The sequence below is a fragment of the Rhodopirellula bahusiensis genome (assembly GCF_002727185.1).
Taxonomy (GTDB): domain Bacteria; phylum Planctomycetota; class Planctomycetia; order Pirellulales; family Pirellulaceae; genus Rhodopirellula; species Rhodopirellula bahusiensis.
The window spans coordinates 1-57671 of the sequence record NZ_NIZW01000033.1 but is presented as its reverse complement, the minus strand read 5'-3'; the positions used below and the strand labels follow the sequence as shown (position 1 = coordinate 57671).

Here is a 57671-nt window from a genome sequence, read left to right as displayed (position 1 = left end):
ATGCTCGCTTCGATACCATCACGGCATTTGACGTGATTGAACACGTGTTGGACCCTCGCGATTTCATTCGTGCTTTACGCATGCGAGTCCGCGATGGCGGGCATATTGTCCTGACACTTCCCGACCTAAACTCAATGGCCCGCCGGTTGATGGGATCGCGATGGTATTTTTACATTCCTGAAGAGCATTTGCACTATTTCAATCGCCAGAATCTAAGCCTGCTACTCCAAGAAGAAGGATTCACCGTCAAAGCGGCTTGCCGAACGTACAAGCCTTTGACGTTCGACTACTCGCTCGTCCAATTCGCTGAATACAACCCGATGATACACCGAGTGCTCAGTACCATCGGGAACTTAATGCCATCCCGGCTACGATCAAAAGTCATTCCGCTTCCGATCGGCGAAATGATGCTGATCGGCCAATACAACGCAACATAACATTGAGGATTGGTGAAATACCCCAGTTTTGGGAACCGGGCTGCTTCGACGCGCTATCGAGTGAATTGGTTTATCTCAAATCCATCCCGCCGAAGGCATCAATTTCGTGCGGGCGTGCCAATTGAATCTTCCGTCCTGTGAACGCTTCGAGCTTTTGGTGCAAGCTACCGATGCGTTGTTTCATGTTGGACAAGAATCGGTTTTGATTCGCGTCCTTCTTGTGTGTTGCCATTGAGTTGCTGAAACCCATTGACTCCATCTCGGCAAAGTGTGACTCGTCGTACGTCGGTTGAACCAACTCAGCCAACTTGCCATTTCGCCACATCGTCGCCTGTTCGAGGTGAATGGTGGCCGCGTTGAGTTCCCGGCAAACGCAAGTCACATCGCCATCGGCCCCGTCCTTCTCCAATTGACAGCAGCAGGTGTCGCTCTGGACGCAGTGGTGTGAAGCCAGTGCGACGTGTGCTTCGACAAAGGCTCGTTGCAGTTCGCCATAAGCCTGAACCTCGCCACGCTCAACCGCTGACGCCAACAGCTTCAAGTCATGGACGGACTTCTCGATCGCCACCTGAGATGTTGCGTCGGCACGAGCCGCTTCGAGCCGCAAAAACGCCAACGCGGTTCGCAGCGACGATGCGGCTTTCTTGTTGTTGCCGGAGAGAAAATGCTTCCTCGCTAGCTGAAAGTTCTCGCAAGGCTTATTCACGAAGGCAGACAAGATATCAGCGTCCACGACGACTTTGTTTGCCGCATGATGTCCCGCGTGCTCTTGGCCTAATGCAGACGAGGCAGAACCTGTGACACCCACAGCCACTGCCAAAGATGTCACGACCAGCTTGACTTTGAGTGCTCGCAACATTTTTCTTTCCCTTCATTCCGTGTGATGGAGCAACCTAATTCATCCGTGTTCGTGGCATCGACAGTTGCTCACCAGCAGCTTCAGCGTCGTACGCCAGGATGCCGGTGTTTCCACGAAATGGCTCGTCATCGGGCGACGTTTTTCGCCTAAGCCGCATACTCCCCCAAGGTATCGAGGCTCTCCGTTTGACGCCCACCCTCTGTCCCTGCGGTTAGGCCACTTTGAAGTGCCGCTTCAGTTGCAAGCAGTGTTTTTCCAGAATGTGCCAGCTCAGCAGAGCGATCCCGTAGGTTAACAAAAACATGAATGCGATGTAGCACAGATGAGCGATGATTGAATCATCACCCCCGAATCGCTCAAAGACACTCATCGAAGAAGGCAACATTGCCACCAATGGAATTAGCGGGCTTTGAAAGACATACATCGCGTAGCTGTACTTTCCCAGCGAACGCAGCAACGACGATCGAAACAACCGTCCCAGGTTCATGCGACTTTCCGGTCGTAATACGACCGCAATCAGCAAGGCAAACGTCACCGGAAACGCAGTCTCAGCAGCGGTTAAAAAACGCCTGTTGAAAAGCGCGATTGCCAACGTCGCTAGTGCAGTGACCACAAGCCCAATTCGCAGGCGGTTGATACCGACTGTTCGATCGTTTCCGTCGCTTCGCGTTCGCTGATGGATGATCAGCATGGCTCCGATCAACATGGCGTCAAAGCGAAAGAAGCTGAAGACGTCGGTCGCAACGTCATTTTGACTCATCGCCGCAAATGCGATTCGGCTGGATAAACAGACGACGAATCCGATGGTCGCCACCCGAAGCAACCATCGGTTCGGCACCGTGAAAATAATCGTCGGCCAAATCAGGTAGAAGTGTTCCTCCACCGCCAGTGACCAGAAGTGATCCAGGCGTCCAAAGTTCCATTGCCCAGCCAGGCTCATGTGAACGTTGGTTAGGTACGTCCACAAGTAGAACTGCTTGTCGGTCGCTTGCTCAAACGGGTTATCGCGACCGGTCAAAATCGGGATGATGACGACGAAGATGGTGAGAGCGACGAAGTAGAGCGGAAAAATCCGCAGACTTCGGCGGGCCAAGAAATTGCGGTACCGATTGGTTGTCGATTTTGCGTCGAGCAACACTCCGGTGATTAGGAAGCCAGATAGAACGAAGAATAACTCGACGCCGCGACTCCCCAAGGTGAGCGCATCGTGCAGCAAGCCACCGAGCCGGGTGTCGATCGGAATGTCGCGGCTAAAGCGATAGAGCGTGACGAGCAAAATCGCCAAACCTCGAACCCCATCCAATTCTGGAATGTGTTTCGAGGTGGCGTTTGTTGGCTTGGTGGGCGAACTACTCATGCCCTCACGTTCGATCCGTCGTTGGTTTGACGTTGAGACCGTCAATCAATGCTGATGACCAGCATGCGGATCATTGGCGACCGGAGCTGAACCGGTCGTGGGCGCGGACACTGCATTGGACATGGGCATAGGAGGTGCCTGATTGCTGCTAGGTGCAGCGGGCTGGCCTTGCAAGGGTGCGCTCCCGGACGTGCTGAGCTGCATCATCGTGGGCAATGCTGTTGGTGCTTCGCCAGTCTTGCTTTGGCAGCAACTCGAACCGCCATCGGCACAGCAACTTGATCCTCCGCCAGCACAGCAGCTCGGGACGTTGCCGGTGAGATTAGAAAACGGCGAAGTCGCCAGTGACGAGGCAGGTGAGTGCTGAGCCGGCATGGTTGTTCGCGCGTTCATTGGCATCGCAGCGCGCGGTGCCGCGTAATTGGCGGGCGGATTCGAGTAGAAGGGCGCAGCGGAATAGTCGCTTGGGCCGTACTGACTCGGGGCTGGTTGATAAGCGGGCGATGCGATCGGAAACCCGCCTCCTGAGTAGTACGAGGCGATCGGAGCGTTAGTGGCGACTGGCGCTTGAGCACCACCCGAACATCCGCAACCAGCATTCGCCTGGGCGGGGACGCCGATCAATCCAGCCAGTGCTACCGCAGCCATGAACATTTTCATCATCAAAATCTCTTAGTGGGGTTTCGGAAAGGTGAACATGGCCGGTTGGATGCACCGAGTCGTCGAATCCTTCACAGAAAATTGAGATCGGTCAGACTGCCGCACTTTGCTGGCATTTGGCTCTGGTGGGCCTCCAGGCAATTCACGAATGCTTCGGACGCGCGGATCTCAAAAAAGATTCGGAGTTCCTGTGAAGAATCCGATCAGGCCAAGCATCTAACCGGGCAACGTACAACGTTGTGTTTCGTGATCGCCAAAAAGTGTCGATTGTCGGCTCGGTCGCGAAAGATTGGTCCCCAAACCCTGAATCGAAGGATTCTCCGAATGACGATCAAACGATCACCCCTTTTGTTTTCGCTAGCCCTTGGATTGGTTGTCAGCGGCCTTGGTTCACTGTCCGCGGTTGCTCAAGAGCACAACCACGCGGGCCATGACCACCAAGCCATGATGAAGAAGGAAGCCAAAATTAACGAAGCGCTTTCTTCCTTGTCCGCGGAAGATCAAAAATACGCGAAGGCTCAGCGCTTCTGTCCGATTATGACCTACGACCGCCTCGGCTCGATGGGCACGCCGCTGAAAGTGATGATCGAAGGCAAGCCAGTCTTCCTGTGCTGCAAAGCATGCGTGGACGACGCAAAAAAGGGTGGCGAAAAAACAGTCAAGACGGTCATGAAGTTGCGTGATTCAACGGCAACGCTTGCCAAACTGCCCATGGAAGAACGCATGGCAGTCGAAGCACAGAAGTATTGCGCTGTCGCGAACACGAGCTTCCTCGGCTCAATGGGCGCACCGCTGAAGCTAGAGATCGACGGCAAACCCGTTTATCTTTGCTGCGGAGGCTGCACGAAGAAGGCGCAAGCCGACCCGGCCGGAACATTGGCAAAGGCCCAAAAGCTGATCAAAGCCGGAACGCTTGAAGGCCACGATCACGCCGCGCACGGACACGGCGATCACAAGCACTGATGTGAAGCGAGCTGGGAGTCACGGAGTACAAATTTTTCCCCATCTCCCTGAGACTTCCCCTCTCTTTGACTCCATCCCAAACGGGTCGCATCAGTCATCACTGATACGACCCGTTTTCGTTAGGTCACCCAATCAAGTCTGCAATTCTAACCGAAGGCAAAGCGATGCAGAAACTGTCACCCATGCGATTTGGCCTCGGCCTCGGTACCGCTTGGTCCCTGTTTTACTTGCTGTGCATTTTGACGATGAATCTGTTGCCGCAGCAGACAACCGTCTGGTTGTTCAACGTGTTTTTTCACGGCCTGGATGCCAGTTCGATCATGCGGTGGGACATTCCATTGTGGGAGTCGGCCGCGAGTTTGGTTTTGAGTTTTCTTGCTGGATGGTTGTGTGGTTTCACTTTGGCGATCGTCTACAACTTCGGCTTGAAATCGGAGTCGGCCTAGATGTGCCGTTTCGTCCTTTACCGCGGCGAGCCGATCACCATCGACACCCTGACGACACGCCCCAAGAACTCGATCATTCACCAGAGTTTCCAGAGTCAACTGGGCGAACAACCGCTCAACGGCGACGGGTTCGGTTTGGCGTGGTATGTACCGGACTTGTCGGATTCGCCAGCACTGTTCCGATCGACGCAACCGGCTTGGAATGATCGAAACCTGCAGCAACTCGCCGAGGTTTCTAAGAGCCATTTGATCCTGGCCCACGTTCGTGCCGCCACCGGCGACACCGACGTATCTCAAGCGAATTGTCATCCGTTCGTTGGCGGTCGTTTCGTGTTCATGCACAACGGTTCGGTGGCAAACTATCACCAAGTCCGCCGTGGTTGGATGCAAACCCTTCGTGATGAATCATACGATCAAGTTCGTGGTCAAACCGATTCGGAATTGATGTTCGCATTGTTTCTTGGCGAGCTTGGCGATTCAAATGGGATCGGCCCAATGTCCGAAGCGGTCCAAAACGTGATTCGCAGGGCCGAGCGAACGCGAACTGAACAGAAAATCGAAGAACCGAACTTTTTGAACTTAGCGGTGACGAATGGTCGCGAGGTCGTCGCGACACGATTTGCTTCCGACAACGCAACACCCCGCAGCTTGTTTTTTGCCCAGGGCGAAGGTTGCGAATGTGAAGACGGTGAGTTTCTGACGAAAACGACGGGGACTCATCAACAGGAACCTAGTCGAGCAGCGTCCACAGTGATCGCTTCGGAACCACTGAGCGATCAACCGCTGTGGACCGAGGTTGCTCCAGGTCAGCTACTGACTATCTCCAGCGACGACAGACTCACAAACGAACCTATACGCATCTAGGCAAGCACAAGATTCAGTAGTGGACGACGTAACGAATCCAAACTGATCCGATACCGTGGCATGGTATTTGCCGCCTGTGTGAGATGTAGGTCTCTATCGGGCCCCTTTCTCCCTGCTCCCACTCTCCCAACTAGACAAAGCATGAGCGAAGAATCCTCCGGAAGCAACCAATACGAAGAAAACAGTCTCTCGTTGACCGGATCGGTCGCGATGGGCACCGGTGTGATGATTGGGGCTGGGATTTTCGCGCTCACCGGGCAGGTGGCTGAGCAAGCCGGTGGCCTCTTTCCGCTCGCGTTTCTTGCTGCTGCGATCGTTGCCGGCTTCAGCTCGTATTCGTACGTGAAGATGGCGCAAAAGTACCCGTCGGCTGGCGGCATCGGAATGTTTCTGATGAAGGCTTACGGTAAAGGCACCGTCACGGCGGGTATGGCACTATTGATGTACTTTTCGATGGTCATCAACGAAAGTCTCGTCGCGCGGACGTTCGGAACCTATACGTTGCAATTGTTGAATTTCGAAGATACGGCGTTTTGGACTCCCGCATTGGGCGTTGGTCTATTGATCGTCGTGTTTCTGATCAACATCATGTCCACAAGCTTCATCGGCAAATTCTCGCTTGTGACGGCGGCCATCAAGATCGGTGGCATTCTGATTTTCGCCGGGGCCGGATTGTACGTTTCTGGATTGTCGTTCGAATCGATCGGCGTGACCGAACGAACGTCGGGTACGAGTTTTCTATCTGCGACGGCGTTGGCATTACTTGCCTACAAGGGCTTCACCACGATCACCAACAGCGGCTCGGAAATCAAAGAGCCAACCAAGAACATTGGTCGCTCAATCATTTGGTCACTGTCGATTTGTTTGATCATCTACCTTCTCGTCGCATTGGCCGTAGCCGGCAATCTGAGCGTCTCGCAGATCATTGAACACCGCGATTACGCTTTGTCGAAAGCCGCCGAACCCGCTTTCGGGCAGTGGGGCCGTTACTTCACGGTGGGTCTGGCCGTCATCGCGACGATCTCGGGATTGCTCGCCAGCACGTTCGCTGTGTCGCGGATGCTGGCCATGCTGAGCGAAATGAAGCTTGTGCCGCACAAGCATTTCGGGATGCCCGGCGACATGCAAAAACACACGCTCGTTTACACCATCGTGATCGCCATCGCGCTGACAATCTTTTTTGACCTCGGCCGCATCGCATCTCTCGGGGCGATCTTCTACATCGTCATGGACGTCGCCATTCATTGGGGCGTGCTGCGACATTTGAAAGAAGACGTCAAAGCGAATACTGTCATCCTTGTCACTGCGATCGTGCTCGACATTGTCATCCTCGGCGCGTTCGTATGGATGAAGGCGACCAGCGACATGCTGGTAATCTGGGTTTCCATTGTCGGCTTCGTCGTGATTTTCGCGGGAGAACGTTGGTTCTTGGCCCGCGTCGATGATTCCGATCATGAAGATCAACTCGACGAACAACGGAAAAAGCAACACGCGACGTAGGAGTACACCATGACCACACGGACCAACCATTCACCCTGGCTATCCATCCTATGGATTCTTTGCCTCGCAATCCCGCTGGTGTTTCTGCTGACGGCCAGCGGAGGCGGGATGCACAGTATACTTTGGATGTGGATTATTCTGTTGCTGTGCTTTTACATGATCGCGAGCATGGCGGTTGCGGGCCGGGCAGCCGGACGAACCGACGAGGAATCGATCGCCGATGACGGTGTGCGGATGATTCCCGACGGCGAGCAGCCACCGGCGATCGCGTCGGTGATGGATGTCCGAGTTGCGACGCGGCAGCAGGGCGTCGGATTGTTTCGCGGCCGGTTGAACATGCCAGCCGACGAAGCGTTAAAGAGACTCGAAAGCGAACTGGGCGAGAACGCGGTTCCGTTGATCCAGCAGGACGACGAACTCGGTACGGCAATCGTATTGATGAATCGACCAACCGAAGAAACGACGTTGGAGCGTCCGACGCGGCTTTGGCTGCATTGGTTGCTGTTCGCGTTGACGTTTTTGACGACGACCTACGCGGGAGCGTTGCATCAGGGCGTGAATCTATGGGAGCAACCGGGGGCTTTCGCCGTCGGTTTGCCGTACTCCATCGGTTTACTACTAATCCTCGGCGTACACGAACTCGGTCATTACTTCACCGCGAAACATCACGGGCTGAATGTCACTCCGCCGTTCTTCATCCCGATTCCGTTTGCATTGGGGACGTTCGGGGCGTTCATTCAGATGAAGTCGCCAACGCGAAACCGTCGAGCATTGTTCGATGTCGCCGTGGCTGGTCCTTTGGCCGGTTTGGTCGTTGCGATACCGGCACTTCTGGTCGGTTTGCAAAGCTCGGAAGTTCTTCCCCCGGAAACCGAAGTCGCCGGCGGAATGCTCGGCCACGGAACGTCGGCCGGATCGTCGATCCTGTTCGCACTGCTGTCGAAGATCGCGTTGGGCGAACAATTGCAGGACGGCTATCTCGTGCAACTCAGCCCGCTGGCGTTCGCGGGATGGTTGGGCTTGTTCATCACGGCGCTCAATTTGATGCCAATCGGGCAGCTCGACGGCGGCCACATGGCAAGAGCGATGTTCGGACGGCGAGTGGGCGAGACAATTGGTAGCGTCGCGATGTGGTCGCTCTTTCTGCTTGCGATTTTCGTCTGGCCCGGACTGTTGTTCTTCGCCTTGTTCATCTTCTTCATCGCCGGGCGCGGCACGCCACCATTGAACGACATCACACCGATTAGCAGCGGCCGTCAATGGATTGGTTATGCGACGTTTGTCATCCTGGCGATGATCCTGATTCCGCTACCGCACAAGTTTTGGCAAGCGGCCGATATTTATTGCCCCTACTTGTAATTGGAGATTGAAGAATGCCGACTGGAGATTCGTTTGTGCGAGATCGCTGTAGAGGTGACATGATTGCGTTGCTGGACGTTGGCGGCGAAGGCCGATACGCGACGGCAATGAACCTCAATCCGAGTGCCGAAAAAACGCTCGGTCCTGACAAGGGACGGCCGATCCCGAATCGAATCGACGGACGAGCCGAGGATATTCCGCTGCCGGATTCGTCGGTCAAAGCGATTGTCGTCGAACGCACACCGCTTCGCAACGAAGCGATTGACGAACTTGCAAGGGTTGCCACCAACGATGCAACCTTGGTCTTTCGCCATCCCGTTGACGAACACTCCGACCCGCACGCACGGGTAGTAGAGCAAATCAACGGCGAAGTCGAGATTGGCCAATTGGAATTTGATGGCCAGATGGTTCAACAACTGACGATCCGACTTGGAGCAGGCTAGTCGTGAGCTAGAACCGAAAAGCGGGATGCCCCGACTTGACGATGCCAGAACACACTGTACGCGAGCGACATCCTGACGGTCAACCTGAATTGCAGTGAGTGAATTAGCACGAGGATGCCGATCGTGAGCGACAGCAGGATCGTGACACTGACCCCCGATTCCGCAAATTCGCCGACGAGATCGTCGCGACAAAAAGACAGATCGCCTAGATGAAACAGCTCATCGCAGACTTAGAGGCGAACGCATTGGCATTGAAAGATTGACTCGCGAATGACGTCTCTTGCTTGTAGGCCAGTAGTCGCAATACATTGAAGACCACAGCCAAAGTGTTGCCTTCGTGTAGAGCGACGGCGGGGCCGATGTTGAGGCCAAGTATCGTGGCGGGGACCAGAAATGCGACCATGCCAAGACTCATCCACAGGTCTTGACGGATGATTGATTTTGTGGAGCGGCTCAGTCCAATGGCCAGTGGCAAGTGGTCGAGGTTGTCGACCATCTGGGCAACGTCGGCGGATTCGAAGGCGACGCCCCCTTCGCTTGGTAGCTCCTATATTTCATTGACCTTGTCGTCAGGCATCATGTCGCTACGGGCTTCGTCGAGGCCGACTTCTAGTGCGACCGCGTAGCCTTCCAAGGCGTGACCGATGCTGAATAGGAACAACAACAACGCGTAGCGTTCTTGCAGATCAGACGATGACTAATCATCCAGTGCCTTTTCGATCGTCCTAGCGTCGGTTATTTGACGATCGAATTCGACTCGAACGACTCCGTCCGGGGAAACCACCGATTCAATGACTCCGTCGATGCGAGCCAGACGCGATTCGATGGCGGATGCTCGGCGTGCATGCATCGGGTCGATGCGCTGATGCCAATGCCCATACCGTTGGTCAAGCTCCGCACCGACTTGATGAGCGAACTGGCGAACTTCGGAAACCGAAATTGCATCAGGATCGAAGTGGATTCGAAAGCTGGCTGGTTCCGTATCGTCAGACGACTTGGCTTCGATTTCGACGACATGAAGCTTATCCACGCCACGCTTCGCCGATACCAAGTCGATGAAGCGGGTCATGCACCGATCGTCTTGGTCGTGAACGCCGGACAGGATTGCATTGACGTGAAAGCGGCTCTTGTTGTCTATCATGGTTCCGTCGTCTTTTGTCTATCACGAAAAGCGGCTCCCGACCCAACGAGGGCTAGTCGTATGATGGGTCGGGAGCCTTGCCGTCTACGGTGACACACCGCACACGACTGGAGCAAAGCGTGTTCCCGCTTGATGGGTCAATTATCAATCGAGGCTTCCTCGTTCTTAGTGGTCATGTTCGTGATCATGCGAAATCTTGCCTGTGTAGGATTTGCCTTCGATTTGCACGATGACCGCACCTTCGGCCTCGGCTTCGAGCCACTGGTCCATTTCGGCATTGGTCGAAGCGAATCGTGACGACTTGCCCGATGCGTCTTCGGCTTGCGGGTCGGCGGGAAGCTCGAACGACTTCACTTTGCCATCATGCTTTAGGCTGACCGTTAGCTTTTCGGCTTCGATCGCGACCGGCTGCGTTGCCGAACCGTCAAGGACATACATGGCGACCGCTCCGGTGCCGTGCATCATTTCGATGTGGAACGCTTCTTTGCCTAGTTCGACCAACTCGCCGCCGTGGGGTCCGTGCTCGGGATGCCCATCCATCTCAATCATCGGTGGCATTTCGTCTATCTCGACCGGGCCGGATGCTTCCGGAGCTTCGGAGACCTGCACATCCTTCTCGGAACATCCGAGAAGAGTGAAGCAAGCGAGGGTCAGAGCGAATAGATATTTCATTTCAGATTTTCGATTGAAGATTGGAGATTGAAAAAGAAGGAGAGATCGGCGACTGATAAATCTACAATCGCCAATCTCAAATCTTCATTGTTCAGTGGGCGTGTTTGGTCTCGAAGCCGAGCTTTTTTAACCATGTTTCCCACTGGTGAGCTTCTTCGTGGCTTTTCAACGCCATCTGCTGCCACTTTGGACAGCGGTAGTTGACGTCCATGTGTCCGCCGTGCGAGCCGACTTTGACTTCGCAGCGAAGTTTCTTCAACGTGCCGACCAACTTGTCCGCCTTCTCGCCTTCGCTGTGTGTGGTCTTCCACTTCTCCAAGCGATACGACACCAGTTCTTTGGCAGCCGTGTTCGGCTCAGCGGCCTTCGCCAACATGCCACCCAACGAAACCGATGCGACCAAAGCCGCGACTGCAAACATTCGTAAATTCAACATTTCAAATCCTCCGAGAAGTGAAGTCAGATTGAAGATTTCCGATTGAAGATTGAGGCCACGTCGGTCTCAGCAAATCTTCAATCTGCATTCTTCAATCTCCAATCCAAAAACGTCCAAAACAACGCCGGTCGAACGAAGAACTCCGCCAACGTGCTGGTCAACAATCCGCCAACGATCACGGTGGCGATGGGATACAAAATCTCTTTGCCGGGTTCGCCCGCGGCGAGTGCGAGCGGCAGCAAACCGATGCCGGACGTCAGTGCCGTCATCAGCACTGGAGCCATCCGTTCTTGGCCCGCGCGACGCACCATCTCACCCGTCCACGATTCGCCTTCGTGTTCGACCAAGTGGATGTAGTGGTTCAGCAGCAGGATTCCGTTGCGACTGGCAATGCCGCACAACGAGATGAAACCGACCATCGCTGCGACCGTCAGGTTTTGATCCGTGATGACGAGTGCCGCGACCGCTCCGATGAACGCAGTCGGCAACGCAACCAACACCTGCATCGAGAAGTTGACGTTGCCAAACAACGTGTAAAGCACCAAGAACATGCCTAGCAACGCGACGCCCGAAAGAATCATCAATCGACGCGTTGCCGATTGCTGGCTTTCAAATTGGCCGCCGTATTCGATGAAGTAACCCGGCTCCAATTCCAAATCTGTCAGTCGCGTTTTGATGTCGCTGACAACGTCCACGATGCCTCGCTCGGAAACGTTGGCTTGCAACACGATTCGACGCCGTACCTGTTCGCGCTTGATCATGTTCGGCCCGCCGCTCTCGTAGATGTTCGCCACCGCCTCAAGCGGCAACGTGCCTCCATCGGGAAGTGGGACGGCAAGACGCTTGAGTTTTGTGACGTCCTCGCGGTACGGTTCATCCATTCGTAGCATCAGATCAAACGTGCGTTGGCCGAGCAGAACTTGGCTAATGACTTGCCCGTTCATCGCGGTCTCGACCAGTTCCATGACGTTGGCCGGCCGCAGCCCGTTTTGCGTTAGAGCCTTGCGATTCAGCTCGATGCGAAGCTGTGGAATGTTGGTCTGCTGTTCGATCATCACGTCGGCCAAGCCCGGCACGTCCGCGATGCGTCTCTTCATCTCCTCAGCCTTGGTCCGCAACACGTCTAGATCGTCGCCGAAGAGCTTGATGCCGATTTGCGCCTTGACGCCCGAGATCATGTGACTGATCAGGTGCGCCAGCGGTTGCTCGGTACTCGACACCACGCCCGGAATGTCCTCCATCGTTTCGCGAATCTGCTGGATCGTGCCTTCGCGATCTGCGTCGTCAGCGATCTCCAAGAACAACTCGGTGACGTTGACGCCTTCGGCATGTTCGTCAAGCTCCGCTCGGCCTGTTCGACGCGCGACCGACTTGACCGATTCGATCTTCATCAACTCCTCTTGCACGCTCTGCCCGATCTGGTTGCTCGTCGCCAGCGATGTGCCCGGTGCAAGCAACGCGTTGACCTGAACGGCTCCCTCGTTGAACGGCGGCAAGAAGTCACGTTCGAGTTGCGAAACGGCGAACAACGCGAACGTCACCATGACGGCCGCAACGCCCAACACGGGACCGGCAAACTTGGTGCTGAAGTTAATCGCCAAACCGGCAATGCCTTTGAGTCCCTCCAGCAACCGGCCTTCTTCGGCTTCGGGACCACCCAGCAGTCTTTCGATCACTTGAATCAGAACCCAAACCACTGGCGTCAGGACGAGCGACCACCACAGTGGATTACCCGGCAGTTCAAACGGCAAGTGCAGAATGTGAATCGCTCGCGGGACGACCCAGTACATCGTTAGGGCAGCGATGCCGAAAGCTAGAATCGGTACCACGATTTGCCAGACGCGCTGGCCGACCAACAACAACGATGCCAGTACCGGCGTGACGGTCAGCGAGACGCCCAGCGACGCGATCAGGGAGACGACATACCCCATCGCCAACGGCACAAAGAGCTTGCCTTCCATCCCTTCGAGAGCAAACAGCGGGATGAACACCAGAACGACAATCGCCGTTCCGTAGACCACGCTGCTCCGTACCTCGATGCTGGCGTCGTAAACCACCGCAAGCGTCGGTCGTGGGGATTCGCAGTGGCGGTTCTCTTTCAAGCGGCGGAAGATGTTTTCCACGTCAACGATCGCATCGTCGACCAGTTCCCCGATGGCAACCGCTAACCCGCCGAGCGTCATGGTGTTGATCGACAGACCGAAAGCGGCGAAAACGCACGCGGTTGCGATGATCGACAGAGGAATTGCGGTGAGCGTGATGAACGTCGTGCGAAAGTTCAGCAAGAACAGAAACAAGATCACCAAGACCAGCACGCCGCCATCGGCAAGAGCTTCGACGACGTTGTCGATGGCTCGGTCGATGAATGATCGCTGCGAATAGACGTTGGCGATTCGGATGTCGTCCGGCAAGGACACCTTCAATTCTTCGAGCGCTTCGGCAATCGCTTGATCGACGGCGCGAGTGTCGCTGCCGGGTTGCTTGTTGATGGTGAGAACCACTGCGGGGCCGCCTTCGACTGTTCCGTCGTCGCCACGAAGATACGCGGACGAATCGCCACGCATGACTTGCGGGCCTTCAACAACTCTGGCGACGTCACCCAAAGTGATCGGGCGACCGTCCCGCAATGTGATCGCAATCTCTTTCAGGTCGGCGAGGCTGGTGATTCGCCCGAGTCCACGAACCAGCAACTCGTTCGCACCACGCTGATCCAGGTAGCCGCCGGTCGCATTCAGGTTCGACTCACTGACGGCCGTGTGGACATCGTCCATCGTCAGTCCGAATTCACGCAGCGCGTCGGGATTCACCAGGACTTGATACTGCATCCGGCCGCCGCCCATCGAAAAGACTTGCGACACACCGGGTATCGTCAGCAACCGCTGCCGAACGACCCAGTCGGCGAGAGTGCGAACCTCCATCGGCTCGGTCTCACCGCCTTCGCTCCACATGCCGTACATGAGAATCTGTCCCATGATTGACGAGATGGGTGCGAGTGTCGGTTTCACGCCGTCAGGCAATTGCTCAGCGGCAAGTTGCAAACGCTCGTTCACGACTTGCCGGTCGTTGTAGATGTCCGTGTCCCACTCGAACTCGACATAGATCACCGACAGACCGATGCCGCTGCTGCTGCGAACTGCTTCGACTCCGCTGGCACCATTGAACGTGGTCTCCAACGGAAACGTGATCAGCGTCTCGACTTCCTCTGGTGCCATCCCCGGCGCTTCGGTGATGACCACCACACGCGGCCGGTTCAAGTTTGGAAACACGTCGATCGGCAATTGCAAGGATTGCCACGCACCAACGCCCAGCATGATCGCGGCAACCGCGAGCACGATCAGTCGATTGTTCAGCGAGAAGTGAATGATTCGGTCAAGCATTGTAGATTGATGATTGGAGATTGCAGGTTTTTTCGTGGAAACGGAGACAGCGATGAATGATGTTGAATTGAAGAAGCGAACGAAGATGCTTGCTTTGCGGGTGCTGAAACTGATTGCGGCGTTACCTCAAACGACTGGCGGTCAGGTCATTGCGAAACAAATCGTGCGGAGTGCGACGTCGGTTGGTGCGAACTATCGGGCCGCGTGTCGTGGTCGCTCCAAAGCTGAGTTTGTCTCCAAGTTGCAAATCGTTATCGAGGAAGCCGACGAAACCTGCTATTGGCTGGAACTCATCATTGAAGGAGAACTCCTCCCTGCCGCCAAAGTTGAGCCACTCCTCGACGAAGCCAACCAAGTCACCGCGATCATGGTCGCCTCACGTAAATCAGCAACAACCAAGCCCTAACTCAATCTCCGATCTGCAATCAACAATCTCCAATTCCTCAGTGGTTGTGCCCTGCGTGGGGATCAATGGCTCCGCCCGCCTGGTTCTTCATCGCCATCTGCAATTGATGAGCACCGCTAACGGCAATCGTCTGACCGGGCCAAACTTGGCCGTCGTTCTTGATCGCGACGTTGACGCTGTCCGACGCAATGACTTCCACCGGAACACGATCAAAGTGATCTCCGTTCTCGACGAACAAGAATCGCTCGGGGCCTTCTTCGGCAACCGCGTCCTTGGGAACAACAATCGCGTCCACGACTTGCGACTGTGGGAGCCGAACGGTTAGTCGTTGGCCGGGCTTGTATCGCCAACTGACGTAGCGTTTGTCGCCACGCTGTTCGCTGCGTTCGATCTCATTGGTCAGTCCGACATAGAACGGCAGCGACCGTGATTCAGTACCGACTTCGTTTCCGATGTAGACCACGTTCAATCCCGTGATCGTTTCGACTTCGTCGCCCGCACCGGTCATCGTGGCTTGCAATTCGGCACCCGAATCGGCGGCCTTTCGCAACAGACCTGCGTCACGCTGGTACGCTTGGCCTTCGATTAGCAAGCGGCTGTAATTCGACAGCTGCGCGATCTGCTGACCGGCGCTAACAGATTCGCCGCGTCGAACACTCAGTTCTGTGACCAAGAACTCAGCGTCAATGTGATTGTGCGAATGCAGCGACATCGGCGGTGGTTGCATTGCCGCTAATCTTGCACTCGGGTTGCCCGAGACTCGGTTGTTCGCTTCGCCCAGCGATTCGTGATGCAGTGAATTGTCTTCTTCGACCAAGGGGGCCGTCACGACGACTTCGCGGACCAACGTGCGAGTGCGTTCGATGCTTGCGATTTGGTCTTCACTCAAACCGTGCAGCAACATCGACTGCTTCGCCGCACGGATTTTCGCCTGCAATTTGTCGCGTTCGTACTCGCGGGTTATTCGCGTTTTCCCAGCGATCGCGCCCGAACGGGACGCCGAAGTCAGCCGCTGAATCTCCCGCTCCTCGACATTCAGTTGCCCGAGCTGCGAGAGGAAGTCTTCTTGCGTATTGACGAGGTCTTGGTGCGTCAGCCGAAGCGTGAACAACGGCTCGCCGCTCTTAATCATCTCGCCACGAGAGATATTGATCTTGTTAATGACGCCCGTCAGTGGCGACGTGATCGACACATGCGTTTCACCGGGCCAGCGCGTCACCATGCCGGGGACCTCGATGTAGCTCGTGTACGGACCAACGGTGACGGCCTCAGTCTTCAACCGCAAGTTCGCACGAGCCTGCTGGCTCAATTCGATCGACTGACCCGCTTCGTGACCATCGTGATCATGTCCGGCATGGTCGTCGCCGCCGTGGTCATCGTGTTCACCTGGACCGTGATCGTGACCCGCGTGCGGATCAGACTCATCGACCGCAGTGGCAACGAGGCCAAGTTGTTGTGGATAGTCGGTAAAGGCGAACGCGCCGACGACGATCGCGATTGCCATCGCCAGGATGGTCAAAACGGGGCCGCGCAGGCGCATTAGCCAATGCTCTTAGCGTGGACATGCAAACACATTGATGATTTGAGATTGAAGAATGTAGATTTCAAAAGAGGACTGAAGGATTCAACAATCTGGCGACGCGCAAACGCCTTTCCAAATCGTCAATCTTCAATCAACAATCTTCAATTCAAATGATCCACGTGCAGAGAGAAGCACAGTGAGAGAGAGAGTCCGTCGCGACCCGCGGCGATCGCTGTTGCAATCGACGAGTCGAAAGTGAACTAATGAAGCCGATCATCGGATCGTGCTCGTAGGTCACAAACGCGACTAATGGAGCATCAATGATGAAGACGACATCGCTCGAAGGCACAAAACTGCATTCGACGACGCCATGGCACCCCGGATGGTTTCCATCACAGGGTTGCGACTCGCAGGCACAACACGGAGCCGCTAACTCGATCGCATTGTGGATCGAATCCACCGTCTCTTCTTCACCCAAGCAATCATGCTCGTGATCGTGGCCACACACGTGATCGTCGTGGACACTTGGTGAATCAGCCGCTGAACAGGTGTGCTGGCATCCGTCATGGTCGTGATGTCCACACGCGGCAGCGTGATGCAGCGAACACCCGAAAATCAGGTGCAGCAGCAATGCGGCGACGGTAGTGAGACGACAAACGACAGACACAAAAACATCCTTCGGGTACGGTACAACGGTATTATCGGTCGATACGGTGGAAACGACCATACCAGTCCAATAGTAATGTCAAACTTTCGTCAGATTACGCATCTTCTGGTGGCGGTATCGCGGGCCATCACAGGCTCAGAGTCACCAACAGGCCTTCGATTTCCGCAGCAGCCTGCTTGGCTTGTCCGGCGGCATCCAAGACGTTCAATTGAGTCGTGAAGAGTGTTCGCTGTGCTGTTAACAGTTGTAGGAAATCGGTTTCACCCGCGTTGAACGCTTCCAGCGACAGCTCGTAGGTTTCCTCCGAAGTTGGCACGACGGATTCTTGCAAACGCTCGTACCTTTCCAACGCGACTTGATAGCGACCGACGGCTTCGGCAAGCCGGGCTTCCAGGCTGAGCTGTGCGTTTTGCATCGCGGCTGAAGCGGCAGCGATGTCGGCGCGGGCACTGCGGATGTTGCCCTGATTGCGATTGCGAATGGGAAGCGGAACGCTAACGCCAATGACGGCAAACGTGTCGTCCGAGGATGCGTCGATGCCAACGCCGAGCGTCGCTGTGACGTTTGGGGTAACTTGGGCACAGGCGAGTTGCAGCGACCACTTGGCTCGCTCTAATTCTGATCCGGCTCGTGCCAATTCGGGGCTACTGGCTGAAATTTCGGCGAGCAGCGCTTCCCATGGTGCGGCGATCAGGTCGTCACCCACATCGCCGCTGAGCGGCCCCGCTGGCAGTGCTTGCACCCCGGCCGCCGCAGCGAGTGTCCGCAGATTGGCTTGCAATTGCGTTTCGGCATTCTCCGCCGTGATCCGCGCTTGCTCGGCTTCGACGCGAGCCTGCAACAAGGCGATCTTGGAGACCTCTTCGGCTTCCAGCAAAGCGTTGACCGACTCGATCGACTTTTCGGCAAGTTCGACAATCTGGTCGGCAATCTCGGCTCGTTCTTGAGCCACGACCGCCGCCGCAAACGCAGCTCGAACGCGTGTCAAAACGCGAAGCTCCGCGATCCTCAATTCGGCCTGCTGTTTTTGAATTTCACGGGCCTGAACCTGTTGAGCAATCCCCAGCTTGTTGGCTGTGACGAATTGCTGAGACATCTGCACCGAATGCAGACCGCTGGCACCTTCGTTACCAACCTCCTCGGATTGATATTGCAGCACCGGATTGAACGGCAGACCTGCTTGGACATATTGCCCACGAGTCGATTCTACACGAGCACGAACTTCCGCGATGGCCGGATGCGAACCCAACGCCATCGACTCGATCGACTCGAGCGTCAGTCCAGCATGTTGATCAAAACCATAGGAATACTGGTCCACAATGACCGGCGGGTTTGCAAGCGTCTCGGTCGTCGCGTTCAACTTCATCACGTCGCGAAGGGATGCCGGATCGTTGGCAGATCCACCATCATCCGAAGCGACATCTTCAAGCTCGACGCCGAGTTCGTCCAACTCGTTAAGGTCTTCAACCCGCAAGTCGTCAGCGTCACCCTCATCGGTGAACGCGACCGTCCGAACCGCAGCGGGTTGCTGAACAACCTGCGTTTGGTTCGTTGCTGGGACGTAGTCCCTTGGTGTCGGTTGAGTGAAATGCTGCCCGACGGTCTGACAGCCAGTCGTGAAACCCAAAGCCGCCAAAAGCAACAAGCGTTTTGCTCACCGTCGGTGCGTACTGGTCCTATCGTTCGCGATCACCGCGTGTTTCTCCGTGTAAATACAGACCAGCCCACCTATTCCATCGGACGGGCAAGACCGGTTTGTTAGTTGCGATCCGGTGTGTACGAGCATCCGTTAGAATTCGCATTCGGGTCGTAACGATTGTGCCGGCTTACCCGCGGAGCAGCCTCAGACCGTTGGCGATCACCAACAGCGACGCTCCCATGTCGGCGGCGATGGCGGCCCACAGTGATGCCACTCCCGCCAAGGTCAGCACGACGAACAATGCTTTGATTGCCAGTGAAAACCAAATGTTCTGGCGAATGATGGACAACGTTCGTCGCGAGTGCTCGATCAGCCAAGGTAGTTTCGACAGGTCGTCGGACATGAGGGCGATGTCTGCTGTTTCAATCGCGGCGTCGCTTCCCGCCGCTCCCATCGCAAGTCCCAATGAAGCCCGGGCTAGAGCGGGTGCGTCATTCACGCCATCGCCGATCATCGCGACATGCTCGTAACGTGAAACGAGTTGTTCGACCGCCGCGACTTTGTCTTCAGGCAACAACTCCGCGTGGACTTCGTCGATACCGGACTCCTTGCCGATCGCTTTGGCGGTGCCTTCGTTGTCGCCGGTCAACATCACGATCTGTTTGATGCCGACTTGGTGCAAAGTCTTGATTGCCTCTCGAGTCTCGTCACGGATGGCATCGGCGAGCGTGATAAAGCCGCAGACGTGCTGGTCATTGCCGATCACGACGACGGTTCGCCCGGCCTCCTGCATCGCTTCAAGTTGTTGGCGAACTTCCGGGGTTTCCTGTCCGCGTTGTTCCAGATAGCGATGCGAACCGAGCCAGAAAGTTTTTCCGTCGATGACTCCGGTCGCCCCCTTGCCTTGAATCGTTTCGAACGATTCGGCTGGCGGCATCGTCATGCCACGTTTCTTGGTTTCATCAACGATGGCTCGTGCGAGCGGATGGTTGCTATTGAGTTCCAAGGCTCCGCCGCGCGTTAGCAATTCTTCTTCGTCGTGGTCGTTCATCGGAACGACGTCGATGACTTCGGGGGCACCCTTGGTTAGCGTCCCGGTCTTATCCATCGCGATCGCGACCAGCTTACCAGGTAGCTCGATGAACACGCCGCCTTTAACCAACACGCCATTGCGTGCAGCGGCGGCCAGCGATGCGACGACCGACACCGGTGTAGAAATGACCAATGCACATGGGCAGGCGATGACCAGCAACACCAGCGACCGATAGATCCAAACCGACCATGGTTGTCCGAGCAGCAAAGTCGGAATTAAAAGCATCAACAACGCGACCGCCATCACCACCGGTGTGTAGACCGCGGCAAACTTCTCTACCCACTTTTCTGACGGAGCACGCTTCGATCCGGCGTCGCCGACCATTTGAATAATGCGGGCCAACGTCGTGTCTTCAGCGGCTTTGGTGCTTCGCATTTCCAGCAAGCCGTCGCCGTTAATCGTTCCAGCGAACACCTCACTACCGACCTGCTTTTCGACTGGCACGCTTTCGCCGGTGATCGGTGCCTGATTGACGTCGCTAATGCCCACGGTGACTTCCCCATCGAGCGGTATTTTCTCGCCCGGTCGAATGATCAGGGTCGAACCAACCGGCACCTCGGCAGGAACAACGTCGCGGACTTCTCCAGATTCGTGTCGCAGGTGAGCGACCGGCGGCGTCAGGTCCATGAGCGAAGCGATCGCCCGTCTAGCCCGACCGATGCTCCATGATTCCAGCAACAACGACAGCGAAAACAGGAATGCGACCGCCGCTCCCTCAAACCATTCGCCGATCGCGATCGCCCCGATCACCGCGACCGACATCAGCAAATTCATGTCAGGCCGCAAGGTGACCAGTGCTCGCCAAGCTTTCGGTAGCACCAAATACAGTCCGGCCAAAATTCCGATCAGGTAGCAAACGATCGCGGGCGTTGCGACGGCCCCGTCGAATCCGCCTGAGAGCAAATGAATCACCAGCCCGATCCCGCCGAAAACACCGCTGATCGCGGTCATGATCGCGCGTTGATGGCTTGCCCAGAACGATCGTCTGTCGGATGACTGTTGAGAGCTCTCCCATGTCTCGGCCTTCAACCCCGTCCGCTCGATCGCGGCCAGCACATCCCCGGCGGTAACATCGACGCCATCAAGATCAACGGTCAGTCGCCCATTAAGCAAGTCGAAACCCAAACGCTCATCACCACCGAGCAGCGGCACCAGTTCGCGTTTGATCAACGATACTTCTTCGGCACAATCCATGCCGTGAATTTTAAGTTGCATGTTGTTTGTATCACTCATCGTTGTCTTCCTCGTCGATTTGAACTTGCCATGCGTCGCGTCCAGACTCGTAGGCTTCCCAAGCCACATAGGGAACGATCAACAGTGCAGCCACCGGATCGGCCCACCACCAACCTTGCCACTGCACCAGACCGACGCCGATCAGCACGACAATGGTTTGGTACTCGCAGATCATCGTGTCAATGGCGTCGTATTTCAGAGTCGCCGAATCGGTCTTCTTGCCGTAGCGATACTTGCCCCATGCCAGCATCGGGTTGACGACCAACGACACCAGCAAGATGCCAATGCCCCACCACGACATCGACGCAGTTTCTTGGCTGATGAACTTGCTGATCGCCTCGTAACAGATGAATAAGACAGCAATCGTAAAGGCACCCGAGAGAACCCCTAACGCGATCTTCTTTCTCTTCCGCTTGTCTCGCTCGTTGATACCTTTGGCTTCGCCGTTCAATTGCCAGATCATGAACGCGGCGGAGTTCGCTTCGACGATGCTATCGACGCCCCAACTGATCAGCGCCGAACTGCCCGTCATGAATCCGGCCGTTAGCGAAATGGTCACTTCGGTGATGTTGTAGATCAGGCTGGCAATTTCGACATTGCGACCCCGGCGTATCAATTTTGCTCGTTCCTCGCTCATCGCACTTCTCTTAGCAGTTGAATGTTCGTCATGGCAAAGTGGTCAGCGGGAATGGCGGGAAGTCGATCAATCGCAATTTGCAAATCCTGTTCCGGGATCTCGTAGCTGCATCGGTTGACGAGCACGTCGGTGGCCGCTTTCATTTGCTCGATCGCGATCCATTCGCCGGGGCAGCGGTGGTTCTGGTAGTGATCGCCGCCGCCTTGAGGTATCAAGGTGAATGGATTCCCGTCCCATTCGCGAAAACGGGATGGTCTGAACGATTCTGGCTGGTTCCAAGGACGTGGATCATGGTTGGTGCCGTATAGGTCCAGCAGCACATTCCGACCGCTCGGAAAGTGGTAACCGTGCCACTCGAATGATTCTTTCACCTTTGCTCCGGCAAACGGAAAGAATGGATAGTAACGCCGGACCTCCTGCACAAAGCAATGCAAATCATCCGTGGAGCCATCGCGAAGTTGTTCGCGAATCACAGGATGCTCGTTCAAGGCGTGCGCACACTGAACGATGTAAGCCGACACGGCGACCGTTGGACGCAAAATGTTGTTTAGCTCGACCGCAGCGATTTGAGCGTCGAGCAAGTTTCCATCGAGATCGCGATGGTTGGCGACGATGAATGCGGCGGTGTCTTCGAGGGGTTGATAGGTTCCAGCACGAATTTGTTCGATGATTCCACGCAGCCAAGCCTCGTTGCGTTTGCGTGCGATCCTTGCCCACCAATGGTTTGGACCAATACTGCCTGCATAGTCAAAAAGCGCCGCCAGCTCGCTGGTCCTGCGATCCACATCGGCGGGATCGAGCGGCACGCCTGCCCACTGACAAACCGCTTCGGTGAGAACTTCCTGAGCCTGTCGGTAAAGCACGACCTGATCCATGCGTGACCATTGCAGAATTCGACGGTTCCAGATGTCGCGAGCAAGCTGCGTCAGTCCGCCGATCTTGTCTTCGGTCAGCAACGACATGAACATCATCTTGCGATGGCGGTGGGCGTTCCCGTCCATGCCCTGCACCCCACCGCGGCCAAACAAGGTCTTGGCAATCCGTGATGGCGCCACACCGACGCGGGAGAATCGCGAAGTATCGTAGAAAACCCTGGCGGCTTCCTCGCCTCGAATGCAGATGACCTTTTGAAGCAACAGCCGGGTTTCGAACGCATCCGAGCCGTGTCGCTCACATTGCTTGGAGATAAAACGATAGGGATCGCGGGCGAGAGCAAGCGTGTCGTCGAAGGAAGTATTGCTGGGCATTCGGGTCATGTTTCGTCCTCGAAGTTTCAATAAGTTTCACTTGTGTTCGTTCGTTCAATTATTTGCGGCAGGAATCACTTTTCCGTCGCTGCCAATTCCGCCGAGCCGCTTTGCTTGGCCTCTTTTGCACTTGACAAAATCTCAAAACCACCTTTGACCACGATTCCAGCGACGAGCACTCCGATCACCAAATCGGGAACTTGTGACCGAAAGAAAATGACGGCAATACCGGATAGCACAATGCCAAGGTTGGCGATCATATCGTTGGTTGTAAAAATCCATGAGGCATTGAGATGAACACCCTCATCTCGATGAGATCGAAGCAGTCGCAGGCACACCAAATTGGTCGCAGCGTTGATGATTGCCACGACAATCATTGCCCAGCCGACGGGTTCGGAGCCGGAAAGGAAGCGGCGTACCACGTCCACCACCAAGCCGACGGCCATGGCAACCAGTAAAACGCCCGATAACTTGGCGACGCGTGATTTTGCGGTGGCTGAACGACCTACCGCGTACAGACTTGCGAAATAGACAAACGAGTCGCCGAGGTTATCCAGCCCCGCGCCTAACAATCCTGTTGATTGAGCGAGGAAGCCGACGATCCCCGCCAGTAATGCCTGAGAGAAATTAATGAGCAGCACCCAAATGAGCGTCCGACGCTCATTTTCGTTATCCGGATCGTCTTGACTCTTCTCAACGTCGCTCATTGCTCGGCTCTCGTTTGATCACGGATGTAGACTCCGATCGCATCGTTCAAGTATTCTTTCGATTTCAACCCGACCAGACGCTCTACTTCTTTCCCATCCACAAAAATCAGCAGCATTGGGTATTTGTCGATGTGGTACTTTTCCTTGATGAACGGGTTTTGCTCGATATTGAGTTCTGCGACTTTGACTTCGCCGGACAACTCCGATGCAAGTTCACGAATCGTCGGCTTCATGGCGATGCAAGGTTGACACCACGGTGCCCACATGTCGACCAGCACCGGAAACTCGCTCTCGATGACCTCGCGCTGAAAGTTGGCGTCGGTCAACTCGACGGGAGTGACTCCGCTCAGTCGAACTTTCTCGTCCGTAGCTGGCGACTCGCTGCGGTCGCACCCGAACATCGCAGCCGACAAGACGCCAAACGTTAATAGGCAGATTGTTCGCATGTTTCTAATTCGTATTTGGTTCACGACTCTCTCCGCTAATTGGCATCTCACGCGACCGCCTCACGCATAATCCGTAGGTGATCCGGATGAAAAACCTCTAATCTTTGTCTCCCGACCGAATCACACTCCAAAGCCAGGATCGTTACATCGTCATCCGGCGATAGGTCACCTGCATGCTGTCCAAGGTCGCCGACCAGACGGTTTAGGGAATCGTCCAGCGGTTCATTCACGCTCCCTGCGAATATCTCCGCGATCCTGCCACGTCCGAACTGTTGCTCATTCACGTTGTGCGACTCGGCGACGCCATCAGTGACCATCAACAGCCGGTCCCCTTTCTGCAGCCAATGTTCTGTGGTCTCCCATCGTGAGTCAGTGTCAATCCCCAAGGGCAGACCGGTCGACTCGAGCGACTTGGGGCCAACCTTTGAAAGCAACGTGACCGGTTCATGGCCCGCGCTGGCGAATTGCAGATGCCCCGTCGCAGGGTCCCAACGAAGGACGGCAGCGGTGGCGAATTCACTGTCCATCAGATAGCCAGGTAACATCACATTGACACGTTCCAGCACTTCGCCCGGACTTCCACCACGCATCGACGCCGTGTCAAATAGCATTTTCAAAATGGAGGCATTCATCGCAGCCGGAATGCCGTGGCCAACAAGATCGGTGATGTAAATCAGCCAGGCATCGTCCGGCATTGCGACGATTCCGTAAATATCTCCAGCAACGTCCTCTGCGGGCTGATAGTGTGTCGAAATTGTCAGCCCGGGAACGGTCGGCGACTGCGGCAAAAGGTGTCGCTGAATCTTCTCGGCACGACGCATGTCTAAGGCTCGCCTCTGTTCGGTGATCGCTAGGGATTCGCTCATGTCGGCAATGGATTCGCTAAGAGTGTTTAACTCTCGGCTGACGCATTGGATTTGTGGAACGGCCAAACGATTTTCGCTGATCCGCTGCACGGCACTGACCAGTGAACGCGTTGGCTTAATAATCAGTCGAACCATCGCGAGGTTCACAAGGACGGTTGCGATCGCGGCAAGGCCAAGTAGACTCAGCACGTGAGTGATGATCTCCATGCGAATCGCACGACGGACATCGGCTGCCCGTTCAGAAATCTCGACGCGAACCGGCCCGGTCGCGAAATGACCGACGACCCCAACTTGATCCGAATTCGCCCAATCCTTTTTCACGCGTTTGGATTCCGATTCCGGCAACAGATTCGTGTTTGAATCGGAATAGTACTGCAGGTTTTGATCCTCCCAGCCAATGTGGATCCATCGCGGCGAAGCTTTCTGTTGCGACGAATCTAAATGGCTGCCGGCAAGCAACTGCTGAATCGTTTGCGAGTTCGGCGGCTGATCCAACGCTAGCAGCGCGCTGCCGATCAGGGATGCCTGCTCGCTGAGTGCTTCACTTCGTTCGCTGGTAGCGCGATTCATCTCCATTCGATGATCCAGGACAGCAAGTACTGCCACGAGCAGAACCAGTGGAACATTGACGGCGGCAAGTAAGAGTGTCGCGGTTGAGAAAGACCACTTCGGTCGGTTTGATGTTGTCTTCATCCTTGAACCCCCGCCAATCGTTGATGAACGACCCTAACGAGTTCCTCGCTACTGAGCGGATTGGAAAGCCCGACTTGACCATCGTCGGAAAAAGAGACCTGTAGGAAATCGAGTAGAACCGTTGGGATCGTCTCGATGGCATCGTCCTTGAACATCACGTCAATCACGCCGTCACCCTGTCCCCACGGCAAATTGATTTCGATCACAAGCACCGCGAACTTGTTGGTTCGCAAATGCTCAAGGCACGTCACACCGTCGCCGGACTGAGTGACCAAATAGCCAGCCGCGATGAGTTGACCTGAATACTGGGCACGGCGTGTTTCGTCGTGGACACAGAGTAGCAAGCACTCTCGGTCATCTACTTGGTTATCGTTGTCCGGGCAAGCCAAAGACGGAGAATGGTAACTACGTTGAGGTATTGTTTTCATTGAACTGCTTTCCTGAATGGTAAATGATGATGGATGCGTTTTCTGATTCAGGAAAGCCATCAGACCAGGTATCGTGACAGTCGAGAGCAGAGGTCCTTAGGAGATTCATATCGTTGACGTTGCAGCCACCCGATCCTCGACGACCGCGTCTGAAATAGATCCGAGTCGAGATGGGCATCGATTGGCGTTGTGAGCAATGGTGGTGAGCTTGGATCGACCTGGCTTCGCTTGTAATTCGGCCAAGCCCACCAGAAACAAGCGGACTCCTGGCACCATTGGCACGGACAATGTTCCGAGCCGTTCGAGTCGGTCACATCCGTGTCGCAGCATGAACCAGAGCACATCGACGCCGATTGGAAACAGATGTCGCCACACGCCGCACACGCATTCACACTCAGCGTCGCCAAGAGGCAATGACTGATGAGCACCATGACGAGTACGATGCGAGAGGAGAATAAAATACGAATTGGGTTCAATTCAGATGCCTTGGAATGATTGCGATTCTTTCATTTTTGTTCTTCATATTTTTATACCTGGACGGCGTCTTCGCTTTTGGGTTCAAACCAACGGTAGATCGCGGGCAGAACGACCAACGTCAATAGACTGGAGGTGATCACACCGCCAATCACCACAGTTGCCAGGGGACGTTGCACTTCCGCGCCGCTGCTGGTCGAGATTGCCATCGGGATGAACCCCAAGGCATCGGTGGTGGCGGTCATCAGAACGGGACGCAATCGGTCCATTGCTCCGTGATACACGGCATCGCCAACGGATTGCCCGCGCTGCCGTAGATGACGCACATGTTCGATCAACACGACGCCGTTCATCACCGCGATCCCGAACAGGGCGATAAACCCGACGCCAGCGGAAATTGAAAACGGCATCCCACGAATCCACAGTGCGAAGATGCCACCGGTCGTTGCAATGGGAACGTTCAGAAAGATTAGCAACGCAAGCTTGCTGGAGTTAAACGTCATGTAAAGCAACGATACAATCAGGAACAACGCCAGCGGGACGGCGATGGTCAGCCGAGCGGTTGCCTCTTGCAGGTTCTTGAAACTTCCCCCCCAGGCGATGCGGTAACCGGGTGGCAATTCGACTCGCTGGTCAACCGCTTCCTGTGCGTCGGCGACGAAGCTAGCCAAATCTCGACCGCGAACATTGACTTGAATCAAAAAACGGCGGCGAATTTGGTCGCGACTGATCTGAGCGACTCCCGGCGCGACGGTAAGCCTGACAAGTTGTTCCAACGGAATCTGTCGGCCCTCCGCGTCAGCGACCTTGATCCGCTTGAGCATTTCCACATCTTCACGCCATTTCGGCCCCAAACGTACTTGCAACGGGAAGCGACGTTGGCCTTCAAACACGGTCCCGACCTGCTTGCCGCCGATAATCGAGATCGCATCGAGAACATCGCGGGCATTGATACCGTACCGGGCGATCTGGTCGCGGTTGATCTGCATTTGAATGTAGGGCAAGCCGCCCGTCTGCTCCGGCTGGACGTCTCCGGCCCCGGGTACTTGTTGGACGACTCCGGCGATCTTGTTGCCGAGCGTCTTGAGCGTTTCCAGGTCGTCACCGTACAGGCTGATCCCGACGTCGCTGCGCACGCCGGCAATCAATTCCTGAACTCGCAATTCGATCGGCTGTGTAAAGCTAAAATTGTTCGCCGGGATTTTCCGCTCAAGTGCCTCTTTCATCGTGGCGATCATTTCCTCTTTGCTTGCGAATCGCCACTGGTCCTTGGGTTTCAGGATGACAAAGATATCGCTCATCTCCACACCCATCGGGTCGGTCGCAATTTCCGGACGTCCGGTCTTGGAGATCACCGACTCCACTTCATCGGGAAACTCATCGAGCAACAGGGTTTCGATGTCCGTGGTAATCTCCACGGATTTCTCCAACGACACGCTTGGTAATCGTACGGCTTGCACCGCAATATCACCCTCGTCGAGCTTCGGTACAAACTCGGCACCAAATCGGCTGGCGATGACCACGCCCATCCCAAAAGCAACCGCGGCGATCAGGAAGGTGGGCAACGGCCGGGCGATTGCAAGCCGCAATACTGGTGCGTAGCCGCGTTTGCACCATCGGACCAAGAACGCGTCCTTTTCGTTGAACTTCCGGGCCAGGAATAGTGACGCCAGCATGGGGATGACGGTCAGTGCCAGGATGAGGGCACCGATCAAGGCGGACATAAAGCTGAAGGCCATGGGACGGAACATTTTCCCCTCGATACCTTGCAGACTCAGGATCGGCAGGAAGACAATGATCACGATCGCACCGGCAAACAGGATCGGCCGACCCACTTCGTGTCCCGCTTCACGGAACACATCCAATCCCGCTTTTTGGAGCTCTGGGTTGCGACGCTTCGCCTCGCGAACTTGGCGGATCGCGTTTTCCGTCATGACGACCGCCCCGTCAACGATGATGCCAAAATCGAGGGCACCCAGGCTCATCAGGTTTGCCGAGACGCCGAAGGCTTTCATTGCGATGAATGTGAACAGTGCCGAGAGCGGAATCGCCGAGGCCACGATCAGCCCGGCACGCCAATCTCCCACCAACAAAAACAGCATGATGATGACCAGAATCGCGCCACCGCTGATATTCTCGGTGACGGTCTCGATTGCCCGGCGTACCAAGTCGGTGCGATCGTAGAACGGATCGATATGGACGCCCTCGGGCAGGCCTTTACCAATCTCGGCCACCTTTTGCTTGACCCGATCCACAACGACGCGAGAGTTCTCGCCGATCAACATCATCACAATGCCCGCGACCGCCTCCCCCCGACCGTCACGGGTGATATAGCCTTGACGCAGCAGCGGCGCGAAATGGACATCGCCAATGTCACTGACACGAACCGGTGTCCCGTCGGCACGCGTGTCCAGCACGATATCGCCAATGTCATCCAATGAACCAACAAGCCCCTCGCCACGAATCAACTGTTGTTCGTCGTTATGCAGGATATACCCGCCGCCGGCGTTGGCGTTGTTGAGTCGCAGCGCGTCGAAGACACGACTCAACGGGATGTTGTAGTTAAGCAGGGATTCCGGGTTAATTTGGACCTCATACGTCTTCAGTTCACCACCAAAAGTATTGACCTCGATCACACCGGGAACGCTGCGTAATTGAAACGCCACTTGCCAGTCCAGGATCGTGCGCAAATCCTGAAGGCTGTAGTCATACCCCGGCTTGGCCCGTACCTCGAACTGATAGATTTCACCCATCCCGGTGGCAATCGGCCCCATCCTCGGCTCGCCCAACCCCTCGGGAATTTCCTGCCGCGCCTCGATCAACCGTTCGCCCACCATCTGGCGCGCCCAGTAAATATCGGTCCCTTCCTCGAACACGATCGTCACGTTTGACAGCCCGAACCGAGTGACACTCCGGATCTCCTTGACCCGCGGGATACCGCTCATCGACGTTTCAACGGGAAACGTCACGAACTGCTCCATCTCGACGGGAGCGAGTGATGGTGAAGTCGTCAGCACCTGAACTTGCACGTTGGTCAAGTCGGGAACCGCATCGACCGGCAGCGTCGTCATCGACCACCCGCCGACGGCGATCAATAACACCACCATCAGCAAAACGACGAAGCGATTATGGAGAGAGAAATCAATGATGCGGTTAATCATCGTTCAGTCATCATCTCCAATCTCGTCCTTCATCAACTCGGACTTCAGAACGAATGCGCCGGAGGTGACGACGTTATCATCCGCGTTCAATCCCTCTTCGATCGCGATCATGCCATCGGCGATGGGACCAACCACGACAGGCACCTTGCGAAATTCGGTCTCGCCCACTTTGACAAACACCGTTTGCTCGCCTTTCACCTCCTGAACCGCGGTGGCGGGAACCGCGAGCACTTCGGTGGAGGCTTCACCCGGTAGGTTGATTTCCACAAACATGCCTGCTTTTAGATGATTGTCGGGATTGGCGGTGACCGCCCGCAGCAGCAGCGTTCGCGTGTCGGCGTCCACAACGTCACCCCGATAAAAGATCTTGGCTTCATGAGTGTGGTCCGCTGCCGCGCTGCCACTGACTGCCCGAAATTGAATCGTGTCGCCCAGCAGCTCGATATTCGGAAGGTCTTTTTGATAGATATCAGCTTGCACCCAGACGGAGGACAAATCAGCCAGGCGGAACATCTCGGTGTCGGTCCCCACGCGCTCGGCAAGCACGACGTTCTTGGAAATGATGGTTCCCGCAAACGGCGCTCTTACGACGAAATGAGAGATGCATTCTTCGGGATCGAGCGGCTTGAGGTCTCGCAACTGTTCCTCGAAATAGCCCAAGATGCTGAGCTTCGCCATCGCGACGTCGACGGCTTGGCGGGCTTGCCGCAACGCTTGTTCGGTTTGCAGGGCATCCTGAGGGATCGAGAACCGCAATTGCTCGACCACGGCCTTGTAACCCGCCTCGGCAGCTCGAAACTTCGCCTCCACTTCGATCAACTGTTTCCCGGCCACCGCTCCGGTTGCAGCCACCGGTTTGAGTCGCTCATAATCGGCACGAGCGCGGATCAATTCAGCGTAGGCGGTCAACAACTGCTCGCGATACTTACCGATCGGCTTATCACCAAGCACCTCGTTGATCTCTTCGACAGACTTGTTCGCATCAAGCGCGTCAAGCAATTCGTTGGCATTCTTTTTGACTTCTTGCGCGAAGTCGTTTGCCTGCTTGGCAAACTCTTCCTGCAAGCGGGCCTGATACAACTCCAATTTGGCCGTGCCGACTTCGCGACTGTCGATGACGGCCAGAATTTGATCTTTCTCTACTCGCTGTCCGAGATGCACTGGCACCTGATAGGCGACTCCTTCGGTAATGGAATAGATATGAGCGACCCGGTCCTCGTTTAAAACAACCTTTCCGGTGGCCCAGGTACTGACGGCCATCGCTTTCTCTTGAACCGGCCCGACTTTCAGTCTCGCGGATTCCCACATCGCCTTGGGAAGATTGACGACGTTCTCATCGCCCGCAACGGATTCCTCCGAGACCTCGGTCGCCCGGTCATCGATTGTGTTCGATAACTGTTGGTGCGACAAAAAGTAAAAAACAATTCCACCACCGGCGACCGCAGAAAGCAAGTATCCGATCGCGATCATGACGCGGCGTGATTTCATTTTGTTTTTCGTGCTGGGCATGGTCGTATCGTGTGGTCATGGACGCCGGGAGCGTCTGATTTAGTTCATCCGAATTCTTCGGCAAGGGTGACAGTGGTTGGGTTCGACTGCGTGAGCAATCTGGAAAAAAGCCGCTGGAGCTGGGGGCAAATCCAGCACCAGCGGCCACGCGATTTATTCAAACTGAAGACTATTGCTTCGGTTTGGACGTGAACGTTCCGCTCGGTCCGACGAGCTTCACGGGTTCCTTACCAGCTTTCTCGATCGCTTCCCACAATTGGAGGGGCGACAGGGTCGCGCTGCCCTTGGGGACGACGATCGCGGTCTTGGACTCGACGTCCGTCTTGACGCTTTCGACGCCGGGAACTTCGTTCAACTTGGCCGCCACCTTCTTGGCGCAGTTCTCGCAGGTGAGAACCTTCAAGGTGATGGTGGTTTTGGTCGTCGAAGCACCAGCGGCATTGGCCACTCGGCTTTGGGCGGTCATGCAAACGGCAAAGGCGAACGTCAGGGCAAGGCAGAGGGAGGTGCGGTACATTTTCAGATTCCTTCCAGGTAACAGATTGTGGTTTTCAAAATGGTCAGTCCTTTCGGATGGGGGCTGAGTGTCACATGGCGATCTCCTTTTGAGTTGGGAGTTGGGACGAAAGAGTGACTGGGAGCGAGCGTTTTCAACGGGCTGGTCGAAGCCACCACACCCCCAGCCACTTGGCTCGAGCAAATTACTCGGTCGGTTCGGGCGGTTGGTGACCGGTCTTCGCTTCGTAACGTGCGACAAACTTTTCGGCGCGTTTGGGGCTGCAAATGAAACACTGCGACTCGGGGCGGTCGTGCTCGTCGCACCAATCGCCCGCTTCCTTGAACTCGGACACCAGCGTTTTGTCGCATCGGGGACATTCTTCCTCGGGCACGCCGTGCTCCACACACCACCAACCGCCGTGACTGTGGTCCACATTCGTGGCCGCGACGGGGTCAGCCGTTCCCGGTTCAGTGACAACGTCGTCTTTGTTGCATCCGGCCAGTCCGATGGCTGCCGTTACCAGCAGACCCAATGACAGACCGCGTCCATTCATCATCCAATTCATTTTGTTCTCCTTCGGCGCGGGGCCGAATTTCTAGGTGGTAACCGTCGTCGGTTCGGACCATCGTTGTGACTCTCGCTCATGCGAAGCATCAAACTCCAGTCCGGCCTCCGGGTCGGTCGGTTCTTCCGGTTCAAGACGATGACCGTCATCGTCTCCTCCATCTTCATCTTGGCTCTCGGTGGGCATGTTGAAGACCACGTAAAGCACACGAAGTACAAGCAGGCTCATGATCATGGCGCTACACACGCCACCGATCACGACCGTCGCCAGCGGCCGTTGCACTTCCGCTCCCATGCCCGTGCTGAAGGCCATCGGCACAAAGCCGAGGCTGGCCACCAACGTGGTCATCAGGATTGGACGCAATCTTGTCATCGCCGCTTCCTCGACGGCTTCATCCAGCGAACGGCCACGCCGCCGCAGTTGCCGAATGGTTGAAACCAGCAGCATGTCATCGAGCACCGCAACGCCGGACAGGGCGATGAACCCAACGGCCGCCGAAATCGAAAACGGCATGTCGCGAATCCACAACGCCAGCACGCCGCCGATCCACGCGAAGGGAACGCCCGTGAACACGCGAAACGAGTCGATCCAGTTGCGGTACGTCGTGTAGAGCAATGCCAAAATCAACAGCAGCGCGATCGGCACCACAATCATCAACCGCGTCTGTGCTCGCTCGAGGTTTTCAAACTGCCCGCCCCACTCGATGCGATAGCGACCGGCGGGCAATTGAACCTTGGCATCGACGACTTGCTGTGCCTCGGCGACGAAACTGCCAAGGTCGCGGCCACGCACATTCGCCTCGATCGTGATGCGACGTTGATACCAGTCGCGTTTGATCGTGTTGAAACCTTCCACACGTTCAATCGAGGCCAGTCGGGAAAGCGGAATGCGTTGGCCCGACGGCGTCGCGACCAAAATTTCACCGATGGCTTCCGGGTCAGACCTTGCTTCTTCTGGCAATCGAATCACCAACGGAAATCGCAGTTGCCCTTCGTAGACTTCGCCGACATGATTGCTTCCCAAGGAGCGGACGATGTTCATCACCGTGCTGGCGGGGATACCGTAGCGAGCGATCTGATCCTGTTTGACTTGAATTTGCAAAACCGGCTGACCTGATATCTGCTCGATCTTCACGTCCGAAGCCCCGGCAATCGAATTCAATGCCCGTTCAATCTCGATTGCTTTCTCGTTCATCAGATCGAGATCATCGCCGTACAGGATTGCCGCGACGTCCGAGCGAACGCCCGAGATCATCTCGTTCATTCGCATCTCAATCGGTTGCGACAACGCCAAACGCGGCCCCGGCAAATCGCGAAGCTCCCGTTGCACCAGAGTCGTCAGTTCCTCTTGCGTTTCCGCCCGCGTCCATTGCTCGCGGGGATGCAGCGTGATGAACAGGTCGGTAAGTTCAGTCCCCATCGGATCGGTGGCGACTTCGGCGGTCCCGATGCGGCTCCAAACTTGGTTGACTTCGTCAGGGAACTTTTCCAGTAGCACCTGCTCCATCCGCGTGTTGTAACGCATGGATTCTTCAAGCGGCGTGCCCGCCAAACGCACAACATTGAGCGTAATGGCTCCTTCGGAAAGTCGAGGCACGAACTCGCTGCCGAGGTTAGGTGCGACAAGGGTGAAAACGCTGACCAACAACAGCACGGCCGAACCAATCACGAACGCCTTGTGATGCATGGTGAACCGCAGCACCGGGGCGTACAGCCATTTCAGAACGCGGATCAACCAAGGTTCCGTTTCCTTGATGTTTTTGGGCAAAAAGATGCTCGCCAAAACGGGCATCAACGTCAGCGAAAGAATCATCGAACCGGCGAGTGCCATGATGACGGTCAACGCCATCGGCCTAAACAGTTTTCCTTCGATGCCTTCCAGGGTCAGGATCGGCAAATAGACGATCATGATGATCAGTTCGCCAAACATCGTCGGCTTGCGAACTTCAATGGCTGCATCGCGAATAATCTCCAAGCGGCTCTTACCGTCCCGGTTGTGTGCTAAATGCCGCACGCAGTTCTCGATCATCACGACACTGCTATCGACAACCAATCCAAAGTCGATCGCACCGAGACTGAGCAAACTCGCGGCGATGCCAAACTTCAACATTCCCGAAAATGCGAACAGCATCGACAACGGAATCGCCAAAGCCACGATCAACCCGGCTCGCAAATTGCCAAGGAAAATGAACAGGATGGCGATGACCAGCAAACCACCCTCGAACAAGTTTTTCTGCACGGTGTGAATCACATGGTCGATCAACTCGGTCCGGTCGTAAACCGTTTGAATCGTTACACCGGCAGGCAGTGTTTCCTTGATCTGTTCGAGCTTTTCCTTCAGTGCCCAAGTAACCTCGTCGCTGTTCTCGCCCATCAGCATGAACCCGAGACCGAGCACGGCTTCACCTCGACCGTTGGCCGTGACCGCACCACGACGAATCTCATGACCGATCTGCACCTCGGCCACGTCCCGAACGCGAACCGGCACACCGTCTTTGGCCGTGACGATGACTTCTTCGATTTGTGCGATGTTCACCGTCCGGCCAACGCCATGGACCAACAGCATCTCACTGCCATCGGTCACCGTACCGCCGCCGACGTTTTCATTGTTCTCCTGAATTGCCTCGCTAACTTGCTCGAACGTCAGTCCGTATTTGAGCAGTAGGTCCGGGTCGATCCGCACCTGATACTGCTTTTCGTATCCGCCCCAACTGTTGACTTCCGCCACGCCACGCACCGAACGGAGTTGTGGCTTGATGACCCAGTCATGAATCGTGCGAAGTTCGGTCAGTTGCTTAACGCGTTGCTCTCGCGACACCTGCGAAAGATCAACGCCTTCGTTGACCACGACGTAGTGAAAGACCTCACCCAGCCCAGTCGATACAGGCCCCATTTGGGGCCGCCCAATTCCGTCGGGTAATTCGACTGTGGAAAGCCTTTCGTTGATCAATTGCCGAGCGAAGTAGATGTCGATGCCATCATCAAAGATGACCACGACTTGCGACAACCCGAACTTGGAAATCGAGCGCAGTTCGTGTAGTCCCGGCAAACCGCTAATGGCTTGCTCGACGGGAAAGGTGATTTGGCGTTCAATCTCTTCGGAGGCCAGTGACGGCGCAACCGTGTTGATTTGAATCTGTACCGGAGTCGTATCGGGAAATGCGTCAATGTCGAGTTGTTGCAGCGAGAAACCGCCGACAACCGCAAACAACAACGCCGCCACAATCACCAACCCGCGGTGCTTGAGCGAAAAATCAATCAGCCAATTAAGCATCCGTGCTCTCCTTTATTCAGCGACGCAGTCGCAGCCTGCACCAAGATTGTTTTTCAGTAACTGCGCCTTTAGCACGTCGCTACCAGCGGTCGCGATGACCTCGCCGGGCAGGACACCGGAGATGACTTCCGTGACGTCGCCGTTTTGGGCACCCAATCGAACCGAGCGGACGTGGAACAGCTTGTAGCTGTCGGGGCCGGAGAAATAATCCTTGTCGCGAACAAAGACGACTTGGCAACAGCCTTCCCAATGTGACGCTCCGGTCGGAATGACAATCGCATCGGCTTCCTCACGCAGGATGATCTCTCCCATGCCGAATGTTTCGTTGCGAAGCCGCCCGCCATCATTGGCCAGCACCGCCCGCACCTCCAACATGCGAGTGTCTTGATCGGCCGACGTGTCGATCCAGTCCAGCACGCCTTCGACGTCCTGACGACTGCCATCGGGCGTGAATCGGATGCGTTGTCCGATTGCGATTTGGTTCATGTTTTCCAGCGGCACGCTTAGTTGCAGCCACATCTGGCGAGTGTCACCGATTTGAAACAGCATCCGCGACGGATCGACCACCTCACCCGGCGTCACTGTTCGCTCGATTACGATTCCATCCATCGGCGACGCGATCGGCAGCAAGTTGGCAGTGGCACTTTGTGCATCTAGTTGCGAGCGGATTGACGAAGGAATGCCGATAAACCGCAGTTCGTCGAGCACCCATTGTTCGTCCATTCCCCGAAGCCGTTTGACGTCAACCGGCAACCCCAGATTTCGCAACGATTGCTCCGCACTCAAGACATCCGCTCGTGCCTTTGCCAATGCCGCCTCGGCATCCAGAACTCTCGCCCCCGCAATCGCGCTTCGTGCCGCCGTCAAACGCGACACGTTCTGTTGTTGCAAATTTTCTTCGGCAAGCGAACGAAGCAGCGACGTTTTTAATTCGCCGACCCCGACGGCATCGACGACCGCCAGCACCTCGCCTTCGGAAACCTTGTCCCCCACGTTCTTGAAAACTCTCCAAACGCTGCCCGGCACGCGAGAGGCCAGTTTGGCTTGCCGCGTCGGGTCGTAGACAATCTCACCATTGCCGACGATCGACTCCACGATCGGATGCCGCTCAACAAGTTCGACATCAACGCCCGCCTGCATCACAGCTTCAATCGACGCGAACTGAATCCGCGTTTGGTAGAGGTTGCAACCACTGTTGTTTTCCTTGCGCGGGGCAATCGCCAACGCACGGGCCGCACGCTGCAAGTCCGCCGCAAGCTCGCCCCGCGATGGCGGCTGCTTGAGCTGCGCGACATCGGGATGATCCAGCACGCAGTTGTGAACGCCATGATCCGAACACCAACCGTAGTCTGGTCCTTTTGCCATCAACGTCGGATCGCACTCGACGCAAATGGACTCCGGCACCGCGTGTTCTTCACACCAATCATCGACAACCGGTTCGACTTCGCCGGTTAACGCGGCGAATTTGGGAATCCGCCAATCGTTGTGATGCCCATACCAAAACACGGCAGCGAAACCGGCCAGAACCAGCGTCGGTCCGATACTACCGAGCACGAACGAGATACTGCGGCGAACGGGACCGCGAGGTTTCGATTTCCCGTCCTGAGTAATTTCAGTTTTGGCGTCTGGAACCTTGTGTCCGTTGACGGACGGCTTCACGGGTTCTTGCCGAGGACTTTTTCTCGGCGCATGGGGAATCGGATGACTCATTGGAAAACCTTGCTGGCTGAAGACGGTGCAAGCAGCGCACGCAACAACCGCGAGCGCATACAACGACTAAAATCGCAGCCAACCAGAAGGGAGAACCCAAGCGCGAAAATCCGTAGCCGGAATTACAAACCGAGTTCGCCGGTCAGCAGACGAAGAGACCTAGTCGCGGCTTAGAGCAGCCAAGAAGAGTGCGCGACGCGCACCGAGCGACCCGTCAAAAGATCGAATGGATGAGGCTGATGCTCGAATCGAGAAACCAAGACCTCGGAGAGATCAAGCGTCTCCCATTTCAGCGGAGCGAGATCCAAGGCGAGCTGAAAATCAGCCATCGTCCGATGGTTCAGCTCAGGCGTGACCTGACACTCGCATCCCGTTTCGCAAGGGCAAGGCGGATCGGCTGGTGGAACGCCATCATCATCGCAAGGCGAGTTCTGTTCACCAGAACAGCCGCAAGAATGATGCTCAACTGGCACATCGTTCACAAAACGATCATCAAACGCACCCAGGCAAAACACCGGGCACACGACAACTCGCAATGCGATAAACGATAGTAAAAGCAGCCGAAACATCGTGTCAGTTGGTTTTTCCAAATATAGAGTCCATTCAGTACATTGTAGGCCAGAGCTAGCCTTGCGACCAGTCCAGTTTATCGGCAAATGCTGGCCGCGTTGTCCTGTCATTCTTGCATGGCCAGCCGCAAATCAAGCAATTCGCAAACCAACACGCCCACGACTTGACGATCCGCTCGTAAAACGCGTAGGAAAGTCGGCTGCTAGATCAGCAGCGTGCAGAGAATAGCCAATCGGTCGCCTGTCGTCGGCGGCCACTCGCAAACATTGAGCCGAGCAGACGCCCAATGCAAAGAGGCAAGCATCGAAGCTGGCGTTATGCATTTACGTAGCTCTCGACGTTACTTTCAATTCCTCCTTGGCACAACTCTCATGGGGCCGACGACGTAGTTCGGATTTTGATGCTTTGCGATTTGGGCGGCTTGGATGTTGTTGCGAGCCGGAACGACGACACTCAGTGGCATGCCGTAAACGCCGGGCGGTGGTTCCATCGTGACCTCCCAGAGATCAAACACGCCCGCGTCGTAGGCTTGCAGATTGAGTTGCAACTGCTGTATTTGCTGCGCTCGCATTTGCTGGCGTTGATACGCTTCTGCCTGGGCGTGCGCGAGGAATGATTCCTGCTCTTTCGCTTCATAGTCCTCTTTGGCCGCCAGCCAACGCTCCCAGCCTGGCTTGAGTACGTTCACCACTTCGTCTGTAAACAAGAAGAACGGCGCGCAATACAAATCGCCGTCCTCAAGTTCAATCATCACGCCTGCGCATTCATACGTGCGTGGTTCGCCTTTGAGTTTCTTGGCCCATTGCTCAAGCTCTTTTGCGCCCCCGATTTTTTCGCCTGTGAAATGCTCCACGATCTTGGGGATGATGGCTCGGTAAACACCAGGCATCTTGTTGAATCGGCGGTTGTTGACGTAAACGCGCCCGAGTCGTCGTTGGATCACGACTGGGTGCTTGTCAAAGCCAACGATTCGGCCCGGCATCTTCAAGCCAGACTTCAACGTCCAAACTTGCGTGCTTCCGGTCGATTGACCAAGCTTTTCGGCTTCCTTATCAACGTATTCCTGGTCCCGCTTCGACAGTTTCTCCAGTGGCACGGCCACCAGGTCACTATTTTTCCTTTTGAGCACCACGGTCGATTCGCTAAAAGCAATCATGTCACCAGTGATGCTGTAATTCCCGGTCGAGTCGGACCATTCTTTTGCGGCGGCGTTGGTAGTCGCCACGACAACCAATGTCAGCCAGAGTGCATAAGTTTTCATCGTTGTGTATCTCCTTTGTATGGACTGGATTGCTGCAAGACAACCACGCTGCGTGGATTGACACGGTAGGCGTGCTGGTTGATGACGGGGTTTGATGCGTCGCATTGGATATCGAGTGGACTGGGCAGCGAAGTGTCGATGACCCGTTGCCAATCGCAATCTCGTGGATGAACAACAAAGAGACGTGCTTCCTTCGAGCCGTTGATCATCACGTACAGATCGCCACCGCAGTTCCGCGAATCTCTGAGGTGATAAGCCAATGCTCGCGATTGAGCGGACATGTCGACGGTCGGTTCTTCAGCACCAAACCAGCAGATATCGTCTCGCCAAAACGTCGATCGTCCTATGGATGGATGCTTTTTCCGGAAGGCGATCATCTGCTTGAAGAATCGAAACACTTCTTGGTTGGATTCGAGTCGATGCCAGTCGAGCCAACTTGTTTCGTTGTCTTGGTTGTAGGGATTGTTATTACCACCTTGGGTTTGCATGAATTCGTCGCCCATGCGGAACATCGGCGTCCCAGCCGAAAGCATCAACAGGCAACAAAAGTTCTTGACTTGGCGTTTGCGTAAGTCTCGCACCGACTGGGGAGCATCACCGTCGCCTTCCCAGCCGTGATTGGAACTGTATTCATTCGGGCCATCCTGGTTGTTTTGGCCATTGGCTTCATTGTGCTTGTCGTTGTAGGCAACGAGGTCATAAAGCGTGAAGCCATCGTGCGACGCGATGTAGTTGATGCTTTGAAAAGGGCGGAATGACTGCGAAGGGTGATCTGGAAATAGGTCACTGCTTCCGTACAACCTTGTCATCAGGTCCGGCACCATCCCCGCATCGCCTCGAACGAAACGCTGCAACGTGTCACGATAGCGACCGTTCCACTGCATCCAAGTCTGACCGGGGAACGAGCTGCCCAGTTGGTACAGTCCGGCGGCATCCCAGGGTTCGGCGATCAGGCGGACGTTCGCCAAATCGGGATCGCTCGCAATTTGATCGAACAAAGGTGGCTGCTCGAGATTGACGTTGCCTTCGGAGTCCCTTGAAAAAACGGATGCGAGATCAAAACGGAACCCGTCAACGTGCATCTCCTTTGCCCAATATCGCAAGCTGTCGACGATTAAGGACCGGACCGTTGGATGCGATGTGTCGAGAGTATTGCCGGTGCCGCTGAAATTCGCGTACGGCGAAGCGGGATCACTTGAGGCAACGTAGTAGATGTCATTGTCTATTCCACGGTAACTATAGGTTGGCCCGCGATGGTCTCCTTCGCATGTGTGGTTATAGACGACGTCCAAGATGACTTCGATTCCAGCTGCGTGCAGCTCACGAACCATCTCGCGAAACTGGCTGTGTTGCTCGCAAGACGAGTGATGAGACGAGTAGGCGTGATGGGGCGAGAAGAAGTTCAGAGGCATGTAGCCCCAATAGTTGTTGTCTTCCGGATCAAACTGAAAGACCGGCATCAGTTCAACCGCGGTGACGCCAAGCTCCTTGAGGTACGGGATTTTTTCCACGACGCCAGCGAACGTGCCACGATTGCTGGCATCAACATTGGAAGAGGGATCGCGTGTGAATCCACGCACGTGCATTTCGTAGATCACTAAATCCGAACCATGTCGAATCCTTGGCTCGTTCCCCCAGTCGAACGGACAACGGCAAACATCCAGCCGCCCCAGCGGAGCGCGACCTGCATTAGAACCGGGCGAGCGGGCTGCTTCGCGGTTGAAGCATTCCGGGAAGAAAATGCTACGCGAGTACGGATCGAGCAAAATCTTTTCTGGGTCGAAAGCGTGCCAGGGCAGAGCAGCACCCTCGACCGGTCCATCGACTTGGTAAGCATAGTATTCCGCATCGCCTGCTTCGGACATTGGGACACGGCAATGCCAGATCGGACCTGACTTGTTCTTCAGCGGATCAAGCACGACGGAGTGCCATGGAACACGCAGTTCGTCTTTGAGATACATCAAAAGCGTGACGCTGCGAGCACTCCCTGCATGGATGGCGAAGTTGTACGCTTGTTCCTGCTCCAGCCATGTAACGCCTAGCGGTCGTGGCGTGCCATCGTCGTGCTCCCAACTTGGTCCCTGCACCGGGCGTTCGCGTGGTATTGACGTCACATCCGTACCACAGTGACGGCAATGCGACTGGATTGTCTTCTGTATCATTGAATTGCCTAGTTTCTAGTGCCCCGACCGCGTGCGTTCAAATTCGATCTGCAAGCTCAGCAATTCAGAACGCAAGCGGTCGATCTGCCATTGCAAGTGATGCATCGGATCGGCTGTGATTTCTGGCTGTTCCGCTCGCTCCAACGCCAATCTCGCGAGTTGGGCGTTGAGTTCCAGTCGCTTCAACTGGTCCTCGCGAACATAGCCGCTCGCCTTTCTCGCCCAAGCAAGCTGTTCCTCGGCGAAAATGACGTCGTTCTTGAGTGACTGCAAATGACTCTTGTGCAAATCATGGTCGGCGTGCTTTCCCGCATGTTCGACCAACTTCGTCGCGTAGGCGACCTGGTTCTGTAGCCTCAACAGCGACAGCTTTGAGTTCATGCCGGGAATTCGGCGGTTGGCTTTCAGCGCCGTATCCCGATCATGTTTCGCCAGCTCCAGCTTCTTTTGAAAGTACCGCACATCCACGTCATCGGTTGCGGCATTCGGTTCCTGGGCCATCGCCATGGAGGTCAGTGGCAAACTAATGAGAACCGCGATCGCGACATGGACGAGTCGGTTTCGTTGGGAGTTCATCGTATCCTCGATCGTAAATGTGGTGAGACTTAATCAGGCGACTTCGCAAACGCGATTCATGGTTCCAAAGTCATTGGGCACACATTGTGGGCATTCACCGCTCGCATGGCAGTTGGCTTCGCAGCACCACTGACCATCGACGACAAACTTGAATTCGTAGCGTCCAGGCTCCAGTTTGAGCTTGGCCGTCCATTTCCCATTGTTGGACTTCTCCATCAGTGTCGCCTCGGGATTCCACTCATTGAAGGAACCAGCCAAAAAGACCTTTTCAGCCTCGGGGGCATGGCATTCAAATTCTGTCGCCCGCTCGGTTTCCGCTTTGGATGGAGCTTCTTGTTCAGACATTGGTTTTTCCTGAAGTTTGAGATTGATTGATGGAATACAAGTTGGATGCTGCACGAAGTGCAATCATTCGGCGAAGCTGGAACATATTACGAATAATGCTCTTGAACATTGCGTTCACTATGGATGGAGATTTGGTCGCTATTTCTCATGCCATTCCGCAGGGACCGCAAGGATCGGGCAAGATGCTTTCTGCACGATTTGGTCCGAGGTGCTGCCGCGAAGGGCATCGAGAAAGCCGTGGTGACCTTGCGTCGTTAACGCAATCAAGTCGGCTCCACGATCATCTGCGGTTTTGAGAATCTGAGTGGCAGGATCGCCATCTTCGACGACAAGCTCCCACGTCCAACCGTCGATGTCGGGAATCGCGAAGTTCCTGAGTACGTTTTCGTCATCGCCGACATGAACAAGGGTCGCCGTGACGGACTTGCAATCAAGTAGGCTGGCTAGCGCCCAAGACTGCGCAATAGCGGCTACCGCGTCAGGTTCTGATGCGATCGGCACGACAACTTTATGCATTTCGATACTACCGTCTTTACGAGCGACGAAACCGTTGACGCCGTGTGGGACGAACAGGCAACTCGTATGCGAAGAGCGTGCGATCTTCTTTGAGATGTCTTGGTGCAGCCATCGGTCAATTCCCTCACGATGATGCGCTGCGATGACAATCAAGTCTGGGCGATGAACACTCAAATGCTTCAGAATTTCGCTGACGGGATCATTTCCAGCCAGCAACACCTTGTGAACGCCTATTCCTAGGCGTTCAACGTCCTCGGGTAGCGCCCAATCGGGAAGCAAGCCCCACTGCGAGAGTGTTTCGCGCACTTGGGGGAAATCGTCCCATGTCACCTGTTCCGGATGCCGATCCACATGCAGCACTTCGAGCAAAGCGTTGGCATTGACTGCCAGCTTCAACGCATGGACAAAAGCCGACTCGCCGCCGTTAGAAAAATCGGTTGGATGAAAGATGCGTTGCATGATAAGTCTCCTTGGATGATTTTCTTCATGGTCGCTCGCGATTCTTACGACTTGTAATAAGCCTTCAGCACATACTGTTGGACCATTCGCTGCGTGTTGAAATGTGAGCCGTTCAAAGCGATCGCGTGCGACATGATTCGCATCCACATATCACGTTTGCGGTAGTACGTCGGGACGACGACGTCGTCGAGCTTGTCGTAGAGGGCGGCAGCGTCTTCGTGAAATCGTTTCGCATCGCCGGGCTTTGCTGGCGAGGCATCGCCAAATGACCATCCCGTGACGCCATCGACGCAGCCTTCGATCCACCAACCATCCAGGATGCTCAGGCTTGGTACGCCGTTGATCGCCGCTTTCATTCCGCTCGTACCAGATGCTTCGAGTGGAGGCTGCGGCGTATTGAGCCAAACATCAACGCCAGCAACCAGCAGGCGAGCCAGTTCCCAGTCATAGTTTTCGAGATAGACGATTTTGATTTCTGGGGTGAGAGTGTCTTTCATGCGTACGATTTGCTGTATCAGTCGTTTGCCCTCTTCGTCGCGGGGATGCGCCTTGCCTGCAAAAACCAATTGCAGAGGTCCATGTTCCTCCGCGATGCGGCGAAGCCTGCCGGGATCGCTCAACAGCAAATTCGCTCGCTTGTACGCCGTTGCACGACGGGCAAACCCGATCGTCAGTGTTTCTGGGTCATACCCGATGGCTTGGCGTGAGTTGATCTCGTCAATCAAATCAAGCTTGGCCGCCTGATGGGCCTGCCATACTTCGTTCTCGGCAATGGCAACTGCTCCGCGAAGGCTTGCACTGTCCTCACGCCATCCCGGTAGCCACTGGTCAAACAGATTGGCAAACGATCGAGCCGCCCAGGTTCGTGCGTGAACTCCATTGGTGATGTGGTCGATCTGATAGTGATGTTCGGCATCCTTCGGCGTCAGCATTTGCCTTGAAACTTCGCCATGCTTCTTGGCAACACCGTTGACGTAGTGGCTGAGGTTGAGTGCGAGGTACGTCATGTTCAGCTCACCACTGCAACAGAACACATCGTGCATGTCGAATAGGTCGGTTCGACCGAGGACTCGCCCCACGAGATTCAGGTCGAACCGGTCGTGACCGGCGGGCACCGGTGTATGAGTGGTGAAGACGCATTGGCGACGCACGGCTTGCACATCGTCGCTCGTAAAAATGTCCCTTTCAAAACTCTTCGCTCGCTCGTCCAACAGTTCAAGACCAAGCAGCGCGGCGTGACCCTCATTCATGTGGTACTGCACAACCCTTCGGTAAGCCAACGCACGCAGCATGCGGATGCCACCGATACCGAGCACAACTTCCTGGCACAGCCGATGACGATCATCGCCTCCGTAAAGACGGTGCGTCAGTGTTCGATCTTCAGCCGAGTTTTCATCTAAGTCGGTATCAAGTAACAGAACTGGAATGACGTGCCCACCGCCGTCATGCACGTCATATTGCCATGCACGCACGTGGACGGTGCGACCCTCGATCACAACCTGAACACGCTCGGACTGTTCGGTGCTAAAGTCTGCTGGCACCCACTCCACAGGTGATTCGTGCTGCCAACCGTCGTTGTCGATGGATTGAGACAAATACCCGTGGCGATGCAGTAGCGTGACGGCGACCATCGGGACGCTCAAGTCCGCAGCGGCTCGCAACGTGTCACCCGCCAACACGCCCAGTCCGCCGCTGTACGTCGGCATTGCCGGATCAATCGCGATTTCCATCGAGAAATAGGCAACGGTCGCCGATGTCGCCAGTGATCCGTCGGGCTCAATCTTCCTCGTTGTCATGCTCATTCTTGCTCGTGCTGCAAAGGGACGATACTTCTAGTTCGTTGACGATCTGCTTGACTCCATCAACGCGACGGACCAATTCCTGAGCCATTTGCTTGTGGTAAAAGCTGTTAACTGTGCCGCGGATAAATAGGATGCCGCTCTCGAAGCGACACTCGATCCGCTTCAATGCCGGGTAGCCACTGGACGACCAACTGTGGCGAATCGCAGCGACGATACAGCAATAGCAGGGCTGCTCTGCCGATACGTCGGGTTTGAGAAGATCGACTTCACGGGGCAGCCCTGAATCGTCGGCCGTCTCGTGTGGCGACTCTTCGTTAGGAGGTTGGATCCCGCCGTGCTTTTTCGAGCCTCGTCGTTTTCGCGATCCTCGTCGAGTCGCGTTGATTGTGCCCGTGCTCATTGGATGCTCATCCGAACAGATAGAACTGGAATACAACGATCGCCAGCGGTCTGACGACTGCGCTGGCGATCCAAACAGGTCTTCCAGTCCCGTTCAGTTGTCGCTTTCAACGACTGCGGAACTGCCGCAGCAACTTCGTTTGACGGTGCAGCAGTAGGCCCGTTTCGCACAGCAAGTATTGCCGACTAGGTCAGCCGACCCATCGACCTCTTGGACCTGTGACAACGCAGCCGGGGCGGCAGTCGGCGAGACATCCGCTGCCGGCAAACCAAGTGCGGCTGCACCAAAGAGACCAAGCGACAAAACACCAGCAGCTACCGATTTCAATAACATGACTTCCACCTCTAGTCGTCAGGGATTGGGGAAACAGACGGCTCGGGCAGACTTGGCCACCTTTGCTCGCCTTACTGGTAGTTGGATGCAGCGAGTCGCTCGGTTCTTCACAGATTTTTCTCAGTCTTGTTCTCATTGCGATTGTTTCCTTGTTTGCCGTTTCCCGTGAAGAAGTGGCGGACCGATGGCATCAAAAACCATGGGCCGACACTTGATCGGTCGAATTCGATTCTCCGGTGGAGCAATCAAATGGATTGCCAACAAGTCGAGCAGTTGCTCTCGCACTATTTCGATCATGAGTTACGACTCGACCAGCGGACTGAAGTCGAATCGCACTTAGAAGACTGTCCGCCATGTTCGGACCAATTGGCCGACATCCGCATGCTTTCCGACGCGGCTCGAAGCCTGTCTTCTGCTCGTCCGCCACATGACCTTTGGGATCGGATCGCCGCCCAATTGAAAGAGCCACGGTTGCCTGAATCGGTCAACAACTACGACACCGTCGATCTGAAATCGAAATCCAGATTTGATCAGAAACGATCATGGAGCTTGGTTGCGGTCGCGGCTGCGTTGCTGATTGGCGTTGGTCTGTTCTGGACGTTGCAACCGGCCAGCCATCCGCATGATCCGTTGGTGAATTACGCTCAACTGTTAGATTCAAGCCCACTGGCGGCTCAGGAACATCTCGTCTCCAAATACTCGGGCCAGACCGTTTCGGTGGATGAAGCGGTCCAGCTTGTTGGATACCGACCTCGCAATGTTGGTCCTCCGCCCAGTGGATACTCGTGCGACAGGCTGGTGGTGTTGGACATGCCGTGTTGCAAGTGTGTCCAGGCGGTTTGGCAGCGTGCTGATCAAACGCAGGTCGCCATTTTCGAGCACAAGTCCAAGATGGATGATTGGTTCGAGGGCGAGCCGAGCATCAACATCAAGTGCCGAGGAAAAGTCTGCCGGGTCACGCAGCTCGACGGTCAGCTCGCCGCCACCTGGCGAATCGGCTCTCGGCTTGTCACCGCGATCGGAGTAAGGGATACCGATGAATTAGCAACGTTCGTAGCCGCGTTATGATAACTGACGAAGGCTATTGCTCACATTGGATTTCTAGCTTGGAAGAATTGCCTGGCCAACTTTGGTTACTTCGCTCCTAGTTCCGTAACGACATGGCAACATTCCGTTTGCTTTTGGTGCTGACATTGAGTCAGTGCCGACCTCAGCACCTTGCGAACATGCCGCAAATCTTTGAGTCGGTCCTCAACATCGGTCAATCTAGCTTCGATCAGTACCCGAATGTTACCGCATGCTGGTGCGTTCCCTTCGTCATCGGCAAGCAGTGACTTGACGTCTTCGAGTGTGAAGCCAATGGCTTGCGCGGCTCGAATGAACTTTATTTTTCTGAGCGTTTGATCGTCGTAGAGCCGGTAGTTGCCCGCGCTGCGGTGCTCCGGTTCGACCAACCCAATGCGTTCGTAGTAACGGAGAGTCGTTGTCGGGACATCGGCTGCCTTCGCTAGCTCGCTGATTGTCAGTCGCTTGCTCATTTCTATTCTCCGCGGGCCGGTTCCGAACCGGCGAAACGCCGGCTTTGGCGGGGAAACAGAAAAAATCGCAAACCCCGCTTGACCTTGCACCTAGGTGCAACCCTGATAATACAGGAAGACCACGCATGCAGCAAACGCGATTGAAAACCAACACGGAGCAACGATGTGTTGAGAAAGCAGAGAGAGATAACGAAGAGGATTCAGTGTCCGTCCTGTGGATGCAAAGCCAAACGAGTGAGTACATCAACCATCGGCGCGTTACTCGATGACGACTTGGCCGAACAGTTCACTGCAGGCAGCCGATCCTGTTGTGCTACGGAAGGCAAAGGTTGCGCATCCATCAAGGAGGACACCGGCTGGCGGTTTTGCTCATCGCAGGATTGCGACGTGGTGTACTTCATCGAAGAAGGAGACACCCAATTCACGAAGTCACAACTGAAAGTTTCGGTCGGCGTGAAGGAATCCAGCGGCGAACGCCCACTGTGCTACTGTTTCGGCCATTCGGTTGGCAGTCTTAAAGAAGAGCTTCGCATGAAGGGGCACTCGGACGCTCTGGATGACATCCGGGCGAAGATGAAGGACCCCGGCTGTCACTGTGAGACCTCCAATCCGAGCGGTTCGTGCTGTCTGGGGAGCGTGACGAAAGGTATCCGAATCGCTCAGGAGGAACTTGGGCTGAATGCCCCAAAGACGACGACTGCGTCAACAACGGCGTCAACAACGGCGTCATCGACGGGGGAGAGGGTCGCCAAGATCGGAACCATCGTGTCGGCAATCATGGCCTCGGCCTGTTGCTGGCTGCCGCTGCTTCTGCTGGCAATTGGCGTATCTGGGGCCGGGATTGCCGCCACATTGGAAGCGTATCGCCCGTTGTTCATGGTTGTCACGTTTGGATTTCTCGGAGCAGCTTTCTACTTCACCTACCGTCCGAAGAAAGGGACTGCCGAAACAGGAAAGGACTGCTGTCCCACGGAAAGTACAGTGGCGGAAGACTGCTGTGCCCCGACCGGCAAACGTCTCTTCAATATGATGTCTATGAACAAGGTCATGCTATGGGGCGTTACCATGCTGGCCATTGCTTTCCTGTTCTTTCCCAGCTACGTCGGTGTGTTTTTGGGGACGGCGGACGATGCAGTCGTGTCTGAGAATATGAATCAAGCCGTATTCAAAATCGAAGGCATGACGTGCGAAGGATGCTCGACCATCCTCGCCGAGGCGATCAAAACGGCTCCAGGAGTACTGGCCGTCCACGTTGACTATGAAGCAGGAGAAGCCTTGGTTGGCACTGAAATCTGCTGTCCTGTGCCTGAAGAAGAAATCCTCCTCGCCATTGAGCAGGCTGGCCTCAACGGCAAGCAGCTTTCTTCTAGATCGTCGAGCAACCAATAGTTCTCTTGGGTTCGAGCGGTAGTAGGTTTACGCACTCGCACAGATTTTGAGTCAGCGAGCCAATCATGCTTCGCTTTCGCGATCTGAAAGCATCAACCGGATGCTCGCCAGGAACTGTTGGTAGTCGGATGAATCCGTTTCGGCGTAGTTCAGATTGCGAAAAGCATTGGTGATCCGAACAAAGAAATCGCGGGCCTCTTCCTTGTCGTCGAACAGAAATTCGCGCTCGGTGATGTCTCGGATCAGCCGCAGCATCGACTGCTGCCGCTCCAAAGGTGTCGCGACATCCACCGGGTCGAAGGCATCCTGTTGCAAGTAGACCGTGTCGAGAAACTGTGCTTTTTGATAGATCACGAAGTCGGCCAGCGAAATTCCTTCCTCGCCCGTCACTTGCATCATCTGATAGATGGCGTCAGCTTGCCGAAGTAAATCGAGCAACGATTCGACGGTTGCGGTCCAGCCGGGAGCCAATAGGCGATCGAAGTGTTCTTGCAGTTGTTCTCGATATCGCGACCAGGAAAGCAGTGGGTCGATGGCTGGATAGAATCGCTTGTAGGCGCGATCGTAGGACAGACCGAGGAAGGTTTTCACCGTGCCCAAAGTCGATTGCGTTACAGGTTCCTCGAAATTCCCGCCAGCAGGCGAGACGGTTCCGATCATCGTTAGACTGCCCGAGGAACCGTCGCAAGTCGCGAGTACTCCCGCTCGTTCGTAGACACCTTTAACGGCCGAATCAAGGTACGCCGGGAAGGCTTCTTCCCCAGGAATTTCCTCCAGTCGTCCCGATGTTTCCCGCATCGCTTGAGCCCAGCGCGATGTTGAATCGGCTAATAGCAAGACATCGAGTCCCATCTGTCGGTAGTATTCGCCTAGCGTGATGCCCATGTAGATCGACGCCTCTCGGGCTGCGACTGGCATCGACGATGTATTGCAGATGATGACGGTACGATCCATCAGCGAGCCGCCCGTCCGTGGGTCTTGTGCCTGTGAGAACTCGTTGATGGTATCGACGACTTCACCCGCTCGTTCACCGCACGCGACCACGATCACAACATCCACGGCTGAGTTACGTGCGATCAATGTTTGCAGAACAGTCTTGCCAGCGCCAAACGGCCCTGGAATACACGCGGTACCACCGCGAGCGATTGGAAAGAAGGTGTCAATGGTCCGAATGGTTGTGACCAACGGTTCAGACGGGTACTTTCGTTCGGCCAAGTGTTGATGGAGGAGGTCCGCTGGCAATGGAACTCGAACAGGCCATTCCTGTCGCATCGTCAACGGACGCTCATCCTGCCCAATACGAATGCGGGCGATCGGCTCGTCAATCGTAAAGCTACCTCCCTGAATCCAAGTCAGCTCAGCTTGGCCACTAAAATCAAAGGGAACCATGATCTTGTGCTCGACGCCGCGTTCCTGAACCGTGCCCAAGACGTCGCCCGCACGAAGTCGCTCACCCGTGCGTCGTATCGGCACAAACGACCATTTTTGCGTGCGGTCGAGCGAGTCGGCATAATGCCCACGCTTGAGAAAGAACCCGTCGCGATTGGCGAGTGTTCCCAACGGATTTTGTAAGCCGTCAAACACGGCTCCAAGCAGGCCGGGACCAAGCGACGCAGATAGCATCTGATGCGTCAACTCAACACCATCACCAACCTTTACACCTTCGGTGTCCTCGAACACCTGCAAATCCGCTTCCGTTCCATAAATTCGCAGCACTTCGGACTTCAACCGCTTGTCATCCAGACAGATATACGCAACTTCATTCTTGACGATCTGTCCTTCGGGGACTTCGATCGAAACGATATTTCCATTGACGGCCGTGACCTGCGCAGCGGTTGCTACCTGCGTGTTCATGCGACGTTTTCCTCAAGGTTCAACGTTTGCGTCGAGAGTTCATCAAACTTCTGCCGCCCCGCCGTTTCATCGAGTCTCGTCCAGCGATCGACGATCTCCCAACGAGCGAGGTACAGCAGGATCGTCTCAAACGAGAAGTAGAACTGGTCAGCAAGTTGCACCCAACGATTCCAAGTGGCACCTAAAAGCTGCCGTTCAACTTCTAAGGGTTCGCCTGCATCCAACGATTCGCGGACATGTGGAATCCAAGGATGCTCTCGAACCAATCGGAAATCGGGATGTTGCCAGTTCTTGCGAATGTGGTCCGTGTGTTGGCCGACGGCGGCTGCCGACTCAAGTCCTAGACGCCGTCTCCGTAACGCGCAGGTTATCGTACGAACGTCCATCCGATGATTGATGATGTCGCGAACGAGTGAGTTAGAAATCGACTTCATCAAGCGATCGTATTCCATCTGAACTTCGTCATCCGTGCGTTCAGGCCGTTGCCGATCCCACAGCAGAAAACCCTGCACTTGCTCAACTGTACTTTTGTCACGGTCGCCGAGCAACTTGAGCCGCTGTTGAAGTTGAATTCGCGAGATTGGCACTCGTTCAATTTCAAACGAGCGAGGCATATGCGGAAGGCTGGCGACGAGTGAGTAGTAATTCGTAGTCGCGGTCACTGGATGATCCCCTCCATGATGGCGCGAAATCGGGGGACCAGGTGCCTCAGCAACAGCTCCGCAATGGCTTCATCAGTCAATTCAATCTCGATATCTTCTTCGAGCAGTTGGATACGGATGCCCGCCGAGGCGTCGTCTCGTGTTCCAATCTCCAGTCCATCTCGCAGCATCTCTTTCGTGATTGAAGCAACGAAGTGGCTCAAATTTCCTTCTTTCACTTCCTCAGGGTGGCTGCGCAGTTGCTCCAAGCCGATGGCGTTCTCGGGAAGTAGAAGCTTGGCGGATTGACTGGGCGAAGGAGCTGACCGGCCACCGACCTCAAGAATCAACTGTTTCAGGAAATCGCCGTCATCCAATTCACGCCTTACCAGCCGTCGAACTCGGTCGGCGAACTGTTCCACCAAATTGGATTTGAGCCTCAGCATCGCATCACGCACCGCCAATTGCACCGCTTCTTCACCGGCCCGCTTGGTTTGCTCGGCCTCTTCGCGCGCGTTTCGCAGTAACGCATCGGCCTCCTGTCTCGCATCGTCAAGACGCTGCTCGGCTTTCCGTCGTGTTTGCTCCATCAGCGTCTCTGCCTGAGCCTTGCCTTCTTCGACACCTTGCTCACGCAGCCGGCCAATCAATTCTTCAATGCCGGATGATTCCTTTGAGTTTGTCATGTCACCAAGTTCCTTAGCCTGCCGTGCCACCGGGAATGTTACCACCGACGATCATCGCGAAGATGAAAGCGAAGACTGCGAAACCCTCCACGATGGCTGCTGGTGCAATCGCCAGTCCAAAGACTTCGGGCTTAGACTTGGTTGTATTGATTGCCGATGCACAGCAAGTACCTTGCACGATAGCGCTAAACAGCAACGCTAGACCGACCAACAGGCCGATGGAAAACAATCCCGGTGCGGAGTCTAACGCAACGGCCTGATTGAACTGCATGGTCACCACGATTCCGTAGATGGTTTGTGAGGATGGAAGCGCGGAGACGCCAACCAATCGTCCGTAGCCACTGTCAACGTCCAACAATGCCCCCGATGCTGCTTGCCCCGCGCGTCCACAGCCGATGATACTGCCGATGGCTCCAAGTGCGGTCGGCAGGAAAACTCCTGCCCAGCCCAATAGAAGTATGTAACTATCCATTTCTAGGTTGCCTTCTTGTTGAATGGTTCAAATGCGTATCCTTCGTCTGGAAGACTCCAGCTAAAGAACTCGATGCAATTCAGACGCAATCCATGCACGACACCGCTCATGATTGCCAAGACGAAGTTCAAGCCATGTCCGAAAACCACGGCCACTACCGCTAGCAGACTGCCAATCCCCACGCAGCAACTGGCTTTGTAAGTCAGGTCGTTGAACGTCCCAGCCAGTTGAGCACTGGCCAGACCGAGTGCGAACAGTCGCAAGTAACTCAACACGTCGCCGAATGCACGAGAGACGCCAGTGAGCGAAACGACGCCGTCGATCAATCGCTTGCCGTGTTCTTTGAAACTGAAAGTCGTCAGTGGTCGTTCGCTACTGAAGAGCAGAACGGAGGCAATCCCGATTCCGAGCATCCAGCTCCCGAATTGAATCAGCGGTTGCTCTGGCTGCGTACCGCTTTTGCCCAACCCCAGTGCCAAGCCACCAAATAACGCCGCGATCCAACCGAAAGACGCCAGCATCATGGGCGACCAACGACGACTCCAAGCCAAAGCTAGATTCGCCATCGCAAGATGCACCACGCCGATCGCAATGGAAATCTGCATCATCAGCGTCGCATTGGTTGCGTCGATGAAGTGTACTCTGGCTAGCACTGAACCAGCTGGCGGTGGGAATCCAAAGTAGCTGCCAACCGCGATGCCATAGGCAACGGACGCGACAGCAATGGCGACGAACAATGTTCGCATTCGCCGCGTGTTTTCGGACCTTCCAATCCGTCGCCAGAACAGCAACAGGAAAAACGCCAGCAACATGGCGTAACCCGCGTCAGCCATTATCATTGCAAAGAAAACGCTGAACGAAAAAAACACGATGCCTGACGGGTCATACGCTCGATAGGCGGGTGTCGTATAGAACGTGACAGCGTTTTCTCCACCTGCGGCCAGCCCGCGATTGGACAGCAAAGTCGGCGGTGAATCCTCCGCGGTCGGAATTTCAATAGTCAGCCCTAAATCGTGGCTTCTCGCGAAGGAAGCGATCTGTTCGCGCTGCGATTGAGGTGCCCAACCTCGAACAGCGAACATGCGCGGATCATCGAAGGTGTGACCTGCTGCTCGCTCGCGTGCCACTCGGTCTTCAGCAAGTCCAAGCCTACGAGATAGTTGGTCGATCCAGCGAGTCAATCGAACTCGCTGCCAATGCAACTCCTCCAACTCGGATTCGACCGCCTCAAGACGATCCTGCAATTCGCTCAGTGGACGTTCGTCCAAGTGCGTTCGCGGCACCGGCATGTCCGTCGGTTCCGTATCACTGATCACGACAACGTAAGCGAAGCGGTGTTCTCTGGCGACGACTTGCCAATCGTCCGGCAACGACTCCAGCAAACTCAATTTGTAGTGGGGGACAGCGTAGAACCAGAAACGTAAGCCACCAAGTTCGTCATTCGATGGAAGCTGGAAATCGCCCCAAGGCATGAGCGTTGCAATCGCTTGCTTCAATTCGTCCAATTCAGCTTGTAGTTGCTGTCGTTGCTGCTGGATCGACAACGCTTGGCCAACTACGTCATCCAATTGAAACTCGGAGTTGTCCTTGACGGCGCGGCGGTGAATCGGGCAAGCTTTCAGATACTTCAGTGCTTGTGCGGCATCGGGTGAGCACTGGCTGTTTTGCGATTGGTGGTCACGACTGTCGTTCAAGTCGAGAAGATGCAGGCAGCCCAGTTCCTGTAGGCCATCAAGCACGACGTGTTTCTGGTCGGCCGTACCATAGAGAGTCACTTTGGCGACGGGAACGATTGCCATTACACCGTCCTCGTCGTCAGTTCACCGCGATTTTGTTTCGCCTTGGCGATCTTGGAACGCACCACGGCGGCCCGTTCCGTGTCAGCCAAATGAATTTTGATACGGTGGATGTCTTTTTCCGCTTGCGGAATCAGCACCTTGTCAAAGAGATTGACTCGCTGCGTGATCCGGCGCACCGCATCATTCAGGCGGCCCACTCGCGTCCGCTCATTTTGTAAGCGTAGCTTCAACAAGGCCAGTTTCTGCAAAAGCTCCACCAGGAAATCGACCCAGAACGGCTTGGCCAGCATCGAGTATTCCTTGACTCGAAAACGAACTTCGCCGAGGAGAGGCAACCGCACTCCAAGTACGTTTTCTTCGGTGACTGTCCGCTCCTCGATGGTTACTAGATCGCTCAAGTCCTGCTCGCTCGCGCCCAGAAGCGAAAACAATCCTCGCTGGGAATCTAGTAGCGTTTCAATCTCGTTCTCTGTTTCAGACTGGATGCGTTTTGATCGTTGCAAATCGGCGATTAACTGTTGCCGTTTCAAGTCCAGCGATGGCAGGAATCGCTCAAACATCGCAAGTTGATCGCGGCGTTGCTTCAGTGACGTTTTGTTGAGTGCCAATGCCATTGCTCAACTCTCCGCTTGCTTGAAGTATTTCTCAACCAAAGCCTGTTTCATCAGCAATTCTTCTGCCTCGAAACACTCGGCCAGTGTCTGCCAACTCAGATCGAGTGCGTCGTTCAAAGGCATTGCAATCCGAATGTCCATGAAACGTTTTGCAAACAGATCGCCAAACTTCAACAGCTTCTGGTCGAACGTCGAAAGATCGAAAGCCATCGCTTGCTTTTTTTCCGCTTCCTTGGCCCCCGCATAAAATCGAATCATCGTGTTCATGATTTGCGAATGGTCTTCCCGAGTGACCTTGCCGATGACTTGCTGCTTGAGCCGCGAGAGTGAACCGAATGGGTCAATAACGCCATTGTGCAAATACAGCTGCCCTTCAGTGATGTAACCCGTGTTGTCAGGAACCGGATGCGTCACATCATCACCTGGCATCGTCGTCACGGTCAGGATGGTAACGGAACCAGCGCCTTTGTAATCGCAAGCTCGTTCGTAGCGTTGGGCAAGCTGCGTGTAGAGATCACCCATGTAGCCGCGATTCGATGGAACTCGCTCCATCGCAATGCCGATCTCTTTCAGGGCATCTGCATAGGCCGTCATATCGGTCAATAGCACAAGCACTCGTTTGCCTTCCTCGACGGCGAACCGCTCCGCGACCTTCAATGCCATGTCGGGCACCAGAAGACGCTCCACGATCGGGTCCGACGCTTGATTGACGAACATCACCGTGCGACCAAGAATCCCTTCGTCTTCAAATGTCGATCGGAAGAAGTGGTAGTCGTCAAAGATCAACCCCAGCCCGCCAAAGATGATAATGTCCGCATCAGCTTGAATCCCGATACGAGCAAGCAACTGGTTGTACGGTTCACCTGCGACCGAAAAGATGGGAATCTTCTGACTTTCGACCAAGCAATTGAACACGTCAATCATCGGGACTTTGGTGTGAATCATGTTCTTGGGCACGATTCGCATCTTGGGATTGACCGATGGCCCACCGATTGGAATGGAGGGTTCGTTGGACAAATCAGGTCCGCCATCCAAAGGAATCCCCGATCCACGAAAGACGCGCCCCAAGATGTTTGGTGAGTAAGAAACCTGCGTTGGGTGCCCCAGAAACCGGACCTTCGCTTGCGTGGAAAGTCCCTTGCCTCCGGAAAACACCTGCAATGAGACCACGCCGCGTTCCAGCTCGATAACCTGTCCCAGTGAACGACGCCGATCCCAATTCTCAACGACGGCCAAGTCACCGAATCCAACGCCGGTGGCACGCACCTTGAGGATATCACCGACAATCGCGACCACGCCTGTGCGTCTGACAAGATCAGGGATCATTCGATTGCGTCTCCAAATATCGAGTCGACTGAACATCGAACTTCTCGTCCCATACGCCCGATTCCGGTAACTATCAGACCGTCGCGAGCGTCTCCCGTAACAGCTATTTTGGTCCGCATTGCGATTCTTCTCGGCGCCGTCACGTTGCGACTCCTTGTGTTATGCTCATCAAGGCGCGCAGTCCCGTTTGACTTCAATGGGTTCGACGACCACCAGTGATTGGATGCATCAAACGGCCAATCTCTTCACCGTGCGGTCAAGAAAAAGGCAAAAGCATTTGCAAGCAGTAGGCCGGAGTCCTATTCACTCAACCGGCAGAACCAATCGAAGACATGATCGTAGCCTTCCATTCCCACGACGCGGTGGCGTGCCGGCAGATGACCGAATTCTCTGTGTTCAAAGCGGGCAAGGATCGTTTCGTTCTCCGATGGGTCGGGACTCGCATCCGCATCCCACCCCAGCATCATGTATCCGCCGTGAACCAGAGAGCGATGCACCGCTTCGATCATGCATTTGATATCGTCGTCTGTGTCGATTCCGAAACCCAGCAGCCCGTTGATGTGGACAACATCAAACCGTATGCCGCTGAAGACACGATCTATCTCCCGGATGTCGCAAGTTCGGTGAAGGTACCCGTTTCCGAATCGGGCTGCCCGCGGATCGAAATCGAGAGTCCATACCGCAGTGGCCTGCTGATCAAACAGTTTCGGATAGCCTGTGTTGTAGCGACGTGTCCCCGCCAGCATCACGTTGGATGGCTTCGCCTCTGCCATCGCAGGAAGCATGACCTCACGGAGGTACTTACGGTCGGCGAAGCCATGGACCCGCAAATTGAAGGCGACGGAATCAGCGAATCGTTTCGTTTTGGCGACGATATTCATTTGGTCAGATCAGGGTGAATGTCAAGTAATGAGATTGGGAGTAACGGTTCATGCATTCTCTGCAAACTTCTCGTCCTTGATTCCAAGTTTGAGTTTCCATTCCATGGCGGCGCAGTACAGGACGGGAACCACGAACATGGTCATTATCGCGATCACCATGCCGCCAAAGCTGGGGATTGCCATCGGGACCATGATGTCACTGCCGCGACCGGTGGAGGTGAGCACCGGGATCAGCGCAAGAATAGTGGTTGCGGTCGTCATCAAGCATGGACGGCACCGTCGCATGCCCGCCGTCACGGTTGCTTCACGAGCATGTTTCGCATCGGTGATATTGTCCTTGCGGAAACTCTCGTCCAGGTAAGACGCGATCACCACGCCGTCATCGGTGGCGATCCCGAAAAGCGCTAAGAAGCCGACCCAGACGGCAACGCTGAGATTGATTGTGCGAACTTGGAACAGCTCACGCATATTGGTTCCGAGAAAATCGAAGTTGAGGAACCAATCGGTGCCGTAGAGCCACAGCATGATGAATCCGCCCGACCAGGCAACCATGATTCCGCTGAACACCAGTGAAGACGTGATGACCGATTTGAATTGCATGTAGAGAATCAAGAAGATCAGGCCGAGCGCGAGTGGCAACACGATCATCAGCGTCTTTTGCGATCGACCCGCATTATTCACCAAGCCTGTGAGCTCGTTGTTTTTTGTTGGTGGCGTGGTCGGGAGCATTGCTGTCCGAGCTTTTGGCGTTGATTCTT

52 protein-coding genes (1 of these 52 running past the window's edge) are annotated in these 57671 nt (G+C 55.3%); 10 read left to right on the top strand and 42 right to left on the bottom strand.

Annotated features, from left to right (window positions below):
• Nucleotides 1-437, top strand: the 3' portion of a protein-coding gene (locus CEE69_RS28030) for a class I SAM-dependent methyltransferase (RefSeq protein WP_099263842.1). 442 nt of this gene lie to the left of the window's left edge; only the last 437 of its 879 coding nucleotides appear in the window; its start codon lies beyond the left edge, outside the window; its stop codon occupies nt 435-437.
• A gap of 70 nt (nt 438-507) precedes the next feature.
• Here CEE69_RS28030 and CEE69_RS28025 read toward each other — a convergent pair whose 3' ends face one another.
• From CEE69_RS28025 to CEE69_RS28015, 3 genes are all read right to left on the bottom strand, one after another.
• A complete protein-coding gene (locus tag CEE69_RS28025) occupies nt 508-1296 on the bottom strand; it encodes a hypothetical protein (protein WP_099263841.1) in 789 nt (262 codons plus the stop codon).
• A 211-nt stretch (nt 1297-1507) separates the two neighbouring features.
• Nucleotides 1508-2653, bottom strand: coding sequence for an acyltransferase family protein (locus tag CEE69_RS28020; RefSeq protein WP_143549355.1), 1146 nt, complete (start codon nt 2651-2653; stop codon nt 1508-1510).
• 45 nt (nt 2654-2698) lie between these two features.
• Nucleotides 2699-3301, bottom strand: coding sequence for a hypothetical protein (locus CEE69_RS28015; protein ID WP_158231088.1), 603 nt, complete (start codon nt 3299-3301; stop codon nt 2699-2701).
• 456 nt (nt 3302-3757) lie between these two features.
• Here CEE69_RS28015 and CEE69_RS28010 point away from each other — a divergent pair, with 456 nt between their 5' ends.
• The 6 genes from CEE69_RS28010 to CEE69_RS27985 all read left to right on the top strand — a co-directional run bounded on the left by CEE69_RS28010 (nt 3758) and on the right by CEE69_RS27985 (nt 8888).
• Nucleotides 3758-4276, top strand: coding sequence for a hypothetical protein (locus CEE69_RS28010; protein ID WP_233215726.1), 519 nt, complete (start codon nt 3758-3760; stop codon nt 4274-4276).
• A gap of 164 nt (nt 4277-4440) precedes the next feature.
• Nucleotides 4441-4722, top strand: coding sequence for a DUF5676 family membrane protein (locus CEE69_RS28005; RefSeq protein ID WP_008663266.1), 282 nt, complete (start codon nt 4441-4443; stop codon nt 4720-4722).
• Nucleotides 4723-5586: a class II glutamine amidotransferase gene (locus CEE69_RS28000; RefSeq protein ID WP_099263838.1), complete on the top strand. Its 864-nt coding sequence runs from the start codon at nt 4723-4725 to the stop codon at nt 5584-5586.
• A gap of 141 nt (nt 5587-5727) precedes the next feature.
• Nucleotides 5728-7086, top strand: a complete 1359-nt coding sequence (locus CEE69_RS27995) for an APC family permease (protein WP_099263837.1) — start codon at nt 5728-5730, stop codon at nt 7084-7086.
• Between the two features lie 9 nt (nt 7087-7095).
• Nucleotides 7096-8445, top strand: coding sequence for a site-2 protease family protein (locus CEE69_RS27990; protein WP_099263836.1), 1350 nt, complete (start codon nt 7096-7098; stop codon nt 8443-8445).
• Between the two features lie 14 nt (nt 8446-8459).
• Nucleotides 8460-8888, top strand: coding sequence for a class I SAM-dependent methyltransferase (locus CEE69_RS27985; protein ID WP_099263835.1), 429 nt, complete (start codon nt 8460-8462; stop codon nt 8886-8888).
• Nucleotides 8889-9093: 205 nt separating this feature from the next.
• On the opposite strand, the gene CEE69_RS33405 is transcribed toward CEE69_RS27985, so the two are convergent.
• From CEE69_RS33405 to CEE69_RS27965, 5 genes are all read right to left on the bottom strand, one after another.
• Nucleotides 9094-9384: a hypothetical protein gene (locus tag CEE69_RS33405; RefSeq protein WP_233215725.1), complete on the bottom strand. Its 291-nt coding sequence runs from the start codon at nt 9382-9384 to the stop codon at nt 9094-9096.
• Between the two features lie 201 nt (nt 9385-9585).
• On the bottom strand, nt 9586-10029 hold the full coding sequence (locus CEE69_RS33400; RefSeq protein ID WP_233215724.1) for a hypothetical protein: 444 nt from the start codon (nt 10027-10029) through the stop codon (nt 9586-9588).
• A 165-nt stretch (nt 10030-10194) separates the two neighbouring features.
• A complete protein-coding gene (locus CEE69_RS27975; RefSeq protein ID WP_099263834.1) occupies nt 10195-10701 on the bottom strand; it encodes a hypothetical protein in 507 nt (168 codons plus the stop codon).
• 91 nt (nt 10702-10792) lie between these two features.
• Complete coding sequence (locus CEE69_RS27970; RefSeq protein WP_233215723.1) at nt 10793-11137, bottom strand: hypothetical protein; 345 nt, start codon at nt 11135-11137, stop codon at nt 10793-10795.
• A 77-nt stretch (nt 11138-11214) separates the two neighbouring features.
• Nucleotides 11215-14514, bottom strand: a complete 3300-nt coding sequence (locus tag CEE69_RS27965; RefSeq protein WP_099263833.1) for an efflux RND transporter permease subunit — start codon at nt 14512-14514, stop codon at nt 11215-11217.
• Nucleotides 14515-14566: 52 nt separating this feature from the next.
• Between CEE69_RS27965 and CEE69_RS27960 the strand changes: the two genes are divergently transcribed.
• A complete protein-coding gene (locus CEE69_RS27960) occupies nt 14567-14920 on the top strand; it encodes a four helix bundle protein (protein ID WP_099263854.1) in 354 nt (117 codons plus the stop codon).
• 37 nt (nt 14921-14957) lie between these two features.
• On the opposite strand, the gene CEE69_RS27955 is transcribed toward CEE69_RS27960, so the two are convergent.
• The 24 genes from CEE69_RS27955 to CEE69_RS27830 all read right to left on the bottom strand — a co-directional run bounded on the left by CEE69_RS27955 (nt 14958) and on the right by CEE69_RS27830 (nt 45713).
• Nucleotides 14958-16460 (bottom strand): efflux RND transporter periplasmic adaptor subunit, encoded by a 1503-nt coding sequence (locus tag CEE69_RS27955; protein WP_099263832.1) that lies wholly within the window; start codon nt 16458-16460, stop codon nt 14958-14960.
• A 148-nt stretch (nt 16461-16608) separates the two neighbouring features.
• The gene (locus tag CEE69_RS33395) at nt 16609-17109 is read right to left on the bottom strand and encodes a hypothetical protein (RefSeq protein WP_233215722.1); all 501 of its coding nucleotides are present in this window, start codon (nt 17107-17109) and stop codon (nt 16609-16611) included.
• Between the two features lie 127 nt (nt 17110-17236).
• Nucleotides 17237-18754: a TolC family protein gene (locus CEE69_RS27945; protein ID WP_233215721.1), complete on the bottom strand. Its 1518-nt coding sequence runs from the start codon at nt 18752-18754 to the stop codon at nt 17237-17239.
• Between the two features lie 181 nt (nt 18755-18935).
• Nucleotides 18936-21074, bottom strand: a complete 2139-nt coding sequence (locus CEE69_RS27940) for a heavy metal translocating P-type ATPase (protein ID WP_158231087.1) — start codon at nt 21072-21074, stop codon at nt 18936-18938.
• Nucleotides 21067-21711: a cation diffusion facilitator family transporter gene (locus CEE69_RS27935; protein WP_174820141.1), complete on the bottom strand. Its 645-nt coding sequence runs from the start codon at nt 21709-21711 to the stop codon at nt 21067-21069. The genes CEE69_RS27940 and CEE69_RS27935 overlap by 8 nt, the downstream gene beginning before the upstream one ends.
• Nucleotides 21708-22967, bottom strand: a complete 1260-nt coding sequence (locus CEE69_RS27930) for a cytochrome P450 (RefSeq protein WP_099263831.1) — start codon at nt 22965-22967, stop codon at nt 21708-21710. Before CEE69_RS27930 ends, CEE69_RS27935 begins: the two co-directional genes overlap by 4 nt.
• A 65-nt stretch (nt 22968-23032) precedes the next feature.
• Nucleotides 23033-23665, bottom strand: a complete 633-nt coding sequence (locus CEE69_RS27925; RefSeq protein WP_099263830.1) for a cation transporter — start codon at nt 23663-23665, stop codon at nt 23033-23035.
• Nucleotides 23662-24111 carry a thioredoxin family protein gene (locus CEE69_RS27920; protein WP_199169972.1) on the bottom strand — a complete coding sequence of 150 codons (450 nt, stop codon included), beginning with the start codon at nt 24109-24111 and terminating at the stop codon, nt 23662-23664. The genes CEE69_RS27925 and CEE69_RS27920 overlap by 4 nt, the downstream gene beginning before the upstream one ends.
• Nucleotides 24112-24158: 47 nt before the next feature.
• Complete coding sequence (locus tag CEE69_RS27915; RefSeq protein WP_233215720.1) at nt 24159-25547, bottom strand: PP2C family protein-serine/threonine phosphatase; 1389 nt, start codon at nt 25545-25547, stop codon at nt 24159-24161.
• Nucleotides 25548-25666: 119 nt separating this feature from the next.
• Nucleotides 25667-26098 carry a hypothetical protein gene (locus tag CEE69_RS33390; protein ID WP_233215719.1) on the bottom strand — a complete coding sequence of 144 codons (432 nt, stop codon included), beginning with the start codon at nt 26096-26098 and terminating at the stop codon, nt 25667-25669.
• Between the two features lie 527 nt (nt 26099-26625).
• Nucleotides 26626-29733 (bottom strand): efflux RND transporter permease subunit, encoded by a 3108-nt coding sequence (locus CEE69_RS27900; RefSeq protein WP_099263829.1) that lies wholly within the window; start codon nt 29731-29733, stop codon nt 26626-26628.
• A 3-nt stretch (nt 29734-29736) separates the two neighbouring features.
• Complete coding sequence (locus tag CEE69_RS27895) at nt 29737-31221, bottom strand: efflux RND transporter periplasmic adaptor subunit (RefSeq protein ID WP_233215718.1); 1485 nt, start codon at nt 31219-31221, stop codon at nt 29737-29739.
• Between the two features lie 190 nt (nt 31222-31411).
• Entirely contained in the window at nt 31412-31759 is a 348-nt protein-coding gene (locus CEE69_RS27890) for a heavy-metal-associated domain-containing protein (protein ID WP_233215717.1), read from the bottom strand.
• A gap of 184 nt (nt 31760-31943) precedes the next feature.
• Nucleotides 31944-32306, bottom strand: coding sequence for an RND transporter (locus tag CEE69_RS27885; protein ID WP_099263827.1), 363 nt, complete (start codon nt 32304-32306; stop codon nt 31944-31946).
• Nucleotides 32307-32336: 30 nt separating this feature from the next.
• Nucleotides 32337-35579 (bottom strand): efflux RND transporter permease subunit, encoded by a 3243-nt coding sequence (locus tag CEE69_RS27880; RefSeq protein WP_099263826.1) that lies wholly within the window; start codon nt 35577-35579, stop codon nt 32337-32339.
• A 12-nt stretch (nt 35580-35591) separates the two neighbouring features.
• Nucleotides 35592-37289 carry an efflux RND transporter periplasmic adaptor subunit gene (locus CEE69_RS27875; RefSeq protein WP_173402053.1) on the bottom strand — a complete coding sequence of 566 codons (1698 nt, stop codon included), beginning with the start codon at nt 37287-37289 and terminating at the stop codon, nt 35592-35594.
• Nucleotides 37290-38205: 916 nt separating this feature from the next.
• Nucleotides 38206-39120: an SHD1 domain-containing protein gene (locus CEE69_RS27865; RefSeq protein ID WP_008672928.1), complete on the bottom strand. Its 915-nt coding sequence runs from the start codon at nt 39118-39120 to the stop codon at nt 38206-38208.
• Nucleotides 39117-41234: a glycogen debranching protein gene (locus tag CEE69_RS27860; protein WP_390176028.1), complete on the bottom strand. Its 2118-nt coding sequence runs from the start codon at nt 41232-41234 to the stop codon at nt 39117-39119. Before CEE69_RS27860 ends, CEE69_RS27865 begins: the two co-directional genes overlap by 4 nt.
• Nucleotides 41235-41297: 63 nt before the next feature.
• The gene (locus tag CEE69_RS27855) at nt 41298-41858 is read right to left on the bottom strand and encodes a hypothetical protein (RefSeq protein WP_008672930.1); all 561 of its coding nucleotides are present in this window, start codon (nt 41856-41858) and stop codon (nt 41298-41300) included.
• A 33-nt stretch (nt 41859-41891) separates the two neighbouring features.
• Complete coding sequence (locus CEE69_RS27850; RefSeq protein WP_008672931.1) at nt 41892-42203, bottom strand: glycogen-binding domain-containing protein; 312 nt, start codon at nt 42201-42203, stop codon at nt 41892-41894.
• 138 nt (nt 42204-42341) lie between these two features.
• Entirely contained in the window at nt 42342-43178 is an 837-nt protein-coding gene (locus CEE69_RS27845; protein WP_081611103.1) for a universal stress protein, read from the bottom strand.
• 44 nt (nt 43179-43222) lie between these two features.
• Nucleotides 43223-44980: an alpha-glucan family phosphorylase gene (gene glgP, locus CEE69_RS27840; protein WP_233215716.1), complete on the bottom strand. Its 1758-nt coding sequence runs from the start codon at nt 44978-44980 to the stop codon at nt 43223-43225.
• On the bottom strand, nt 44955-45380 hold the full coding sequence (locus CEE69_RS27835; RefSeq protein WP_008672939.1) for a BON domain-containing protein: 426 nt from the start codon (nt 45378-45380) through the stop codon (nt 44955-44957). Before CEE69_RS27835 ends, glgP begins: the two co-directional genes overlap by 26 nt.
• 93 nt (nt 45381-45473) lie before the next feature.
• Entirely contained in the window at nt 45474-45713 is a 240-nt protein-coding gene (locus CEE69_RS27830) for a hypothetical protein (protein ID WP_099263825.1), read from the bottom strand.
• 249 nt (nt 45714-45962) lie between these two features.
• On the opposite strand from CEE69_RS27830, the gene CEE69_RS27825 reads away from it, so the two are divergent.
• The gene (locus CEE69_RS27825; protein WP_143549353.1) at nt 45963-46781 is read left to right on the top strand and encodes an anti-sigma factor; all 819 of its coding nucleotides are present in this window, start codon (nt 45963-45965) and stop codon (nt 46779-46781) included.
• 65 nt (nt 46782-46846) lie between these two features.
• Here CEE69_RS27825 and CEE69_RS27820 read toward each other — a convergent pair whose 3' ends face one another.
• On the bottom strand, nt 46847-47251 hold the full coding sequence (locus CEE69_RS27820) for a heavy metal-responsive transcriptional regulator (RefSeq protein ID WP_008672944.1): 405 nt from the start codon (nt 47249-47251) through the stop codon (nt 46847-46849).
• Nucleotides 47252-47524: 273 nt separating this feature from the next.
• Between CEE69_RS27820 and CEE69_RS27815 the strand changes: the two genes are divergently transcribed.
• Nucleotides 47525-48640, top strand: a complete 1116-nt coding sequence (locus CEE69_RS27815; protein WP_233215715.1) for a mercuric transporter MerT family protein — start codon at nt 47525-47527, stop codon at nt 48638-48640.
• Nucleotides 48641-48703: 63 nt separating this feature from the next.
• Here CEE69_RS27815 and CEE69_RS27810 read toward each other — a convergent pair whose 3' ends face one another.
• The 9 genes from CEE69_RS27810 to CEE69_RS27770 all read right to left on the bottom strand — a co-directional run.
• Complete coding sequence (locus CEE69_RS27810; protein WP_099263824.1) at nt 48704-50494, bottom strand: V-type ATP synthase subunit A; 1791 nt, start codon at nt 50492-50494, stop codon at nt 48704-48706.
• A complete protein-coding gene (locus tag CEE69_RS27805; protein WP_233215714.1) occupies nt 50491-51156 on the bottom strand; it encodes a DUF2764 family protein in 666 nt (221 codons plus the stop codon). Before CEE69_RS27805 ends, CEE69_RS27810 begins: the two co-directional genes overlap by 4 nt.
• Complete coding sequence (locus CEE69_RS27800) at nt 51153-51821, bottom strand: V-type ATP synthase subunit E-like protein (RefSeq protein ID WP_008672952.1); 669 nt, start codon at nt 51819-51821, stop codon at nt 51153-51155. Before CEE69_RS27800 ends, CEE69_RS27805 begins: the two co-directional genes overlap by 4 nt.
• 13 nt (nt 51822-51834) lie before the next feature.
• Entirely contained in the window at nt 51835-52293 is a 459-nt protein-coding gene (locus CEE69_RS27795; RefSeq protein ID WP_037254894.1) for an ATP synthase subunit C, read from the bottom strand.
• Nucleotides 52294-52295: 2 nt separating this feature from the next.
• On the bottom strand, nt 52296-54092 hold the full coding sequence (locus CEE69_RS27790) for a V-type ATP synthase subunit I (protein WP_008672955.1): 1797 nt from the start codon (nt 54090-54092) through the stop codon (nt 52296-52298).
• Entirely contained in the window at nt 54092-54706 is a 615-nt protein-coding gene (locus CEE69_RS27785; RefSeq protein ID WP_008672956.1) for a V-type ATP synthase subunit D, read from the bottom strand. Before CEE69_RS27785 ends, CEE69_RS27790 begins: the two co-directional genes overlap by 1 nt.
• Nucleotides 54707-54709: 3 nt before the next feature.
• A complete protein-coding gene (locus CEE69_RS27780; protein WP_037254909.1) occupies nt 54710-56032 on the bottom strand; it encodes a V-type ATP synthase subunit B in 1323 nt (440 codons plus the stop codon).
• A 299-nt stretch (nt 56033-56331) separates the two neighbouring features.
• Complete coding sequence (locus CEE69_RS27775; protein ID WP_008672960.1) at nt 56332-56913, bottom strand: class I SAM-dependent methyltransferase; 582 nt, start codon at nt 56911-56913, stop codon at nt 56332-56334.
• Nucleotides 56914-56961: 48 nt separating this feature from the next.
• A partial coding sequence (locus CEE69_RS27770) for an efflux RND transporter permease subunit (protein WP_233215712.1) occupies nt 56962-57671 on the bottom strand: 710 nt, incomplete at its 5' end.

Bases quoted from the DNA above. Each gene is read 5' to 3' on its own strand.
- CEE69_RS27800 (WP_008672952.1), bottom strand. From the start codon at position 51,821: ATGACAAACTCAAAGGAATCATCCGGCATTGAAGAATTGATTGGCCGG.
- CEE69_RS27785 (WP_008672956.1), bottom strand. From the start codon at position 54,706: ATGGCATTGGCACTCAACAAAACGTCACTGAAGCAACGCCGCGATCAA.
- CEE69_RS27775 (WP_008672960.1), bottom strand. From the start codon at position 56,913: ATGAATATCGTCGCCAAAACGAAACGATTCGCTGATTCCGTCGCCTTC.
- CEE69_RS28010 (WP_233215726.1), top strand. From the start codon at position 3,758: ATGATGAAGAAGGAAGCCAAAATTAACGAAGCGCTTTCTTCCTTGTCC.
- CEE69_RS27960 (WP_099263854.1), top strand. From the start codon at position 14,567: ATGAATGATGTTGAATTGAAGAAGCGAACGAAGATGCTTGCTTTGCGG.
- CEE69_RS27795 (WP_037254894.1), bottom strand. From the start codon at position 52,293: ATGGATAGTTACATACTTCTATTGGGCTGGGCAGGAGTTTTCCTGCCG.
- CEE69_RS28015 (WP_158231088.1), bottom strand. From the start codon at position 3,301: ATGGCTGCGGTAGCACTGGCTGGATTGATCGGCGTCCCCGCCCAGGCG.
- CEE69_RS27780 (WP_037254909.1), bottom strand. From the start codon at position 56,032: ATGATCCCTGATCTTGTCAGACGCACAGGCGTGGTCGCGATTGTCGGT.
- glgP (WP_233215716.1), bottom strand. From the start codon at position 44,980: ATGAGCATGACAACGAGGAAGATTGAGCCCGACGGATCACTGGCGACA.
- CEE69_RS27850 (WP_008672931.1), bottom strand. From the start codon at position 42,203: ATGTCTGAACAAGAAGCTCCATCCAAAGCGGAAACCGAGCGGGCGACA.
- CEE69_RS27820 (WP_008672944.1), bottom strand. From the start codon at position 47,251: ATGAGCAAGCGACTGACAATCAGCGAGCTAGCGAAGGCAGCCGATGTC.
- CEE69_RS27995 (WP_099263837.1), top strand. From the start codon at position 5,728: ATGAGCGAAGAATCCTCCGGAAGCAACCAATACGAAGAAAACAGTCTC.
- CEE69_RS27835 (WP_008672939.1), bottom strand. From the start codon at position 45,380: ATGAGCACGGGCACAATCAACGCGACTCGACGAGGATCGCGAAAACGA.
- CEE69_RS27970 (WP_233215723.1), bottom strand. From the start codon at position 11,137: ATGTTGAATTTACGAATGTTTGCAGTCGCGGCTTTGGTCGCATCGGTT.
- CEE69_RS28020 (WP_143549355.1), bottom strand. From the start codon at position 2,653: ATGAGTAGTTCGCCCACCAAGCCAACAAACGCCACCTCGAAACACATT.
- CEE69_RS27985 (WP_099263835.1), top strand. From the start codon at position 8,460: ATGCCGACTGGAGATTCGTTTGTGCGAGATCGCTGTAGAGGTGACATG.
- CEE69_RS27790 (WP_008672955.1), bottom strand. From the start codon at position 54,092: ATGGCAATCGTTCCCGTCGCCAAAGTGACTCTCTATGGTACGGCCGAC.
- CEE69_RS28005 (WP_008663266.1), top strand. From the start codon at position 4,441: ATGCAGAAACTGTCACCCATGCGATTTGGCCTCGGCCTCGGTACCGCT.
- CEE69_RS27830 (WP_099263825.1), bottom strand. From the start codon at position 45,713: ATGTTATTGAAATCGGTAGCTGCTGGTGTTTTGTCGCTTGGTCTCTTT.
- CEE69_RS27865 (WP_008672928.1), bottom strand. From the start codon at position 39,120: ATGAAAACTTATGCACTCTGGCTGACATTGGTTGTCGTGGCGACTACC.
- CEE69_RS27875 (WP_173402053.1), bottom strand. From the start codon at position 37,289: ATGAGTCATCCGATTCCCCATGCGCCGAGAAAAAGTCCTCGGCAAGAA.
- CEE69_RS33400 (WP_233215724.1), bottom strand. From the start codon at position 10,029: ATGATAGACAACAAGAGCCGCTTTCACGTCAATGCAATCCTGTCCGGC.
- CEE69_RS27885 (WP_099263827.1), bottom strand. From the start codon at position 32,306: ATGAATTGGATGATGAATGGACGCGGTCTGTCATTGGGTCTGCTGGTA.
- CEE69_RS33405 (WP_233215725.1), bottom strand. From the start codon at position 9,384: ATGGTCGACAACCTCGACCACTTGCCACTGGCCATTGGACTGAGCCGC.
- CEE69_RS27895 (WP_233215718.1), bottom strand. From the start codon at position 31,221: ATGAAATCACGCCGCGTCATGATCGCGATCGGATACTTGCTTTCTGCG.
- CEE69_RS27955 (WP_099263832.1), bottom strand. From the start codon at position 16,460: ATGCGCCTGCGCGGCCCCGTTTTGACCATCCTGGCGATGGCAATCGCG.
- CEE69_RS27880 (WP_099263826.1), bottom strand. From the start codon at position 35,579: ATGCTTAATTGGCTGATTGATTTTTCGCTCAAGCACCGCGGGTTGGTG.
- CEE69_RS27935 (WP_174820141.1), bottom strand. From the start codon at position 21,711: ATGAGCGAGGAACGAGCAAAATTGATACGCCGGGGTCGCAATGTCGAA.
- CEE69_RS27915 (WP_233215720.1), bottom strand. From the start codon at position 25,547: ATGAATCGCGCTACCAGCGAACGAAGTGAAGCACTCAGCGAGCAGGCA.
- CEE69_RS27965 (WP_099263833.1), bottom strand. From the start codon at position 14,514: ATGCTTGACCGAATCATTCACTTCTCGCTGAACAATCGACTGATCGTG.
- CEE69_RS27925 (WP_099263830.1), bottom strand. From the start codon at position 23,665: ATGAGCGACGTTGAGAAGAGTCAAGACGATCCGGATAACGAAAATGAG.
- CEE69_RS27940 (WP_158231087.1), bottom strand. From the start codon at position 21,074: ATGAGTGATACAAACAACATGCAACTTAAAATTCACGGCATGGATTGT.
- CEE69_RS27855 (WP_008672930.1), bottom strand. From the start codon at position 41,858: ATGAACTCCCAACGAAACCGACTCGTCCATGTCGCGATCGCGGTTCTC.
- CEE69_RS28000 (WP_099263838.1), top strand. From the start codon at position 4,723: ATGTGCCGTTTCGTCCTTTACCGCGGCGAGCCGATCACCATCGACACC.
- CEE69_RS27920 (WP_199169972.1), bottom strand. From the start codon at position 24,111: ATGCGAACAATCTGCCTATTAACGTTTGGCGTCTTGTCGGCTGCGATG.
- CEE69_RS27825 (WP_143549353.1), top strand. From the start codon at position 45,963: ATGGATTGCCAACAAGTCGAGCAGTTGCTCTCGCACTATTTCGATCAT.
- CEE69_RS27900 (WP_099263829.1), bottom strand. From the start codon at position 29,733: ATGATTAACCGCATCATTGATTTCTCTCTCCATAATCGCTTCGTCGTT.
- CEE69_RS27810 (WP_099263824.1), bottom strand. From the start codon at position 50,494: ATGAACACGCAGGTAGCAACCGCTGCGCAGGTCACGGCCGTCAATGGA.
- CEE69_RS27845 (WP_081611103.1), bottom strand. From the start codon at position 43,178: ATGCAACGCATCTTTCATCCAACCGATTTTTCTAACGGCGGCGAGTCG.
- CEE69_RS27890 (WP_233215717.1), bottom strand. From the start codon at position 31,759: ATGTACCGCACCTCCCTCTGCCTTGCCCTGACGTTCGCCTTTGCCGTT.
- CEE69_RS27975 (WP_099263834.1), bottom strand. From the start codon at position 10,701: ATGAAATATCTATTCGCTCTGACCCTCGCTTGCTTCACTCTTCTCGGA.
- CEE69_RS27930 (WP_099263831.1), bottom strand. From the start codon at position 22,967: ATGACCCGAATGCCCAGCAATACTTCCTTCGACGACACGCTTGCTCTC.
- CEE69_RS28025 (WP_099263841.1), bottom strand. From the start codon at position 1,296: ATGTTGCGAGCACTCAAAGTCAAGCTGGTCGTGACATCTTTGGCAGTG.
- CEE69_RS33390 (WP_233215719.1), bottom strand. From the start codon at position 26,098: ATGAAAACAATACCTCAACGTAGTTACCATTCTCCGTCTTTGGCTTGC.
- CEE69_RS27990 (WP_099263836.1), top strand. From the start codon at position 7,096: ATGACCACACGGACCAACCATTCACCCTGGCTATCCATCCTATGGATT.